The sequence below is a fragment of the Mycolicibacterium houstonense genome (assembly GCF_900078665.2).
In the GTDB taxonomy this organism is placed as follows: Bacteria; Actinomycetota; Actinomycetes; order Mycobacteriales; family Mycobacteriaceae; genus Mycobacterium; species Mycobacterium houstonense.
Window position 1 is genome coordinate 4505652 of sequence record NZ_LT546207.1, and the last position, 57671, is coordinate 4563322.

Below are 57671 nucleotides of genomic sequence, written 5' to 3' on the forward strand. Positions count from 1 at the left end.
CGGCGCGGCCGCGAACCGACCTGCCTCCGCCGGCCGGTCCGCCTCGTCGAGGTCGGCGGCGGGCGCCTGGATATCCGGAAGTTTCCCGGCCCGGATGACCGGCGCGTATCGCACGCCGGGAACCACCGGAACCCCGCGCAAAACGGTGGGTGATGCAACCGGCGATGTAGTGCTCATGTGAGACAGATTACAAGAAACGATTGACAAGTCAACACAGGCAAGCGTAAAACAACACATATCAACATTTGATTGTGCTTTAACCCACATAAACGGAGACGCATGTACGCCGAAGAGCGCCAGCAGGCCATCGCCACGCTCGTGATGAGCAGGGGCCGGGCCTCTGTGGCCGAGTTGGCGCAGACCTATGACGTCACCACCGAAACCGTCCGGCGCGATCTGGCGGTCCTCGACAAGGCCGGGGTGCTGCGGCGCGTCCACGGCGGCGCCGTCCCGGCACAGACGTTGCATCTCGTGGAGGCCGGCGTCAGCGAGCGCGACACCACGCGCTCGACGCAGAAGGACGCCATCGCCACCGCGGCCGTGGACTTCTTTCCCCTCAGCGGCGCCAGCGTGCTGCTGGATGCCGGGACCACCACCGCCCGCGTCGCCGAGCGGCTGCCCACCGACCGCGACCTGACCGTGGTGACCAATTCCGTGCCGATCGCCGGACGGGTCGCCGCCATGCCGACCGCCACACTGCAGTTGCTCGGCGGGCGGGTTCGCGGACTCACCCAGGCTGCCGTCGGCGAGCAGGTACTACGGGTCCTCGAGACCCTGCGCGTCGACATCGCGTTCATCGGCACCAACGCCATCAGTGTCCGCCACGGGCTCTCGACTCCAGACACCGAGGAAGCCGCGGTCAAACGGGCCATGGTGCAGGCCGCCAATTACGTTGTGGTGGTTGCCGATTCATCGAAGGTCGGGAAGGAAGACTTCGTCAGCTTCGCACCCATCGACAGTGTGGACAGCCTGATCACCGACGACGAGATCTCCGACGCCGACCGCGACCTACTGACCCAGCACGGCGTCGAGGTGGTGATCGCATGATCGTCACCGTCACTCCGAACCCGAGCCTGGACCGCACCGTCACCGTCAGATCGCCCTTGACGCGCGGGGCCGTGCAGCGAGTCGATTCCGTCACCGTCGAACCGGGCGGCAAGGGCATCAATGTGGCCCGCGCCTTGACCCTGGCCGATGTCGCCGCCGAGGCCCTGCTGCCCGCCACCGAGTCCGATCCGTTGCTGAATGCACTGCGGACGCTTGGCGTGCCGTTCACCGGTGTTCCCATCGCCGACCCCGTCCGCACCAACCTCGCCATCACCGAAACCGATGGCACCACAACAAAACTCAACGAGCGCGGTGCCGAGGTGGACGCTGATGCGCTGCAGGCCCTGACCCGCTGCGTGCTGGCCAAGGCACGGGATGCGTCGTGGGTGGTGCTGTCCGGATCGCTGCCGCCCGGGATGCCGACGGACTGGTACGCGCAGGTGGTATCGCTGCTGGCTCCGCTGGATTGCCTCGTGGCGGTGGACACCTCCGAGGCACCCCTGGCCGCACTGGCGGATGCGTTCGAGCTGGCCGCGCCGGATCTCATCAAACCCAACGCCGAGGAGCTGGCCTCTGTGGCCGGTGTCCCGGTAGCCGCCCTGGAAGCTGCGGCCGACGCAGGCGATATGTCCGCGGTGGTGCGGGCCGCCCAATCGCTCGTCGCGCGCGGTGTCGGCGCGGTACTGGCCACCCTGGGCGCCGCCGGTGCGGTCCTGGTCGACGGCACCGGCGCCTGGCAGGCCACGCCACCACCGATCGTGCCGCGCAGCACCGTCGGTGCGGGCGATGCCTCGTTGGCCGGATATCTGCGCGCCGTCGTCACCGGCGCGCGAGCCCCGCAGCGGCTACAGATGGCCGTCGCCTACGGCAGCGCCGCCGCCGCCCTACCCGGTTCCGCCCTGCCCAGCCCCGCCGAACTCGACCTCGACGCCGTGCGCGTCAGCCCCGTCGTCACCGCCAATCCGGAAGTACTGCAATGACACAACCGATCATCACTCCCGATCTGGTCCTGCTCGACGTCGACGCCGGTGGCGACAAGGAGGCCGTCATCACCCGGCTGGTCGCCGGACTCGGCGCGGCCGGCCGCACCAGCGACACCGACGGCCTCGTCGGCGCCGCGATGGCCCGCGAGGCACAGTCGGCCACCGGCCTACCCGGCGGGATCGCGATTCCACACTGCCGCTCCCCCTACGTCGACACCCCGACCATCGGGTTCGCCCGACTCGCCCCCAAGGTCGATTTCGGTGCGCCCGACGGGCCGGCCGACCTGGCCTTCCTCATCGCTGCACCGGAATCCGGTGGCGCCGAACACATGAAGCTGCTGTCAAGCCTGGCCCGGGCGCTGGTCCGCAAGGACTTCGTCGCGTCGCTGCGTGAGGCCAGTAGTGCCGACGAGGTGGTGGCGCTCGTCGATGGTGTGGTCAATCCGGCGCCTGCTGCCCCGGCTCCTGAGCCTGCGTCTCCCGCCGCGCCTGTCTCCATCGTCGCGATCACCGCCTGCCCCACCGGCATTGCGCATACCTATATGGCGGCCGATGCGCTCAAGCAGGCCGCCGAGACCGCCGGGGTGACCTTGACCGTGGAGACCCAGGGCTCGTCCGGTAGTACTCCGCTGTCTGCGGCGACGATTGCCGCGGCGGACGCCGTCATCTTCGCCACCGATGTCGGGGTCAAGGACAAGCAGCGCTTCGCCGATAAGCCCGTCATCGCCTCCGGCGTCAAGCGCGCCATCAACGAGCCGGATGCGATGATCGCCGAGGCCGTCAGCGCCGCAAGCGATCCCAATGCCGCACGGGTGTCCGGTTCAGCGGCTTCGGCCGCCGCGCCCGCCGTTGCCGGCGGCGTGGGCTGGGGCACCCGGCTCCGGCAGATCCTGCTCACCGGCGTGAGCTACATGATCCCGTTCGTCGCCGCCGGTGGTCTGCTGATCGCCCTGGGCTTCCTGTTCGCCGGATACGACATCGGCAATACGCCCGAGGGCGAGACGAGGTCGCTGGGCAACATCATCGCGGCGGGCAACTCGCTGACCGACCTGCCACCCGGCGGATTCACCCAGTATCTCGGCGCCGTGCTGTTCTCGCTCGGCGGGCTGGCGTTCTCGTTCCTGGTACCGGCGCTGGCCGGCTACATCTCGTTCGCCATCGCGGACCGGCCCGGTATCGCACCGGGTTTCACCGCCGGCGCGGTTGCCGTATTCGTCGGCGGCGGGTTCATCGGCGGTATCGTCGGCGGCCTGATCGCCGGGTTCGCCGCGCTGTGGATCAGCCGGATCGCGGTGCCGCGGTGGGCCCGTGGCCTCATGCCCGTGGTGGTGATCCCGCTCGGCGCGTCACTTGTTGTGGGCCTGCTGATGTTCCTGCTGCTCGGCCGACCCCTGGCCGCCCTGACCACCGGCCTGACCAACTGGCTCGGCGGCATGACCGGGACTTCCGTCGTGATTCTCGGGGTGATCCTCGGCCTGATGATGTGCTTCGACCTCGGCGGGCCGGTCAACAAGGCGGCATATGCGTTTGCCACCGCAGGTCTCAACGTCGCCGACCCTTCGACCTTGCGCATCATGGCCGCGGTGATGGCCGCCGGCATGGTGCCGCCGCTGGCGATGGCCCTGGCCTCCACCCTGCGGCCGGGCCTCTTCACCGAACCCGAGCGTGAGAACGGCCGTGCCGCATGGCTTCTCGGGGCATCCTTCATCTCCGAGGGAGCCATCCCGTTCGCCGCTGCGGATCCGCTGCGGGTGATCCCGTCGATGATGCTCGGCGGCGCCGTCACCGGCGGTCTCATCATGGGCTTCGACGTCACCTTGAAGGCTCCGCACGGCGGCATCTTCGTGTTCTTCGCGATCGGCAACCTGTTGTGGTTCCTGGTCGCCCTGGCTGTCGGCACCGTCGTCAGCGCCCTGGCCGTCATCACCGCCAAACAATTCGCCAAACCATCCGTCACCACGCCGGAAACACCGGCGCTGGCCACCACCTGAGGAGAAACCATGCCCAGCAAGACCGTCACCGTCGGTTCGGCCATCGGCCTGCACGCCCGGCCCGCGGCGATCATCGCCGAAGCCGTTGTCAACGCGGGAGTTCCCGTCACCCTGTCAATGGACGGCGGCGAACCCGTCGATGCCGGTTCCGCCCTGATGATCATGACCCTGGGCGCAGGCAACGGCGCTCAGGTGACCGTGGAATCCGACGATGCCGAAGCACTCGCCACCGTGGCCGGGTTGGTGGAGCAGGATTTGGACGCGTAGGGGGTCGGGGTCAGTCGAGTCCATTCGTCCGAGATGCGTGTGGCCCGCGATGTCAGCACCCACGTCTCATCCAGCGATCATTCGTGGGGCATGCTTGAGTTTCATTCAGTCAAATGGCTAAGCACGGACCCGCTCGTGTCAAACATCAGACTTTGGGAACGCCGTTTGGCCAGACCCGGCGGGAAGGCCAAAGGTATAGCGATTGGCCATTTCCGAGCGCCCGGTGCTGCCTGTGACGTCATGTATCGGACGCAGACGACCGGCAACCAGGTGGTGCGGTATGACCGCCATGGTGACCTGCGCCGCCTCGGCGATATGGAGGTCTGCCCACATTTCACCCGTACCAATCACGTGGGCATTCGGGAAATAACTCCATTCACCGAAGGTCGGAGGCGGTGCTCGACGCACCGTGCGCTTCAGCCTGCGCCCACCGGTCAGCTTCCCGCAACTCCACACCCAATACCCCACGTATAAACTCCAGTCACGGGCTTCCTTCGTACGGGTCCTCAGCGGAAATTGAGACTGGCCTTATCTACCTGTGGAAAAGGAACATTCGGGTAGTCCGCCCTGATCCTGGCCGCCAGGGCTCGCAATTCCTCGATGTGTCTACAGCTCCGATCGAACGAATCGACGATGAAATAGCGGCCAATATCTGACTTAACTTCGCCTTCGCTGAACATCACCTTCAGGACCAGCGCATCATCATTTGACTCGTATAGCGTGAAGTCCCAAGGACTCATCGCGATCCGCTTGAGTTCCATTCGACGGCTCCAGCTCGAACTTGGTCCCATCTTTCACATCTGATCGCCCGATGCCGATCGAACGACCCCTCTCAGGAGAGCAGGTACGCCACCCTTTGAACCGTGAGTCATTCGGCAAACGCCGGACGATGCCGACCGTGGGTTTCGCCCTCACCGACGGCCGCTGATACTCAGCCGCGAGAATCTCTTCGACAAATCCGGCTGAGGACCGAGTACTTCACACGATCCATCGGAGTTACGGGAGCGAATCGTCCTCGCGTGCTGTCCGCTCCCCTACACATCGCAAATCGATCACCAACGCCAGATGCATCATCTCCTGGTGGCTCCGTACCAGGTTCTTTGATACCCCAGCCTCCGTCGTGGGCGAAGGCGGCTCGCGGAGGTGTCACCGGCCCCTTTGGCAAGTCACTCGTCGGCCGCGTCGACCTCCTGGCCGAGTTCTCAGTTCTGGCATCGTCCTCCCCTTCCCCACAAAGGCGCCTTCCGAACGCCGGTAGCGAGGCGCCAGAGCGTTCGAGAGGTAGGTTCCCACTCCTGCTGGTGGACGCGGCGAGACGAAGCTCCCAGACAGCGACGTCGGTCGAAGACCCAAACCGCCAGCGCCCTGCGTAGCGCAGCCTCTCGATCTCGCCGCCGCATGGTTCGTCAAGCTGAACCGATGCTGACCGGCGCCTACCTCCCCTACCGGCACCAATTTGTTGGGGGCGACCCGGTGCGCGGCCAGCTTTGCCAGGTGCAACACTCACTGCGAACACAAAGCGTTATCAGCGTCACCTAGTCACCCTTATGATTGCCTGCGTGCAAAGAGCGGGGCGGCATGAAGTGAGAATATGCATTGCTGAGCAGATGCTTTTGAGTTTGCTGAATGTGCACCAGCACACGACAGATGAGTCAAACACGGTCGGGGGAGTGTGAGGCGTGCAGCGCTTAGCCGTAATGCTGCTGGCGGTTTTGCTGGCATTTTTCAGTGCACCGCCGGCGTGGGCGATTGACCCTCCGGCGATCGACGCCGCAGCCGTCCCACCTGATGAAACCGGCCCAGACCAGCCGATGGAGCAGCGCAAGATCTGCGCCGCCCCGACGGTCATGCCGAACTCGAACTTCGCCGACAAGCCATGGGCGGCGGAGTATCTGCGGCTGGCCGAAGCGCAGAAGTTCGCAACCGGCGCCGGCGTAACTGTCGCGGTGATCGACACCGGAGTCAACGGTTCGCCCCGTGTCCCGGCCGAACCCGGCGGCGACTTCGTCGACGCCGCAGGCAACGGGATGTCCGACTGCGACTCCCACGGGACACTCACTGCGTCGATCATCGCCGGTCGACCGTCGCCCACCGACGGATTCATCGGAGTTGCCCCCGATGCGCGACTGATTTCGCTGCGTCAGACGTCCGCGGCGTTCCAACCCAAGGGTTCACGTCAGGATCCCAACGACCCGAACACCACCCAGACCGCGGGTTCGATCCGCAGTCTGGCCCGTTCAGTGGTGCACGCCGCCAACATGGGCGCGCAGGTGATCAACATCAGTGAGGCCGCCTGCTACAAGGTGACCCGCCGCATCGATGAGAGCAGCCTGGGTGCGGCGATCAACTACGCCGTGAACGTCAAGGGCGCGGTGATCGTCGTCGCGGCCGGCAACACCGGTCAGGACTGCACCCAGAACCCGCCGCCGGACGCGTCGGTCCCGGCGGATGCGCGCGGCTGGAAGGGTGTGCAGACGATCGTCAGCCCCGCCTGGTACGACCCGCTGGTGCTCACCGTCGGCAGCGTCAGCCAGAACGGTCAGCCGAGCAACTTCTCGATGTCGGGACCGTGGGTGGGAGCGGCGGCTCCGGGTGAGAACCTCACCGCGTTGGGCTACGACGGCCAACCGATCAACGCCACGCCCGGCGAGGACGGTCCGGTCCCCCTCAACGGCACGTCCTTCTCGGCCGCCTTCGTCTCCGGGCTGGCCGCACTGGTCAAGCAGCGCTTCCCGGATCTCACCCCCGCGCAGGTGATCAACCGGATCACCGCCACCGCACGGCATCCCGGCGGCGGTGTCGACAACTACGTCGGGGCCGGCGTGGTCGATCCGGTGGCCGCGTTGACGTGGGAGATCCCTGAAGGTCCGAAGAAGGCACCGTTCAAGGTCAAGGAAGTTCCTCCGCCGGTGTACATCCCGCCGCCAGACCGTGGCCCGATCACCGGCGTGGTGGTCGCCGGTGCCGCGCTGGCGCTGATCCTCGGGATCGGAGCGATGACTCGACGCGCGCTGCGGCGGCGCCGATGAGCTTCTTGCGGCGGAATTTCGGTTTCCGGTTCACGACGGGCCATGCCATCTGGGCGGCCACGCTGATCCCGGCATGTATCGCCGTGTGTCTGCACTTCAACCTGCTCTGGCTGGGGATCACGCTGTCGGTGCTGATCGCGATCTTCTCGGTGCTGACCATCCGCGGCTACCGGCTCACCGGCTGGGTCAGGGCCGTCTTCGCCTGGCGACGCCGCCACCGCAGCACGCCCGATGTGCCGTCGGAGCCTGCCGTCGGATCCACCGTGATGCCAGGCGATCACGTCGCCGTGCGCTGGCAGGGCGACTATCTGGTGGCGGTGATCGAGCTGATTCCAAGGCCTTTCACGCCGACCGTGATCGTCAACGGTGAGGCCGTCTCTGATGACACGGTCAGCACCAAACTGGTCGAGAAGCTGCTGGAGGCACACTGCCCCGATCTCGAGGCCGACATCGTCTCGGCCGGCTACCGCGTCGGCAAGACGGCGCCGGCCAGCCTGGTCGCACTCTACGAACAGGTGGTCGGCCCGTATCCGGCACCCGCCAACCGGCGCACCTGGATCGTGCTCCGGGCCAATCCGGAGGAAACGCGACGCTCGGCCCAGCGCCGAGACAGCGGCGTGTCCGGCCTGGCCCGCTATCTGGTGGCCTCGACGACCCGCATCGCAGATCAGTTGGCCAGCAATGGAATCGACGCGCGATGCTGCCGCAGCTTCGATGACTACGACAAAGCCACCGAGATCAGCTTCGAGAAGGAAACGTGGTCGGTGATCAAGGGCCGCAGCACCTTCACCGCGGCTTACAACGCGCCCGGCGGACCAGACGTCTGGTGGTCGGCGCGCGCCGACCACACCACCACGTGCGTGCGGATCCGTCCCGGGCAGGCTCCGACTTCCACCGTGCTGCTGACCACTTTGTCCAATCCCACGACGCCGCGCGGATTCTTCTGCCTCCACGGCGGACAGCGAGCGGCGCTGCAGGGGATCACCCCGGTGACCGACAAGCACTATGAATTGCCGATCGGTTCGGCCGGCGTGCTCGTCGGTGAAACCTCGGACCGGTACCCGGTGTACATGCCGTTCGACAACGTCGACGTCAGCATCAACCTGGGCGACGCTCGACTGTTCACCCAGTTCGTCATCCGCTCTGCCGCTTCCGGCGCAGTGGTGACCCTGGGCCCACAGTTCCGCGAATTCGCCACGATGATCAACGGACGCGTCGGGCGCGTGCCACGCGTGGTGTGGCCGAATGCCACGACCTACTTGGGGCCACATCAAGGCGTCGGCCGGGTGATCATGCGGCCCAACTTCATTGACACACCGCGACATCGGCAGCTGCCCATCTCGCTGATCAATCCGCGCGAGGAGAGCCGCTACCAGATGGCGCTGGAGCAGTGACATCAAGCTTGCTGGGAGAGGGGTCCCAGAAGGGTCGGGAGGAGTAGTTATGACAGAAGATCCGAGGTCGACGTGACCGACGAGATTCACCCGCAGGTCGCCGCGGTTCTGCGTCAGGCCCAAGAGTTGCAGTCGCTCATGGACGATCAACTGCACAAGATGAACAACGAAACATTCACGGCCACAGACGAAGCGCAGACCGTGGAGGTGACCCTGGACGGTCATCACCAGCTCCAGGACGTGTACATCAAGGACGGCCTGCTGCGGCTCGGCGCTCCCGAGGTGCAGCAGCGTCTCAACGAGGCGATCCAGAAGGCCACGGCGGCCGCAACCGCCTCAATCGAAGCGGATCGCGAACGGCTCGACGCGATGGTCGCGGAGTTGACTGCGGAGGACACCCAGCAGTTCGGAAACTGAACGGCTTGGCGTAAAACGAGATTCGCCGGCGACACCATGCGGTGTCGCCGGCGAATCCTTTTCTGCTACTTGTTGGTGTCCTTGACGTCGGTGCGGCGACGGTTGCCGATGACCGCCTCGGTCCAGGCGCGGTCCTCTTTATAGAGTTCCTCGTCGGGGGCGAGCTTGGGGTCGCGGCGCTTGTCTCCCCGCTGACCACCTTGACCGTGGCCGCCGCCCATGCCACCCATACCGCCGCCCATGCCGCCGGCTGCGCCGGGACCGCCGGGTGCACCGGCCGGAATGCCCGGGCCACCCTTCGAGGGCGCAACGTTTTCCGCGCCTACCGCCGGCGCCAAGGGCGTCTTCGGGATGTCGCCACCACCGCCGCCGGGCCCGCCACCGCCGCCTGCGGACGCCGGTGCCAGTGTCGGCTCATCGAGCGCCGGCACATCAGTGGCAGGACCCTCAGGCATCCCGGTGGGCGCGCCACTCGGCGAACCACCGCTTGGAGCCCCACCGCCGGGCGATCCTCCGCTCGGCGAGCCACCCGAAGGCGAACCGCCGCTGGGCGAACCCGAAGACGGCCCGCCCGCTGATGGGTCTAGGCCGGCAGGAGACATCGACGGCATCTCGGGCACTCCAGGCATCTCGGGCATTTCTGGGGTGGCGCCTCCCGTGCCTGGCTCGCCACCCGTCATGCCGGAATCGCCGGGCACCCCGGGAGGCTGGGCGTTGGGGTTCTTCCCGACTTCATTGGCGTTGAGCGGCGGCAGTCCAAGAATCCCGGGCGGCCGACTAGGCCTGCTTTGCGCTATCTTGAGGTCGCCCGCATACGCCTCTCTGGCGTCATCCGAGCGATTCCAACTAGCAATGTTTGTCGGAACCTTGTTGGGATTTATGTTAGACATATTCTCGTAATAATGCAGATCGTCCATGTCAGGATGCTTCTCGACGAGTCTGCCATGCGCATCGATGACTCTTTCGGTCTCAGTGGCCAAGCGGTCGCACTCGCCCGCCATCTGTATCCACCATTCTCCCAAGCTTCGAAGCGCCGCCTCACAAGCACGGGCGGCTTCGCCAGACCAACCGATAGGCGGGCATTGAAATTTGCCGGCGTGGGCATTAAGAACACCCGCGTAGGCCCGCCAGCTATCGGCAAAGTTCTTCAGGCCGTTGCACGCCATATCGTGCGGATCCCACTCGTGGATTGCACGCACCATGTCTCGCCAGCCATAGTTGCTGTCCTCATCAATATCGTCAAAGCGCGCCTCAAAGTGCGGAAGTTCGATGCTATGCAAACTCTTCAGCTCGGTCAGATCAGGAAAAACGGGTTCAACCGCCGGCGGCGCGCCTCCACCATCACGTACCTGACCGTCTAGGCCCGTACCAGATTGCTGATCGAGCTTTTCGTACGCAGAGGCTGCGGCTTTCATTGCCGCAGCCAATCGCTCTGCCTCCCGGTCCCCGGCTTTGAACGCCGCTGCCATCGCGTCGGCAGAATTTTGGAGCCGCAGGCACACCTCTTTGGTTGAATTCAGCGCGTCTGGTGGTTCCGGCTTTATCGCGGCGACGTCTGGTTGCCCCCCGACCCCTTTAAAGCGGTCACGCGATATTTCCTCAGCAGCACTTTTGAGCGCCGATACTGTAACTTCGAGATCAGCCATTTAGTGCATCCTCCCTACACCCTGCGACACTGGCCAACGGTCGCAGGCGATCAAACTTTCACCGACTGGTGATGGGCACGGCCATTTCATTCGCTTTAGACTCAAAGCTGTAGAGCGCAGCAATTTCCTTGACCGGGCTCGCGCCTTTTTCAAAGTCATGGACTCCGTCAATGCCGACTCCTAATGCTCAAGCGCATCAGCGGTCAACTGCCCCACGTGCTGCCAATAAATGAACCCATCTACGGCCCTGCGTTGGGCCTGCACCTCGACGGCGGTGTGCGCCTCGTACAAGGCGCGCTCCTGCGCGCATGCCGCGTAAGCGCAGAATGCTTTCAGCTGGGGCTCACCCCGGGTGGCGGACCGGCTGAGCACCCGCTCCCAAACCTTTTCCCAGGCCGTCCATATCTGATCCTCATCAGGCGGAGCAGCGTCCACCGGTGCCGGCGGGAGCACCTGCACCAAGTCGACATCGCTGATCCTCGCCAAACGGCCGCTGATCTCGGGGGCAATCACCTGCAGGCGGTCCCGTCCGGCCATCTTGCCGCTGGCCGGGATGTCCTCGGGCGTCAAAAGTTCGCGGTGCACACCGGCATCGCTGGTGAACTGGTGCTCGAATCCGATCAACGCTCGCAACTTCGTATCGTGGTGTTGCGCCCAACTCTGCAGGGCCACAACTGGATAGGTCGCCCAGCGCCCCCGCTCGGCGGGCGGGATCGACTCGTCTGCACTCGCCATCACCACGTGCTCCGGCAGACGCACCTGCTCAGGAATGTAAGCCATCGCGTAGTTATTGGCTATCACGATCCGGCCGTCCTGGGTCACTGCCGTGATCCAGTGGAAGAGAGCATCTTCAGCATTGACCATGTCAGGCGCGTTGAGTGCAGCCGCAATCCTCCGAGCCGCGGTCAGCGGGTCCGAGCCTGACCGTTTGGCCGCGTTCTGGGCGGCATCGCGTTCGGCACGGGCCGCGGACACCGGAACAGGCGCCACTTGAGCACCGCCAACAACGTTCGTTGGTTGGGCTGGGGGCGGTGCCGCGCCTGCAGGATTCGAAGACATCGGCGCAGCCGGAGAAGGCGTCGGTGGCGGTCCCAACGGAGGCGGGGCCATCGGCATCCCACCGCCCATGCCCGCCGCGCCGCCGGGCGGCGATGGTTGCACCGGCGCTGTAGGCGCCTGTGAGCTACTGAGCGATGTCGGCGCTGCACCCGTGCTGGCCGGCGTCGTCGCATCGCCAGCCGGAACCGCCGGCGCTGGAGCCAGCGGAGGTGGCGACGCACCACCACCAGAAGAAGCCGCCTGAACCGGAGTCCCAGCCGAATCCGCAAATCCCTTCGAGAAAGCTTGCAAGGGATCCGTCGGCGCACGGCCTGCCAATCCCTCGGCGGCTGCCTTTGACGGATCTAGTCCTGCAGCTGCGCTCGCTGCTGAGGAGACTCCACTCAATGGGCTGCTCGGGGCGCTGGGCGATCCGCCCACGCTTGGGGCGCTCGGCATCGCCGGCGCTGATGGAGCAGGTGGCGACACCGGCGACGTCGGAGACTTCGTGGCGGGAGTAGTCGCAGCGATATTGGGTGCGACAGTCGTAGGTGCCGTGGGGCCGGGCCTCGCCTGAGCGGCAGCATCACTATTGTCCGCGACCGGCACCGCAGCCTCGTCACCCACAGGTGCCGCGGGTCCGGGCGCTGCCTGCGCAGCCGCATCGCTATTGTCCGCAACCGGTACCGGAGCTCCACCAGCCTGCGAAGACACTGGGTCGTCACCGCCCCCAGGCGCCGCAGGCCCGGGCGCTGCCTGCGCAGCCGCATCGCTATTGTCCGCAACCGGCGCCGCATCCTCACTGTCGCCGGGCACCGCGCCATCGGCTTCCGGTTGCCCCTCAGCCTCGTTACTCATAAGCGATGCCAGCCGCGGGTTGCTTGAGCCAGCGGCAGATTCACCAGATTGCCCTGAACCAGATGCGCCCGTGCTATTGACTAGAGGGGGCGCTTCAGGGCTCTCAGCTGGCGGAAGTTCAGCACTTCGGGTACTTCCGCCCAGACTGTCGGCCAGATCCTCAAGAAATTGTTTGTTGGCGAGGTATGCTTGCTGCGCAATATCCTGTGCAGTCTCAGTCGCGTCTTTCCCTTCCTTCTCTGCCTCAGCCTCTAGCCTGGCGATTTCCTGGGCCTTGAGCTGGACATAATCGGCGATGGCCTTTTTGGCCATCCTGGTTGTCAACCACGCCTTACCACACCATTCAATGGCGGCGGAGAGCTGATTCTCGATACCCTGCATCGCTTGGCTATGCTGCTCGGCCTTCGCCGACGCGGCCGCGGCACTGCCACCGACCCATACAAGCAGCCCATTGAAAAGACCCGCATGTACCGCATCCCAGCTCGCGCGGGTCTGGACCACCGTCGATCTAATACCGGCCAGCATTTCTTTTCGTAGGTCGAACACTGACTCATCAAACTCCGGCCAAGCGCCGGGGCCTGTCATAATATCTTCATACGGCCCGGTTGGCTTCTGAATGCTGCCTAGTCCCAGGGCGAAGAAATCCGATATATCATCGAACAGGATTGGACCAACTGGCACAGGGGTGGCACCCGTCACAAGTTTGCCTTACACGCCCAATGGATCGCGCTCGCTAAGAGGGTTGATTGCGATGCCAGATAGCTGACATTCCCCGAGTATGTTGGTATTGCCTGCACGTACGCCCGCATGTATTGGGCCGCCAATACTGCGAAGTCTTCCCACGCGGCATTATCGCTCTCCCTGCCCAAACGCTCCATATCGTCGGCATAGGTCGCCATCAGTGTCGCGGTGGCATCCATGACTGCCTTTTGGTCAGGTGTCCATTCTGCCGCCGAAATCTTTGAGTCGATGCCGCGCCATGGTTTTGCGTCGTTATTGAACCGCTCAACCATCTCGATCCAAGCACTACAGCTGCGATCACCACTTTTCAGAAACTGTTCGGGCACAATCGAGTCAGCACTGCCTGGCTCCTGAATCACTGACGGCTCCGCTGGAGGCGGAATTAGAGGCGAAGTTTGTTGTGCTGCACGGTAGTAGATCGCATCGCACACCCTGTTCAATGCCCCGGTGAATTGATTGGATGCCGCAACAATAGTGTTATCAGACGACGAGTACGTTGAAATGGAATCAATCACCGCTTGAGCATATGCATTAAATTGCCCATAGAGTTCACGCATTACCCGATGCGGTGTCTGCTTGGCGAGGTTGGCCGCACCCGGGATTGCTCCCGTCAGTGCGGCGCCCTGTCGCTCAAATACAGCCTTTTGTTCCGGTGTCCACCCAGCCGCCGCCACCGAGTAATCAAGTTTATTCCATTCTGGGACGGCTTTTTCCAAACCGTGCGCAATCTTGGTCCATGCCTCGCAAGTCGGATCTTCAGTGATGATATTCGCGGGTCCGGTGTCATTGGCGCTGGCGAACTCCGACGTGCCATCGCCGCTATTTGGCGACCTACCCTCGGTTTCCGGCCGCAATACAAGAACGGTGCCGACGACGCTCACAGCAATAACCGCAACAAGGGCCAGCCCTACCAAGATCCACTTGCCCTTCCCGTCCTTGTTCGGCGGCGGAGGCCAGGCCTGCTGCTGCCACGGCGCACCAGGTTGTCCATAGTTAGGCGCGCCCTGAGGCGCGCCGCCGTAGGGCGATGGTCCGCCCGGCCCTTGGGGCGGCGGCCCACCCCACTGTGGCCCTCCACCCACAGCGGGCGGTTGCGAGCCAAACGGATCCTGGGGAGGAAGAGTCATCACCAAACCTTCACGTCAAAAAGCACTATCGGTCACAACGAGACTGAGGGATCAGCTGGCGGCCGCTGCGGGGGTGACGGCGCAGCCGCGACGGGCGGGGCAGACGGCGACGCTTGCGCCGGAGGTTCGGCTGCCGGAGCCCGCTGTGCCCCGCCATCGGGTCCGGCCGCACCTTCGCGCTGCTCCTCCCGCTCGTCGCCTTCGTCGCGCTGCTTGTCGTCCGTGGACTCCTCTGGCTGCGCTTCAGGCTCCTGCCCCGCAAGACCGGCACCAGCGCCTTGCTTGTCCGGATCACCTTGGCCGAGCCCGCCGCCCATCTGACCGATCTGCTGAATGCCTTGCATGACCGTCTGCGGAATCTGGCCCAACTGTTGAGCCATCTGCATCGGCACTTGGCCCAACTGTTGAGCCATCTGCATCGGCATCTGCATCAGCTGTCCGAACTGGCCCATCGCATCCGTGGGCCCGCCGCCCGAGCTCGGTGCACCGAACTTCGAGTCGAACTCCGCCAACCGGTCATTTACAGCAGCCTGTGACTGACGATCCGTCTGCTCGTACCGATCAGCGGCCACACCGATATTGGTCGCGGTCGACTGTGCATCGCTTCTGGTCGTCGGCATGGAGTCCAGCAGCGGCGCTTCCGTCTCATTGGTACGGCTGGTCATCGCCTGCGAAAATCGGTCTCCCCCCAAGGAGGGGAAGGCACTCGGCGGATCAGGAAGCGCGTCTGCCGCATCCCGAAAACCCACACTGCCCGCACGCAGTTCGGCGACATTGACTCGTAAATCACCGGTCACCACATACCCCCATCAACTAGACGCTAGGAAGCCAACCTCCAGACCCACCGATCGCGTCCAACACCCGATAGGCCTGGCACGGCGTGCTGTACCGCCACCATGCGCAACACTCTGCCATCGACCGTCAGGCGGTCCCCTCTACAAGTAAGTTCAGCAAAATGCTACCCGAGCGAGATAGGGGACGAGCGCACAAATTCGAGTCCTCACCACTAGGGACGATGGCGAGCCTTGCACCTGTTTCCGATAGCGAGAACTGCGAAAGTTCCTGCTCCGCGGGGCACAAGGTCGTCTACGAGGACACGAGTGTGCCGCAGGCGCGGACGGTTCGACGGCGTGCCAGGTGAGCGACCATGGTTCTTACTCACCCCGACGAGGACCACGCTTTTCTGGGTTCCGGTTATCCGCCGGTCATCGCCCCCGCGACCGTGTTTCCCGAGGCGCTGTCGGTCGCTCGGTACTTCGCCACTGCCGCGTCCAGATTGGAACCAAAACTCGTGGCGTCCGCCGCCGCCGCGGCCGTGCGTTCGGCAAGGGCACTGCCAGCCGCACGGCACGCCGACGCCGTCTGTAGGCCGTTGACTCCACCCGCAGCGGTGTTCAGCGGAACGTCCAACTGCAGCGCCCCCAATGCCGATCCCGCCTCACGAAAGGCGGCACCAGCGCTGGTCAACGCATCCGGGTCGACCTGCAATTCGTCGCTCATCAGTTCTCCCCCTGTGCCTGAAAAGCGTGAAAGCGTCAGTGCAAACGCAGGTTTCGGAGCAGGTCGTACACGCCGGCGATCCACAGCAGCAGCGGGATCACGGCGGCAATGGCGGCGCCATCGGTCAGCTCGAGGATCCGCTTGGTCACCGGTGACACTCGACGCACGCCGTCGGTAGCGCCCACCGCGATCACCGCGACCAACCCGACCGCCGTGTAGATCGCCAGAACCATCCAGGCCTCGGCCGGATACCACAGGCACAGACGCACCATGACGCCGGTAGGCACGGCAATCGCCGCCGCCAGCAGCGCCCAAGAGCACCACCGCTCGGCGTACAGCCGGGACCGGAAGCCACAGATCACGGCCACCAGTCCGGCCACGATCATGCTGTGCACGAAGAAATGGCCCTGGACCACAACCGCGATCGCACCAATCGACAGCACCAGTGAACCGGCAGAGAGGAAGCCAATCAACAGCTGGCGGGTCAGCAGGCTGCGTTCCTCCAGCCGCGCCGCCGATTCCGGCACCGAGGCGATGATCGCCTTCCAGGTGGGTGACGCATCATCGACCTCGTCGGGTGTGATGACGGGATCAAGCAGTTCGTCGTTGGACACCGTCTCACCAGGCACCGGGATCGGCGGCAACGCGATGCGGGCAACAGCGACAGTCAATTTGGCGGCGTTCGTCACCACGATCAGGCCGAACGCGATGGCGCCCGCAGGCACCCAGAAGCCCCCGCCATAACCGACGGCAATCGCCCCACCGGTGACGGCTATCGCCAACACTGCGAGGAATGCAGCCACGTCGGCGCGGTGACGCGGTCCACCACGGGTGGCCAACGTCAACAGCAGGATCACCGCTCCCGCGCCCGCGAGCTGTGGTGCGCCAAGGGAATCCGCGTCATACGGCAACGGCACGGCCAGCGCTGCGGCACCGGCCAAGACGATCGTCGAGGCCAGGAGCAGGCTTTCGGCCAAATCCAGGTTCTCGTAGCGGCTCTGCGCGGTGAAACTGCCGCCCAGCAGGCCGAGGCCGAACAATCCCAGCGCCGCAGCCCACCACCAGCCTTCGCCGGCACCGCTCCACGACAACAGCGACATCACGGTGATGACGGTGGCGACCACCGGAATGGCCAGGCCGACGAACCGATCCAGCGCGGTCCGGTCGAACACCGGAGACTCGTCGAGCACCGCGATCGCGTCGATCACGTCCTCGACCAGGGGACGGTACCGCTCGGTGCGGCTGACCGAAACCAGCGTCAGCAACGACCCGTCGACCACTCCGGCGTCGTCCAGGGACTCATCGGCCTTCAACGGAGGTGCACCCGGACGCGCGAACGCCCACATGCCCTGTTCCGAGAAGTCGAAACCGGCGAGGGTGTCCTTCGGGGTGTCCTCGAGCAATTCGCCGAGCACACTCACGGTTTCGTCGATGTACGTCTCGATCGGCGCGGTGGCCGGCAACACCAGATCCGTCATCCGTTTACCGGTGAGGATGGTGACCCTGGTGGTCGACGGCCGGCTAGGAGTCCCGCTCGTCGTATCGGCGGCGGCTGCGGTCGCGGTCAACGCCGTTCAAGCCTGTCGAAATCGTCGGACAGGGCAGCGGCCAGCTCGGTGATGCGGCGCTGGTACGTGTTGCTGAGCAGCTCCAGCTGAATCTCGGTGCCCGCCGCGATGTGCTTGTCCCAGGGCAGCACGATGACACGGCCCGGAGGCACGTGCCGTTCGAACTGCTGCACCAGGTCCTCGACGTCGACGTTCGGTTTACCCGGGGTGACGTGATTGATGACGACACAGGATCGGCCGAGCAGATCCTGATATCCGTTCTGGCGCATCCAGTCCATGGTGATGGCCGCCTGACGGGCCCCGTCGATCGAGGCGCTGGCCACGATGACCATGCCCGAAACGCTGGAAAGCACACCGCGCGACGCCTTTTGGAACAGGCCGGCGCCGCAGTCGGCGAGGACCAGGTTGTAGTAACGCGAGACGACCGCGGTGGCGCTCTTCCAGTCCTCGTCGTTGAACTCGCGCTGTGCGCCGCTGTAGTCCTCGGACGACAGCACCTCGAGATTCGACCCGTTCATGCTCGTATATGCACGAATGTCGTTGTAGCGCGACAGTTCCTGATCGGCGAGCAGATCGGAAATGGTGGCCGCGGACTGCCGACCGGCACGGTCGGCGAGGTTTCCGCCATCCGGGTCTGCGTCGATCGCCAGAATGCGGTCGCCGCGGACCTTGGCCATGGCCGAGCCCAGCGCCACCGTGACGGCGGTCTTGCCGACGCCGCCCTTCAGACCGAACACGCCGATCTGGTACGAATCGCGGGCATTACGCCGGATCCGGCTGTGCAATTCGAGTTCGTAGATCTCATCGGGCGACAGACCCAGGTTGATCCGCGTCGTGAGATACAGCCAGTGCCGCCATCCACGTTGCGACGGCATCTTCACGCCGGTCTTCACCCCGACGTGCGACAGCGCGTCGATCGCGCGGTGGTTGCCCATCGTTGCCGCGGAGGTCGGTCCGGGTGCTGCCGGGGTCGGGATCGCCTGCCCCGCCCGCCACGCACCACTCACCTCGGGATCGATATCCGCGAACTGGGAGGGAGCGGGACCGGGCGCAACACGCGCCACCGGGCCGGGCGCCGGCCGGGCCTGCTCATGGCGAGCACCCGGGCCGAACTGCTGCTGCTGCGGCGCGCGCAGCATGGAGTTCTGCGGCCACTGGGGCGCGGTCGCCGGCGGCTGCGGCATGGGCGCGGGCATCTGCGGCGTGGTCTCCGCGTGCCGCGGCTGCGCGGGCTGCGCTGCCGTCTGAGTCTGAGTGGGCGCCGTGCGCGCCGCAGGGTCCACGGGTACATCCGTGGCGCTGGTCTCCCCGACCGGGGGCGGCGGTGGCGTGGCCGTGGTGGCCTTCAGAATGGCATCTCTGTCCACGATGGCCGTGGCGTCGTCGACCGGCTTACCCGGTTCCGACGAGTGAAAGAGCCGGTCATAGTCGGCCGACATGGGGACCCCTCAGATAGTCAAAACAGATGGTTAGATCTTTACACCCAAGCACAAGTGGTGGGCGGGTTCGGCCAGGACCAGACGGCCCGACCTTCCCCCGCCCACCACAGCAGGTGTTTCGTCAGGCGAACAACCCCGTGACGCCGGCCTCGGTGGTCGCCATGGTCGAGCCGGCCTCGCTGATGGCCTGCGCGAGGTTCTGCAGGGCCAGGTTCAGCTCCTGAGCGTTGTTGTCCCAACGGGTCTGGACCGCCTGGTAAGCGGACGAGCCCTCGCCGCCCCAGACCTCGGCCAGCGTGGCAAGCGAAGCCTTGCCCTCGTCGAGCAGAGCGTTCGTCTGGCCGACGGCGCCCATGATGTCGCCGGCGCTGCTTTCGATTCCAGCAAACTGATAATCCATGTTTTTCTCCGATTCTTAAGTGGTCAGTGGATGGGTTTGTCAGATGTTCATCTGCGAATGCAGCGCGCTGGCCTGGTCGTCATCAGTCGACTGGTACTGCGTCGCGGAGGTGTGGATGTTGTTCGAGATGTCCGCGAGCTCCTGGCGCACCTTCTCGGCCGCCTCGTGGAAACGGATCAGCGCGTTCTGAGCGGCGGCACCCGCACCCTCACTGTTCAGCTGGGCCTTCAGCGCGTTGGCACTGCCCTCGACGTGGCCCATCACTGCCTGCAGCTCGCCCGAGATTCGGTCGAAGTTGGCGGCTTCCTTGATGAGGACCGGATTGTCAGTCTTCATATCTGCCATGTTGGATTCCCCTTATTTCCCTTTGTCCTCACCAAGAGATGTGGCGAGTCCCCCGGCCGGGTGGCCGGAAAGTCATGTGTCGTGGACGGACTGACTACCAGTCGTCGTCGTCATTCGCGGCCTGGTCGTACGTCAGCGTCGTCGGCGCGACCAGCGCGTCCTTCGTCTTCTCTTCGGTCTGGCCCTTGGCACCGGCGCCGGTCATCGGTGCACCGCCGCCGGCGGCGTTGACCGGCGCCACCGGCCCAACGGCGCCCGATGCACCAGACATGGCCGCCGGTTTGGCGTCCCCGCTGATGCCCAGCATCGAGGACAACAGCTCTGTCCGAGGCGGAGATCCCAGCGCACCGGGCAGCGACGTCGCACGGACCAGTCCTGCTCCCGACGCCGGACCGGAGCCACCCGCGAGCGGATGATTCGAGAACGGCGTCGCCCCTATCAAGCCAGCCTGCATGCCCGATTGGTTTCCGCCCATGCTGCTGAACTGGCTGACCATCTGGGTGACCTGCTGCAACGGTTGGGTCAGCGTCTGCATCGGGCTCTGGATCATCTGGGGAATCTGCCCCGCGATCTGCCCGACCTGCTGACCCATCTGCATGGCCATCTGCATGCCCTGCTGCATACCGGTCTGCTGGGTCGGATCCTTCTGCTGTTGACCGGCGTTCTCACCCTTTTGCGCCGCACCGACCGCCCGCTGTTGGGCGGAGTTCGCCTGTGCCGCAGCGTTACCGGCGACCAGACCCACCGACTCCATCGTGGCCAGTGCGGACACCCCTTCGATCGCGGCGTTGCGAATCAGGCCCTGGGCCGCGCGCGGTACCGTCGACGCGACCGCCGCCGCCACCGTCGTCTCACCAACGCCGGGAATCACGATCGGCTTCATCGGCACAAGTGGCTCGAACAGCAGGTTGACGGTGGTTTCGGCGTGATACGCCTCCATCGCACCAGCAGCCTGATTCCACATGCGCACGAAGTAGTCCATCTCGTTCAACCCGATCGGCACGGTGTTGATACCGAGAAAGTTGGTCGCGTTCAGAACCGCATTGGTGATGTGGTTCTGCTCGATCTCCGGAATCGGCGGAGTGGTAGCCAACGCCAGGGAGTAGGAGCTGGCTTGAGCACTGGCCTGCAAGGCGCGCTTCTGGGCCTGTAGCACCATGGTCCGCAGCCACATGATCATCGGCATGGTCGCGGAGACGGCCCGTTCACTCGCCGACCCACTCCACACCGAGGTCAAGTTGCTCAGCGCCGCTGCCAACTCGTCGGCCTGGGTCTCCAATAGGATTGCCAGCCCCTCCCAGCCCGCTGCCGCCTGGAGCATCGGTGCCGGGCCCGCACCGCACATCAACCGTGCGGTGTTGACCTCTGGCGGCATCGCGAACCAGGTCGGAGGGACGGGCGGTACGGCGACCATTGCTGGGAGACCCTAACTCTGACGAATCGTGCCTGTTAAAGCGTGGTGGCGTTGGCCGCGTCGACCGTGCGGTAGATGTTGGCGGCCTCGAGGTACGCCGCGCCCGCTCGGGCCAGCTCCTCCTGGGCGAAGGTGTTCACCGTCAACGCCTCCACACCTTCGCTGGCGAACGCAGCAGCGGCCATGGCCGAAACCTCATCGGCACCGGCCGGAACCAGCGCGGTGACGGCTGCCGAAGCGGTGGTGCCGCCGGCCAGCCCGCGGGCGGCGTTTGCGATCACCTGTGCCGCAACACCTTCCGCGGCCTGGTTGTGCATCAACGGTTGCATTTGCTTGCTCCCCTGTGTCGTTCTGAAATAACCAGGGACAAGCACTCAAAAGCGACGTGGCAGATGTTTGCCATGTCACCAAGGAACCTGTCCCCCGATCCCTTTGCTGGCGGGCCGCCGCCAGCGTTGCTGAGTGCGTTGAATAAATACTAACTGCCCTATTGGGGTGGTGAGAACACTTCTTCTTCGGGCGGATCGACATAGGCCGCCTGAATGACTTCCTTTCCATCCGGTGAAACCAGAAATGCCTGACCAGGTGGCCTTTTCTTGACGATGATGTCCCGCGACGGGAAGTCGTTCTTCTCCCCAGAAAGGAACAACGTCGGCGAACCGGCCCCATAAGCCGCACCCACGAACTTGTCCATCGTCGACCGATGGGCCTGGCTCATCTGGCAGGTCACGATGATGTGCAGACCGATATCCGCGGCAGCCGGCAGCAACGGACCCAACGGCGCCATCGGCGACATCATGCCCGCGGCAGCCACGACCATGTGCCAGTCGTCGACCAACAACACCACATCAGGGCCGCTCCACCACGACCGCGCCCGCAACTGCGCCGTGGTCAGGTCAGGCGGCGGGAGGCGTTTCTTCAGGTTGAAGGACAACGCCTTGATCGCCTCCTCCAGAGAGGCACTGTTGCGGTTGATCGCACCGGCGTCCAGCAGATGCGTGTCCGGCACCGCGTCGAGCAGGCCGGACCGGTAGTCAGCCAGCATGAACCGCACCTGCTGCGGGCTGTTCCGTTTGCAGATCGCCTGTGCCACAGCGTGCGCGATGCGGGTCTTGCCCGATTTCGGCGCGCCGAAGATCAGCAGGTGCGGCGTCACGTTCATCTGGTTGTAAGCGACGGTGAGGTCGGCCTCACGCACGCCCAACGGCACCTGCCAACGCGTCCGGTAGTCGGCGTCCGGGCCGGGCGGGTTCGGATCGAGCTGGTGCAGGTAGATCCGTTCCGGCAGCACCCGCACCTGCGGCGCCTGATCCGTGTGGCGCGCGGCCACCGCCTGCACACCAGCCGAGATCGCCTCGACGATGTTCGCGGCGCTGTGCACGCCGTCGAGCCGAGGAACACCGATCATCAGATGGTGCTTCTCCAACGAGATGGCGCGGCCCGGGCGGCCCGCCGGGATGTCCCGGGTGATCCGGTCGATCTGCGTCTCGTTGACGTCACCGAGCCGGAACTCCACCTTGGTGCCCAGGTAGTCACGCACACGCGACTTGAGCTCGGTCCATCGCGGCGTCGAGATGATGACGTGCACACCGAACGCAAGTCCCTGGCCGGCCAGGTCCTGTACCGAAGGTTCCAGATCCGGGAACTCGGCCACGAACGCCGGCCAACCGTCGATCACCAGGAACACATCGCCGAACGGGTCCTGATAGGCCGGGTTGTTGGGGTCTTCGCGCATCTCGCGGTAGGCCGAGATGGACCCCACGCGGTATTGCTTGAACACCTGCTCCCGGGCCCTGAGCACGGCCTTGACCTCGGCCACCACCCGGTTGACCCGGTCCGGTTCGGCACGGGTGGCCACGCCGCCCACGTGCGGCAGGTCCTCCATGTACATCAAGCCACCACCGCCGAGGTCGATGCAGTAGAACTGCACCTGCCGCGGCGTGTGGGTGGCGGAAGCCGACAGGATCAGCGTCTGCAGGAACGTCGACTTGCCCGTCTGCGGCGCACCGCCGACGGCGATGTTGCCGCCCGCCGCGGACACGTCGACACCCCAGACCTCCTGGCGGTGCCGGCGCGGCTCGTCCATGATTCCGAGCGGAAAACGCAGCGGCTGACGCTGGTAGTCGCGGTCGACCAGTTCATTGACGGGGGTCGGGTCCAGCAGCGGCGGCAGCCACATCTTGTACGCGCGGCTCTCGCCGGTGGCCAGCTGACCGAGGACCACCTCACGCAACACCCTGGGTTCAGCGTCCGTGCTCATCAGTTCACCGCCGTATCGAAGATGGGAGTCGTCGTGAACTGGTGGATCCGCACCCGTGCCTGACGCTTCGCGCGCGGCTTGGCCTCACCGTCGACCGAGTCGAGATCGGCCGGAACGTAGTTGTTTCCGGTGTAGACGGCCCGGAACTTCACCGGATCCTCCATACCGACGCGCAGGAAGCCCACGCCGCTCTCCTTGTTGGTGATGTACTGCGCCTCGGGCGTACCGATCACCGCCTTGGATTCGGCCGAACTGGTGGTACGCAAGGCAATTCGGTACGTCAGGTTGGGCTCGAGCTTGTCGATGCGCGCACCGCCGGTGTTCAGCGACTGCGTGGCCAGCAGCAGGTGCACCCGCAGCGAGCGGCCCACGCGACAGATCCGGTCAAACAACTGGATGAAGTCCGGATGGTTCTGCAGCAACTCGGCGAACTCGTCGACGACCACGAACAGTGTCGGCAACGGCGGCAGATCCGCACCACGCTCGCGGTGCTTCTCGTACTCGGCCACGCCGGACAGCGCACCGGCGGCGCCCACCTGCATGCCGGCCTGACGCAGAATCGACTGGCGCCGATCGAGCTCACCGGTGAGCACCTCGCCCATGCGGCCGACGAGTTCGGCTTCCTCCTCCATGTTGGTGACGACGGCCGCGGTGTGTGGCAGCTTCTCCATGCCGAGGAACGTCGAACCACCCTTGAAGTCGGTGAGCAGCAGGTTGATCTGGTCGGGATGGTGGGTCGCCACCAGCGACAGGATCAGGGTTCGGAGGAACTCCGACTTGCCCGAGCCGGTGGTACCGATGAGCATGCCGTGCGGGCCGGCACCGAACTCGGCGCCTTCCTTGATGTCGAGATAGCTGATCTCGCCCGACTTGAGCTCGTGACCGAACGGGATCCTGAGCCGGTCCCGGTCGGTGTCGGCGTACATGCGCCACCGGGCCGGCACGATCTCCTCGATCGACTTGGCGCCGACCAGGTGGTGCCACTCGGTGGACACCTTCTTCTGCACTCGGACGTTCTTGTCGATGATCGTGCCGGTGATCGACCAACCCGCGAGCTTCCGGGCGATCCGGCCGGCCTGCGCCGGCGTCATCCGGTCGGCAACCCGCGTCACCTCGCGATAGTTCTGGTTCGGCAACTTGTCGTCGGCCGTCCCGTCGGAATCAACGCGCAGCCGGTAAGCGGAGCCGCGGTGGTTTCCCAGGGTGAGGACCGTGACCCCGGCCCGGCCGTCGACCGGGAAGCCCGCCTTTCCACCGGTGAGGTCGACCACGATGACGTACGGGCCGCCGGGCGCCGCGTCGGCGCTGTGCGGTCCGCGTGCGGTCAGATCGCTCAGGCCGTCGGGACGGGTGTAGACGAGCCGGGTGGGTCCGGCCGCGTCGGTATCGGTCTGGTGCTGGACGTGCGGCAACCACTTGAGCCACGACCAGTTCGGATCCTCCGGATTGTCGGTGAGGACCCGGATCTGGAGCAGGTCTGGCGGATGGAACACCGCCAGATGGCAGATCATCGCGGTCAGCAAGGCCGAGGCGCCGTCGATGTCACCACCCACCGCGATGGTCGGAAATGTGCGCAGCTGAACAAGTTTCGGGCAATCGTGGATCAGGCCGTGGGTTCGCAGGAACTTTGTCACCCACATGTGGCTCACCGGCTCAAGGTGCGGCTGCGGCGCGCCATCCGGGCCGGCCAGCTCGCCGCTGGTGTTCGGTTTGAGGAGCCGGTCGACCGCGATCTCCGCACCGATCCCGATACGGGTGGCCGCGTAGAAATCGGAGTTGGCCTGACGGGACCACTGCCGATGCGTGCCGATGATCGAGAGCAGATCTTCGGGATGTGGCGCGTGGTAACCGAAGAACGCCACCTGGGCCGAGGCCGACGACGTCACGCGGGTACGCAGCCCGGCCAGGTATCGCAGGTATTCCTTGCGGTCGGCGTTGATTTCAGGGACTTTCTTGCCTCCGCCACCACCCGCGCCCATGAAACCGACGGTGCCCATGATCATCATCAGCGGCATCATCAGCATGTACGGAGACAGCTGACGCACACCGGTGAAGATCATGATCGCGATCATGCCGAGCATGCAGCCGCCCATGACCCACGGCATGGCCTTCTGCATGCCCGACGGCGGGATCTCGATACCGAGGTCGTCCGGTGGGGCGACGTTGATCTCGCCCGGCGTCAACCGCGGTCCCCGCTTGATCGTCGGCGTGAATTTCTTGGTGGTCATGAGCCTTGCTTACTTTCGACTTTGCGCGGATTGGGATCGGCAGGCAACGTGTCGTGCTCCAACAACGCTGCTTCCTTCGACAGCACCGGGCCCTCCACCAGCAACCCGACGACCTGCCACGGCGCGTTCACCGGACCTGACAAGCCCAGGTTCTTCGCGGCATCGTCGTTGGCGACGCCATACCGAACCCCTTGGGGGTCGATGTAGTACAGGCTTTCGCCGACTCGGGGGTCGGGCGACTGCAACCGGATGAACTGCCCGCCTTCGATGTACACCGTCGCGTCACCACCGATCTGATCGATCCCGGTACCCACGGCTGTCGACGGAATCGGCAACCGGCGGCCGGCGATGACCGTGGTCTTCGGCGCCTGATCGCCCGGCTCACGCTGCCACGCCCAGCACAACACCGGCGAGTCCTGCCGCAGCAATACCTCCAACGGCTCGTCCGGCAGCGGCGACACGTACACCTGCTCGGCGATCTTGGCGACCACGCTGGCCTCCACCGACGGCGGCTGCAACAGACCGTAGGAGTTGGTGGCGCGCAACGCCGCCGCCGTGGGGTCATTGATGCGAGCTACCCCGTCCGGCAACACCACGTAGTGCTGCGGATCGGATTCGGTTGCAGTTCGGAACACCGATCCGATCACCAGATTCTCGGGCAGCCCAACGGTATTCGGCGCACCGGCGGCCGGGATGGCCGGAAGCTGCCATGGGCCCATATTCGCCAGCGCATTGAACAATCCCTCGGATACCGGTGTTGCTTTCGCGGTGACGGGGATACCGACCGCCGAGCTCACCGCGCGGTCGGCGAGGTCGATGCTGTGCCGTCCTTCCGCGGTGACCAGCCAGTTGGCGCCTTCGAACGACACCAACATGCCCTGGTTCGCACGCATCGGGCCGACCCCCGAATCCGTTGCCAGCGAACGGATCAGGATCGCCTGTTCGACCTTGGGCGCCGAGCTGTCGGCCTTGGCTACCGTGTCGCACAGCGTCCACCGGGATGCGGGAGCACCCGTCGGTGTCGCATACGGCGCGCCGGGGATGCCGATCGGTTGCCCCTTGGGCATCCGATTGAGCTCGTCGGACTTCACCGCGGCCGGATTGCCTGCATTGCCGAGAGCCAGCCGGGCGGAGGTGAGGTTGTACACCGGACGCAGGAGATTGCTTCCGGGCAGCATCACATAGAGCTGATTGGTGGTGCGGTCCACCACCAACTGATCACCGCTCTGCTTGCCGAGCGGTTTGAAGTACGCCATCAGAGCAGCGCCCAGGCAGATCACCACCGAGATCACAATCCCGGCGAACACAGCGCGGCTGTAGAACTGCAGCGGGTCGTCGAACATCCGGGTGTCCCGGCGCACGATCGCGTGCTCGACGCGGCGCAGCAGAAAACGCCATCCGCTGACCTGGACCTTGGTGGTGAGCCGGAAGCCTGCCATCCCTATTCGCCGATGTTCAGGCGGCTGTGAACCGCCGAGATCGCCGCAGCCATGTCGTCCCCGTTGACCTCACTGAGTTGCTCGACACCCAGGTTCTCGAAGTCCATCGACTTGGCCAATCGCATGTCACGGTTCTGCTCGCCGGCTTCCACGAGTTGCCGTGCGTAACGACCGTTACCGGCGATGTCCAGCGCCGGCTTGCCGTTCAGGGTGCGCTGGCTCAACAGCATCGCCGCTTCGTGCACCCGCTTGGCCGCCTCCTCGTCGAGTTGCGAGTCATTGGCCTTGGCAATGACTTTGGCGATGTCGACGATGTCATCGGGCGAATACGAGTCGAACTCGATGCGGGTGGCGAAACGCGACCGCAAACCGTCGTTGGACTCCAGCAGTCGGTCGATGTCATTGCTGTAGCCGGCGATGATCACGACCAACCGGTCACGGTCGTTCTCCATCCGGGCCAGCAGGGTGTCCAGGGCCTCGGTACCGAACGGGTCGGCGCGGCCGTCGCGCTCCTGCACCAGGGTGTAGGCCTCGTCGATGAACAGCACCCCGCCCAGTGCCCGGTCGATCGTCTTGGCGGTCTTGACCGCGGACTGTCCCTCGTACTCCGCGACGAAATCCTTGCGCGAGGTCTCGATCAGCTTAGGCTCGGCGATCACCCCGAGACCGGCCAGGATGTTGGCCACCACGCGAGCGATCGTCGTCTTACCGGTACCGGGCGGCCCGGCGAAGATCATGTGCTTGGAGGTCTGGGCCACCTTCATGCCGCGGGCGGCACGGATGCGAGCCATCTGGGTGGCGGCGCGGTATGCCTCGATCTGTTCCTTGACCCGGCTCAACCCGATCTGCCGGTCGAGCTCGGCTTGTGCCTCGGCCAGCAGCTTGTCGCGCGCCGACGTATCCGCCACCACACTGGACGGATCCCATGGATCCGTTCGCGACGCGATTTTCTCGGCGGTGGTGGTCTCCAGTCGATAAGCTGGATCACGCAGCGCCGCAGTGACTTTCGGTTCTGGAAAGTTGGCCTGTAGCCATTCCAGGAGAACCTGGGCGGACTCCTCGTTACCTTGGTAGCGCCGCGCCATCGCCAGGTACCAGGCGATCGCCGGTGCACAGGCCTGGCCGGCGGGGGTGTCGTTGGCCTCGGTGAGCCGACGGTCGGCCTCTGTGAACAAACCGAGGTTGGCGGAAGCCACCCCATGGGCCACACCCGCGGCCGCGGCCAGGAACTTGTCCGGCCACCGATCCGCGCCGCGCACCTGCTCGATCACATCGGTCCAGCGTTGCGCCGCACCGTAGATCACCGCCTTGACCCACGCCACCAGATGATCGGACCCGCCGGCCGGAGCGTCTTCCAACGCCTCCATCGCGTCGGCGAAGTTGCCCTCGGTCGCCTCCTGAACGGCGAAGCCCATGGTGATCGCCAGCGGCGAGTTGATCGGATAAGAGATGTCCTTGCCGTAGATGCCGCCGATCGGTATCCGAGCGCCGACACTGTTCATCGAGATCTCAGCCGAGCCGGCCAGTTGACCGAAGTTCGAACGCGAATACCAGGCCCGGAACAACGTCGCCCGATCAGTGTCGCCACAACGGATACGCCCCACCCACGCGTCGCACGCCGCCTCGTCGTACGTCGTGATCTCGGTGAATATTTCGAGCGAGCGAGCCGGCGAGCCGGACAGCATGCCGACCGCGCTACCGAACATTCCAGCAAGGTGGTCAGCCATCATCGCCTCCATAGCGGGTCGAAAAGACCTGGGCCCGGGCAGCGTCGGCTTGCTCCGGGGTGAGCAGATCCAGGTCACGGGTGAGAAAATCGCGGGTCGCCGCGTCGTCGTGCCCATGTTCGCGCATTCCCGCGAGCATGAACGAGTACTGGGCGGACTTGGCCTGTTGGGCGGCGAGGTCCGCGATCACCAGGATCTCCTCGGCGAGATCCCGCTCGGTCAGGTCAACGATTCTGGGTGCCAGCTCGATCTCCCGCACCCTGCCATCCATGAACACCGTCACCGTGACGGTTTCCGGCGGATTGGTGACGGTGAACAACGGCACGCCGAGACTCTCGTCCTCATGCCCTGATCGGCCGTCAGACGTTGCCTGGTCGCCCGAATCTGCACCGCCGAGAAATCCATCGTCGTTGTAGGTCCCGAGCGCATCGAGAGCCGCTTTGTCCGAACCGTCGTCCGCGTACGTGAAATCCAACGCCGAGAGGCCGTCATTGTCGTCATCGTCGTCGTCCGGGTCATGTGGCGGAAAGTCACCCACCGTTGCGGCCTCTCTCAGTGCAGGTAGGAACTATCCGAATCAGGCTTGTCGTACCACGAGCCTGACGGCAAGAATTCGACCAACCCGTCGAGGGCGCGCTGAAGGTTGTCCTTGGTACCGGTGAGGAAGCTGCCGTAGAGCTCACCGTTCACTCGCCGCGGGATGGATACGATGCGCCCCTGCCTCGAATCGAGCACACCCGCCGCCACGTCCACCTGCGAGGTGGTGCCCCCCGGGTGCCGCTCGGTCGCCACGAGTTCCACCCAGCTTTCGGGCTCGGAGATGATGCTTGCGTACACCCGAGCCGAGGTCGGTGGAATGCCGTAACCGGTGAGCTCGTCGGCGGTACGGCAATTCGCCAGGGTTGCCGCGACGCCGGTCAACGGCTCGACATTGGCCGGTGAGCCCTCACCGAGCACGGTGTTCACCATTCCGGCCAGGCCCACCTGGGCAGCTACCCGTTGCAGAACCAGCATGTCGTTGTCGCGCGCGGCGACGACATGACGGCCACCCTTGCGGCAGACCACGAACCGGATCATCTTTCCGCCGAGGTCGCGGCGCCACCACCGGCCCTCGATCGTGCGATCGGGACGGCTCAGCGTGTCGAGCATGGCAGCCACCTCTGGGTGGGGAGTGCCGAAGACGTCGAGCACTCCCTGAGCCGTGAGATCACGCTCGACCTGTTCCCACACGGTCTTGCGCAGATCTGGCTGAGGAATGTTCAGCCGGATCCCCATCGAGGGCGGGAAATCTGTCAATCCCAGCTTGTCCGCGACCACCAGGATCCCGTCGATGGTCAATTCGACCGCAACGACGTCGTCGATCGGAGGTGCGCTGGCATCGATTTCATACGGAGTAGTCATGTCTTCGCCCCTTACCGGACAGTTCCGTCGAGGACGCCGCCCGCGGCCGAATCCGTCCGGTCATATCTGCCGGCCGCGTGCGCGAGCTTGTCGCCGAGGTCCTGCGACGCCCGGGCCAGACAGGTGCCCGCGGCTCGGCGTGCGTTCATCGCCGCCTGGACCGCAGCGGCCGTCGACGATGAAATGGGTCCGTGCGTCGCGCGCACCGCAGCGTCGATTCCTTCGACCGCCCCGGTAGCCGTCACCAGGCCGGATGCGGCCTGGCCCTGTCTGACTGACAGCTCGTGCAAATGAGCGGTGGCAACCCGCAAATCTCCCGACATGAATCCCCTCGATTCGTGTTATTCCAGAACCTCTGCCTGAGTGAGCACGGCAGCAGATCCGGGAATACCGCGCTCTAATGTAGCGGGCACCGGCCGGCGTAGCTGGCCGTGCTCCAAATCCGTCGATATGAACATCGTCCGCGGCTCTTGCCCGGGCCTCCCCAGGGAGGCGGGCCCGAGGTCCGGCGGCAGCGTCTTCGCAGGTCCGTCGTTACCTTTGCCAGCGGAATCGTTGTCTGGGCCCATACCAGGGGGTGCATCCGCCAGCTCGTCTTCGCTCGAGGGTTCAACGGTGGCGCCGCGATCGTCCTCGCCGGACTCGTCGTCTTTGCCGTTCTCCCGCTCCTCGGGCTCATCGGCCGAGTCGGTCCCGTTGACCGACCCGGCGCCGACCGCCCCGGCACTTTCGTCCGGCTGGCTCGCCGCCTGTGCAGCCTGCCCGGCAGTCTGGGTGGCGATCTGAGCCGCCTGACCTGCCGCCTGGGCAATACCGCCGATGATTCCGGCGATCGTTCCGAGAATCGGCCCGATCAGACCTGCCAGCGCGCCGGCCACCTCGCCGCCGGGAGCAACGGGCGGTGCCGCCGGTGTCTGGGCACTCGGTGGCGGAGCGACGGGTGCTGTCGGTGACGACTGAGCCATAGCCCCCTCCGGTGGTGCCATAGGTGGCCCGGCAGTGCCAGCCGACGCTTCGCCAGATCGTGCGGCGTTGACGTCCGCGGGTTCACCGAATTCCTCAGGTTCATCGGTCGCATCGCCGGTGGGCGCATCGGGTTCATCGACGCCGTCATCGTCGCGTTCCGCAGGGATGCCGGCGTAGAGACTCACCGCGTCCCGCACCGCGGCGGCGTTGGCGCCGGCGTTGTCGTGCATCGCCATCAGCTGACTTGTCGACTCCCCGACCGCCCTGGCCACCATTTCCAACTCGGCCCTGGCTTGCGCAGCGTGACCGGCAGGGGTCAAAGATCCGACCGCACCGGTGACCACGCTCATGCTGCCCAGCCAGTCGGATTGGCGGTCGAGACCATCTCGGACCGCCGAGATCTGCTCGGCCTCGCGATTCAACACCGACGCCACCAGCCGGTCCGCTTCCACCATCGCCTGCGAGTCACCGACCAGTTTCTCGTTTCTGCCGGTGTAGGTGGTCGACCCCGTCCCCTCCCAGCCGTTGCCGGGAAACGCCGCGGTCAATGTCTGTAAGGCTGCGGCAAAGCCTTGCGCGCCCACGCCGAACCGCGTCCCGGTATCCGGATCGCCGACCCCCGTCGTGAGCTTGATGCCCTCGATGATGCGCTGGCCGGCGGCCAACACCGGGGACCCCGCCGCAGCAACAGGCTGACTCGCACCGCTGCGGTCTTGGCCTGACGCGGCCATATTCGCCGACGATTTCATCGCACTTCATCCCTCCGCCCGCACCGAGGCTAACAGCGGCTTCATCACCCCCACCGCACCAAATTCGGAGAGGTCCATGGCCGGTAGGTAACGAGTTTCGGCAAATGCACTCACCTGAAAAATTTGTGTGCGAGAGGGGCCAGAGGCGCGCATAGGATCATCACGTGCAAGCGCCGAATGTCGACGGGCAGCAAAATGCCGCGCCGGCAATCCAACGATCGTGCCGAACACCGTTGGACGCTTCCGTGATTGATACTGCTTTGTGCGTGGGCGTTCACAGCGCCTCGCCAACCGTTGTGACCATGTCGTCCTGGCGACTCGCCGGCCCGATGTAACCGGAGACTTCGATATGTCCCGTAGCAAACACACCAGCCCGGCGGTCCCATCGACACCGGGGACCGTGTCCCCGAAGCCCGCGCGACGCAGGATGGCCGCAACGTTCCGCGTCATCGCCACAGTGCTCGCTGCGACTGCGGTGGTCGGTGCAGTCACTGTGCTGCTCGTGAACTACGTGGCCAAGGTCGTGCCAGGCGAGCCGATGACGCTGCTCTACGACCCCAACAGCGTTGGGGGCCTGGCCGTCACGGACGGGCCGAGCGGGCTGCGTGATGACGCGCCCGCCCCCACCGGTACGGTGCAGGACACCGACAACGGAGAGATGGACAAGCTGGCCCTCGCGTCGGTCAACGATGTCGAACAGTTCTGGGAGCAGGCCTATCCCGGCGCACTACACGGCGCGTTCCGACCGATCCGGAACTTCGCGTCCTACGATTCGAGGAATCCGCAAACACCGGAATTGTGCGGCTCGAGTCCGTACAAGAATCCGAACGCGTTCTACTGCCACCGAGATCGCCTGATCGCCTGGGACCGTGGCCAATTGCTGCCCGCAGGCCAGAAGTATTTCGGCCAGATGAGCGCGGCGGCGCTCATCGCCCACGAGTACGGTCATGCCATCCAGCGGATGGCCAGCCTGGTGAACCGACGCACGCCCGTCATCGTCTTCGAACAACAGGCCGACTGCTTCGCCGGGACGTACATCCGCTGGGTGGCTGAAGGCCATTCGCCGCGCATGACGATCAGCACCGGCGACGGCCTGAACAAGGTTCTTGCCGCCGCGATCGCGATCCGCGATCCGCTGATCACTCCCGAGACGGCTGAGCTGCTCGAAGAGGGACACGGCACCGCGCTGGACCGGATCACCGCCTTTCAGATGGGGTTCAACACCGGGGTTACCGCCTGCACCGCCATCAACATCGACGAAATCGACCAGCGCAGAGGCAATCTCCCGATCGCACTCACCGAAGATGCGGACGGGGATCAGCAGAGCGCCGACGCGCCGATAAACGAACAATCCCTGGAAACCCTGATGGAGCTGCTCAACCAGATCTACGCTCCCGCAGATCCCCCAGAGCTCGTCTATGACTCCGAACCTTGCCCGGATACCGCTGCATCCGAAGCGCCGGCCAACTACTGTCCGGCGACCAACACCATCAGTCTCGACCTGCCTGCGCTGGCCGAACTCGGCACTCCCGCAGACGAATCGAGCCGGGTGCTGATCCAAGGCGACAACACCGCGATGTCCATCGTGGCGTCCAGATACATGTTGGCCCTCGAACACCAGAAGGGCCTCACCCTCACCGGGGACAACGCAGCCTTGCGCACGGCCTGCCTGACCGGAGTCGCCAACAGGGACATGGCTGACCCGGTGACGCTGCCATCCGGTCAGCGGCTTCAGCTCACCGCCGGAGACCTCGACGAGGCGGTCGCCGGCCTCCTCACCAACGGTTGGGCCGCCAGCGGCAACGACGGCGAGAGCGTTCCGGCGGGCTTCACGCGGATCATGGCCTTCCGGTCCGGCCTGACCAGCAATCCCGATCAGTGCTTCCAGCGGTTTCCCTGAGCACCTTGCTTCGAGAACGCCGGGACGGACGTTCGAATTGTCGCCGCATGACGCGAAATTGGTGATCAGCGCGTTGCCAGGGACGCCTTAGGCTTCATGACGTACCGCTGATGCGAGGCCAGAACAGGAGACCCTCGGCCATGACCTATCCACACGAACAGTGGCCATCGAACTCGAGCTCCGGTCTGCCGCCCCAGCCTGACAATCAACCCGGCTACCCAGGCGGGCCCACGACAAACTATCCCGCCCCTGGTTGGCCGGCACAGTATCCGGCTTATCAGCCCGCGGCGCCGCGTAAGTCATCCACCGCTCTCATCATCGGATTGATCGTCGGGGCAGTGGTCATCACGCTCGCCGTTTTCGTCGCTCCCTTGGTGTTCTTCGCCAAGGTCAGCAGCGACCTCAACGACTCCATCTCTCAAGGGATCGGCGACAAGACCGAGCAGATCCTCCAGGACGAACTGGAAGTCACCTTCGGCGAATTTGTGCGCACCGACACCGAATACCGCGACAGCGGGAAACTGCCGGTGACATTCCGCAACAAGAGCAGTGAACGCGCCACGTTCTACGTACAGGTCGAAGCCCTCGACTCCAATGGTGATCGCATCGCCGAAGACAGGGCCAGCGTCACCAGTCTGTCGCCGGGCCAGTCCACCAGCGACGAGTTGTTTACGATCTCGGACAACGTCGACGAGCTCGAAGGCGCCACGTTCCGCGTTGCCAGCGTCTCCAAGTACTGATCGTCCCGTCACTCGGCCGGCCTGGATACGGTTGTTCCCCTGTGGCGGCGATCATTCCGTGGCGAGGAGTAGCGAACGCATCGCGGCCATGCTCTCTTGACCGTGGCCCGGCACACCCGGACCCGATACACCGGGCCAAATGCCGAGGCCTGACCACCCGGGAAATGTGAGGCACAGGCCGCAGCCGCACGTCATTACTTGGCCGCCACAGAGATCGCAATCAAGTCCCGGCTCAAACAGCCCGGGTTCAACCGGTTCGCGCCGCCATCCCGGGCCCCGAAAGCGAAAAGGTGGCAGGCAACTTTCGTTGCCTGCCACCTTTCGGGTCAAAATCAGTTACATGCCCACAGATCGATGTAGCCGCTGCCTCCGGGGATCGCGCTCAGCGCGGCGCGGGTGGCAGCTGCGAGGGTGGGACCGTGTGCTGACTGGACGTGGGTGTCGTTTCGCACGGCGACGCCACAATCGGTGAAGTAGTTCAGTGCCTCGCAGCTGGTCCATCCGCAGTACTGGATGGCCGCCTGCTGGGCTTCCCTGGCGGACGGGTAGTTCCATACCACCGCGCCGGCACCGTTTTCCGAGTAGGCGATGGAGCCATACGACAATGCGGCGTTCGCCGTGGTCGGGTTCGCCACCTGAATCGCGGTGACTGCCAGGATGCCGACGCCGGCCGCAGCCACCCGGCGCCCAATTGCTTTGATTTTCATGCTGTTCTGGTGTCCTTTCGGGCTATCGCTCAGTTGGGCGGGGTGATTGCCGGCTTTTCGGCGGTGACGGTCTTGCCGAAGTCCGACAGGGTCATGGTGACCTTGGCTTCAGAAGCATCGCCGACATTGATCTGAGCCTGGACCAGGTTGTGTGGATCGCTCTCCGCGATCCACACGGTGACCGGCCAATCCTGGGACTGCTCCGGAGCTTTCCGTGCGCCTGCCAGCACGGCGACATCGTTGGTCGAGGCAGTCGCGGCGATCTTGGTGGTCGGGATCCCATTGATGGTCTCCGACCCTTCGACCTTGGGGTCCTTCAGATTGGACAGCGCGTTCGCCAAGCCGTTGCTCGGATCGAAGATCACCGAGAGGTTGTAGATCGAGTTGCCGTCACCGTAATCGAACCACTGGCCCGGAACTGCGATGTCGGAGTAAAGGTGGCCGTCCACGTAGATGAGCTTGGCCGTTTGCGTTTCCTGGCCCATCTGAACAGTGGCCTCGCCGGTGGCGACGACGGCGGGCTTGCCGGCGACGTCGGCTTCCAGTTTGGTGACCTTGAGGTTGGGCACCTTACCGTCGGCGGTGAGGACTATGTGGGCGCTGGTGACGTTCTTCATCGCCTCTGCCGATTGGGAAATCAGTGTGCTGGCATCGCCGTTGGAGTCGGACTTGTTCGACTCGGAGCCTTGCGTGCCGCAACCTGTCAAGGCCAGCGCGGCCGCGGCGGCGGTCGCGATCGCAATTTTGAAACGCACCTTCATTGGTCTCTCTTTCTGTCGGTGGAAGCGCTCTACCGATGCGAATTGCCCCCGGCAAAACCCTCGCAGTTACTTTAAGCGTGAAATGGGGAGCTTCATTGCAGGATTTTTCGCAGCATCTCCTCCCCCGATTCCATTCTCAATGGACCTTCTCGGCGATTTTGCCAGCTATCTCAGCCGCATGGTCTGCCTCCGTCGGGCCGCAGGCTAGGACGTCGATAGCAACGTTGGAGACGATCTCCAGCACGTGCTGGCAGCTACGGCCAGGCATGCTGAGGATGGCGGTAGGCCGACCGTCGACCAACGAGACCTGCCCGACGTTGATCGCCGTCGCCGGCTGACCCGGGGGTGTCAGCGTGACAGTGGTGTTGGCGCATGGCTGCCAGAAATTGATGTGGTCGGACTGAGCCGTCGCAGCCTTCTCCGCATCCGGATACAACATGAGGTATTGGGTCACAGTCGTATTCGGGTCTGTGGAGGTCAACTCGCTGCCCGCGATACCTGATGGGTTGCTCGCCCCCCAGGCCTGCGTGTTTCCCGGGCTCACCACGCCGGTGCAGTTGGGCGGCGCGGCGGTGGCCGTGCTCAGCGCGGTCAGCGGTGTCGGTCCGGAGGCGGTCAGTGCGCCGCCTCCCACGATCGAGCCGACCGCCGCCGGATCGAGAAGCAGCCCAGCCAAATCGGCTGCGGCAACCGGCTTCTGTGGTGGAGCGTTGCCTTGGGTGGGCACACTGGGCATGGAAGTCGGCGCCGGCCTATTCGAACTGCCGTCGCGGGTGAGGTACGACATGCCGCCCAGGAACCCGGCGATCAACACCAAGGCGACGATCGCGGTCGCGACCCTGCCTCCGGCGCCCCGCTCGCCGGCGGGCAGACGCAACCGGCGCAGGACCACGATGGTCGCCACGATTCCCATGAGCAGGAGGACACCGACGTCCAACAGCCACCACGAAAGCTGGTGACGCCACAGCGGGTCATCGATGTAGTTCGCCGCGTCGGCCTCCATCAAGTCGATGCTCGACGCGCCGGAGGCGAATCCCCATCGGACCGGGAGCAGGTACGAGATCTGGTTGAGGCCGAGCCGCCCGGTGACCGGGATGAGCCCACCGGAGAAGACGATTGCGCTCATCAATACCACGACGAGCATCGGCATGATCCAGTCACTGGTGCGCGCGAGCGACGACAACCACAGACCGACGATCGCCGAAACGATGGCGGTGAGCGCCAAGGCCAGGTAGAGGTCCCACACCGGATTTCCCACCAGCAGCGAGCCCTGGGTCGGGCCGCCCTTGACCACCACGACGATGGCCGTGAGCACAGCGATCTGAACAGCCGCGGCGACACTGTAAACCGCGATCTTCGCCGTCAGGTAGGCGCCGGCCGACAGCCCGACCGACTGTTCTCGGCGGAAGATGCTGCGTTCACCGACGAGGTCGCGAACCGTGAGCGCTGTACCCATGAAGACCGTGCCGATCACCATCAGGCTCAACAACTGATTGGGCTCGTCGGGCGCACCGCCGTCCAGGCTGGCCTTACCCAATCCGACCGACCCCTGCACCACCAAGGTCAGGGCGCCGAGGATGAATGGCAGCAGCGCCAAGAAGGCGGTGTAGCCGCGGTCGGCGAAGATCAGCCGGACCTGCCGGGCCGCCAGCGTACCGATCTGGCGGGCAGTACTGGTGCGAGCCGGATCGCCCAGTGGCCCAGGCGGACTCGCAGGAGCGGCAGGCGCGGCGGCCGCCGGATTCTTCTGCAGGAACACGGCGTGCGCAGCGTCCGGGTTTGCCGCGACCCAGGCGAAGATATCGGCCCAGTCGTTGGTGCCGATCGTCGCGGCGACCTGTCCGGGCGGGCCCGCGTAGGCTGTCTTACCGCCGGGGGCCAGCAGCAGCACCTGGTCGCACATACTCAGATACGTCAGTGAGTGGGTGACGACGATGACCGTACGCCCGGCATCCGCCAGGCGCCGCAGCATCGCCATCACCTCACGGTCGAGGGCAGGGTCGAGGCCGGAGGTCGGCTCGTCGAGGATTAATAAGGACGGGCCGGTCAGCAACTCCATGGCGACCGATGCACGTTTGCGTTGTCCACCGGACAACTTGTCCACCCGAGTGTCGCGGTGGTTGGTCAGTTGAAGTTCATCGAGGACCCGGTCGACGACCGCGCGGCGGTCGGCCTTGCCAGTATCGGCGGGGAGGCGAAGCCGCGCAGCGTAATTGAGCGCCTGGCTGACAGTGAGCTGTCGGTGAACCACATCGTCTTGAGGCACCACGCCGATGCGAGACCGCAACGACGCGTACTCGGCATGGACGTCGTGACCGTCGAATCGCACCTGGCCCGATGTCGGTTGAGTGACGCCACCGACCATTTTGATCAGGGTGGACTTACCGGCTCCCGACGGGCCGATGACGGCGGTCAACGTGCCTGGGCGCGCGGTGAACGACACCGACGACAGCAACTCGCGCCCATCGATGGTCAAACCGAGCTGATGGGCCTCGATACCGCCCGTGGCCGGCGTCCGGTCCTGCGTCCGCAGCGTGGTTCCGTCGAAGGTGAGATCGGTATTGCCGATCGTGACGACATCTCCGGGGCGCAGCGTCGCCGCTGGCATCCGGACACCGTTGACGAAAATGCCGTTGTTGCTGCCATTGTCATGGATTTGAGTTCCCGACGGCGACGCCAGCAGGTAAGCGTGCACCCGTGAGGCCAGCGGATCATCGACGTGAATCGCGGCGGTGGAGTGGCGGCCGATGGTGATCGCACCGGCTGGAAGCGCAGGCGTCGAGCGTTGCGGCAGAACTTTTTTCACCACACCCGTCATCCGGGCCAGCACATCGTCGTCGTCGACCGCCGATGCGACGGGCCCGGGCGCGGGTGATGGACGAGGCGGCGGTGGANATCTCCGAGGCTGATCGCGATGTCGTCGCCGATCGGTATCCTGGCCTGACGGACACCGCCGACGTAGATTCCGTTGCGGCTCTTGTCTTCGGCCATCCACTGCCCGGTGCGCGCCGAGAGGATCACGTGTTCACGCGAGATCGCCTGCTTGGCCGCGACTTCCACACGAATATCGGCATCGGCGGCGCGGCCGACGACCACGTCCTTGCCGGGAGGGAACGTGTACATGGCCTCGCCCAGCCAGACAACCAATGGTGGGGCCGTCGTTACCGTCACGATGCGCTCCTTCTCGATTACCGTCTCGCCGAGTGGTGGTCACCCGAATCGCGCTGGAGGGTGGGCCGGCAATTCGTGAGAACGGTAGCGTTGTTTGCCCTGCCGTCGGGAGAACCGCAGCGGAAGGTGCGGTGTCCATCGGCCGTTTAACTGATCAATGATGTGCGCAGTGAACGCTCCCCCAGGTCGTACCGTCGCGACGCTCATCAGGGCGAGTCGAGCTGCTCCGGATGCCGCTACGGTTCAAGTCCATGTGATCGTAGCGTTGCTCCGGTTGCGATGTGCGCGGTTTTTGCCCGCGCCGGTTCTGCCCTTCGACCTCGTCGCCCGGCAGGCGGCGTGCGTAGATCAGGGCGATCCGCAAAAGCGCCTGTACACCTTCGGATCTGGCGCTGTCCGGATGCGCCGACAGAATCGCGATGAGGTCTCCGATACGCCGACGTAGGTTCGTCGCTCGAACCGGGAAGTCAGGATCGGTGGCAAGCGGCAGTTCGATCAGCGACGCCGCGATTGAGTCCAGCGCCAGGGCGGCCGAATCGAGCGGGACGCCGTGCCGGATCGCCGGTGTGATCACGTCGGTCGTGTCCTCTTGAGCTGCATAGCCGAACCCCACGATCAGCCCGTCGGGCGCTCCCAGCCGAATCGTGATTCCCTCGGTGAGGGTGGCTTCGAACACCCGATGGCCATCGAGATAGATGCCGTTTCGACTGTCGTAGTCGAGGATCTTCCACTGCCGGCCGGGCTCGAGACGCGCATGCAGTCGCGAGATGGCCGGATGGCTGAGACGGATTCCGCTGGGAGGCGCATCACGACCGACGAGCACGTCACCATCTGTCGCACGGAGCAACACCCGCTTCCCGTTGATCGACACCACCAAGTCGGCCGCGCCCACAGCATCGCCCGGGTGCGGAAGCAACGGCACAGGGGTCTCCTCATGGGCGATCGAGCTGAAGCGGTGCAGCACTTTCGGGATTGAAATCGTAGCGTAACCGCTCCGAGCGGCGCGTAACGACAGAAGATCTTGGACACCTCCCAGCGCTAGTTCGCGGAGCACTCGTCGCGGTAAGACCACGTAAACCGCCCATTTTGCGGCCCGAGACACACAAGCGACCGCTGCTACGTTTTTAAGGCTTGCGCTACGGTTTGCGCTACGGTTATAGTCATTGCACCGCTACGGTTCAGCTTCTAGGAAAGGTTCGCCATGAAGGTCACCGCCACCGCCCGAACCCTCGGACCCCGGCTCACCCTGCGCCGCGCCGCCACAGAACAGCACCCCGCACCTGTCGTGCGCTTGGCCACCGCCAGCGTCCTGGCTGCCCTCGCCGTCGCCGGTACCGGCGGAACCGCCGCCGCCACGCCGACAGCGCCCCTGCCTGGCTTCTCCTGGTCGGGAACCGAAAGCAGCTCCCTCGTCGGCAACCTCGACGCGTTGCTCCTGAACGCCCGACAGGTTTCACGCATCGCCGGGACCAATGGTGATCTCCGCGAAAGTGAAGTCACTTCGAACCTGAGCACCCGGTACACGGTCACGCCGTCACGGTGCCTGTCGGCCTATGCACCCGGGCAGGCCGGCGCATATTCGGACGCCTCGCCCGTGCAGGCCGCGTTCAAGTCGGTGGCCAGCACTCGCGACAGTGAGACCGACCGCCTGACCGTTTGGGAGGGCGTTGTCCAGTTCGACACAAAACAAGACTCTTTGGCCTTCATGACCAGCACCGCGTCCGCATGGAGGTCCTGCGGCGGCCTCACCGTCACCGAAGCCGAGGGCGGCAGCTGGGATATGGGTCAGCCCAAGGTCAATGACGAACGTACCGTGGTCACCCTCGAGCAGGAATCCTCCGATCGTTCGACCTCCTGCGAACGCGCCATGGCTGCCTATCGCAACGTGTTCATCGACGTCATGTACTGCTCCCCAGACCACTCTGCCAGCGGTAAGGCCGCCGCAGTCGTGAACGGCATCGCCCAGCAGGCCGCAGCGCCCAGCTAACCACCAAGTTCACCACCCGGCGTGCCCTCGCGGTCGACCGCAAATCCCGCGAGGGCACGCAACAACCTTGACTGCGTCGGTATGCCGGGAGCCACCGCCCATGATTCGATACACGATGTGCACCGTGCAACAGCATCCGCAGCAACCGTCCGTGCTCGTTGCAGATCGCATCGGGCACCATCTGCCAGACCGCTCCGCCGGATGAAGGTAACGTCCCATGACGCAGAACAGTGACGGCGAGGAAACCCGGACCTACTCCACCGGACGCCTCCCGCACAGCGCCGGCGCCAAGTCGTACGGTCCACCGCCTTCCGCGCCGTGGACTCCCCCCACGGCTCCAGGATGGCACTCGCCACCACCGTCGACTTCGCCTGCGGGCGGCATTGGCCGCCGAACTGCCGCCGCCGTAGCCGTATTCGTCACCATCATCGGTGTTGGCGGCGCCGGACTGTGGTGGGTGAAGCAGTCAATGGCGTCCGACCGTCCCGATTCTCCCGATTCCGCGGCCGCGCCGGGTAGTGCGCCATCAGCGCCCCTCGGCCAAACGCCCACCGAAACTTCGGCTCCTGCCCCCAACACCGGCCCGCCCGTTAGTCGCACAGAACTGGCCGACCTTCTGCCCAGCGCAGAAACGCTTCAGGGACTTTTGATCACTGCGCCCCTGACGCGCACCGCCGATGCCGGAACCACCTACACCTCGGCGACCACGGACCGCCCCGACTGTGGCGGCGCGCCCAACGTCGCTCTTCCCAGCGCCTACGACAGATCGGGATACACCGCAATCCGGACACAGGAGTTTTTCACCCAGCCAGGCTCGAGCGGCCAAGAAAGCGTTACACAAGCGGTCGCTGCCTTTCCCGACGATCAACAGGCGAAAGACTTCGTGTCATTGGAGACCAGCCGCTGGAACAAGTGCAAATTCGAGCTGGTAACCGTTCGTAATGACGGAGAAGACACCTTTGTTCGCAGAATATTGAGTCCTCATTCACGAAACGGCGTACTGACGGTATCGACGCAATCGCAGGTGTATCAGGGGCTTGGCTGTCAACGAGGGCTGGGGGCTCGTCGCAACATCATCATCGACGTCCAGGTCTGCAGCCCCGGCGGAAGTGCCCAGGCAGCCGAGCTCGTCTCCACCATTGCCAACCGAATTCCCGCCAGCTAAGGCAGGCTGATTCCCTGATGAGCACGTATCACCCCGCCCCCGCAAGAACGTCATCGTCGATGTCCGGGTCTGCGTGGCCAAGGGCTCGATGACGCTTCGGCACGGCTTGGTCCAAGACATCGGCGAAAAGATCACCGGCGAACGCTGAGCGCACATCCAGTACAGCCGAACTCGTCCCCACCACAACCGAAACCCAACAGTTAAGGCAGGCTGATTCCCTGATGAGCACCTATGATCCCAACCGGGACGACGACATGACCCGAGATTGGCCCACGGATCGTCCGCTGCCTCCGCCGGTAGACGATGACGGCGGGGCCACCACCGTCGTTCCCCGCCATAATGCACCGCAGCCTCCGCCGCCCAGCCCGACACCCCCGCCGGCAGCACCACCACAGAGTCCCTATGGGGCGAGTGGCGCGCCCGCCTGGACGCCACCGCCGTCCATACCCCCGGCACCACCGGCACCGGGCGGCGGGTGGCAACCACCGCAACCGCCGCAACCCCCATACGGGCAATTTCCCGGCACCGGCTATCCGGCTGCACCGGTGCCACCCCCTCCGGGCAAAAAGCGGCCGTGGGGACTGATCGCGGCCGCCCTCCTGGCTGTTGTCGTCCTCGGCGTCGGAGCGGTCATGATGCTCGGCGGCAGCTTCGGATCCGACAAGGACTCCGAGAACAACGCCGACTCCAAAACCGACACCTCCGAAAGCAAGGCCCCCCAGGCCACCGACGGCGGGTCATCGAAACCGAGCCCATCAGAAGCGCCCGAGGGAGGGACGTCCGGGGATGTGGAACCCAGCGCCCTGCCCAGCCTGCTGGCTTCGGTAACCGATCTCAACGACAGGTTCAAGGCGGATCTGGTGCCGGCGGGTGCCGTGCAGAACTCACCCTTCACGGGCATGACGATCCAGCCCAGCAACTGCGCCGGTGCCCTTCAGCCAGGCATCGACTACGTCTACGACCGTGCCAACTACACCGGTTTTGCCGGTCAGATCCTGACCAGCAATGCGCCGAACGTCAAGGTCATGCAGGCAGTGATTTCCTTCAACACCGAAACCGAGGCCACCCGGTTCTTCAACGACCAATACACCGCCTGGAAGGGCTGCAACTACACCGAGGTCACCGCTTCCGGTGGCGGTCAAAGTGAGACGGCCAAGACAGGCGTGGCGGCAGAAGGCGACGGTACGGCGACATTCCTGATCTGGCCGGACACCGGGGACAGCCAACGAGGCTGCCAGCGAGGCATGACTCCACGAAAGAACGTCGTTGTCGACGTGCGCGTTTGCTCCCAGAACGTCGCCTCGTCGGGATTCACCCTCGCCAGAGACATCGGCGCCAAGATCACCGGCGAGCGCTGAGCGCTCACTCAACAAGCGGGGCGGACCATCGTGATGGTCTGCCCCGCTTTTTGATCCGATCAAATCCCCCGGGGCCAGGACCGTGCCGACCGTCTGTCAGGGAATCTGGTCGACCAGCTTCGGAACCAGGGTGGTGTCGAGAAACTGGGTGGCCAAGACTCCGCCCGGTTCAGCGAGCGCCGCAACAGTATCCGGGTCATCGACGATGACCATCGCGCCCCGGAATGCGTTGAGCTCGACCGGCAGACCCGCCGCGCCGCCACCTCCGGCTCCCTTGTCTGTGCGGACAACGACGAGCACGTCGGTATCGAGCCGATAGAGCAGGCTCAAGTTCCCGACCGGACGGGTCACCTTCGCTTCTTCCCCGGGTTCGCGCGCGAACTTGGGGCTATAGGTCAGTCCGAGGGATGAGAAGTAATCGGAGGCGTTGGAGGGCGAGAGGGTCTCACTCACACCTTCGTCGGTGATGTTCAGTACCCCAACGGTTTTACCCGCCACCCCGGAGTTCTGGTTTCGCAGATCGTTCTGCTGCGTGGCGACCTTGGACGTGAGTTGAGTAGCAGCGCCTTCCTTGCCCACGATCTTTGCGATCCACTGCAATTGGTTCTGCCAGTTCCATGGCCGGTCTTCGTCGGTAGGTCGAGTGATGGTCGGCGCGATGGCTTTCAGACTGTCGTAGGTGCCGGAATCGATATCTCCGGTGGCCAGGATCAGGTCGGGTTTGGCGGCTTTGACGGCTCCGGTGTCGATGAAATTCATCACCGGGGGATCACCGGTGATCTTGTCCCGGATCCACGACGGCAATGCGCCTTGTGACCATTGAACGGCGACCGGCTGCATCCCGAGCGCCAGCAGCGCATCCGCATCACCCGGCCCCAGTGCGGCCACGGCCCGCGGGCTGGCGGTGATCTCGGTGGTTCCGTGAGCATGGGTGACGGTCTGCGGCTGGTACGGCGCGTTGTTCGGATTGTTCAGATACAGCAACCCGAATCCGACGGCCAGGACGGCCACGATCGCCACTGCGGCCGCGGGGATGACGAGGCGGCGTTTGAGCGACTTCTTCTGTACGGGCACCGGGGCCACTGCCTGATGTGCTTGGGGAGCGGCGGTGAATTCCCGCGGCTGGTTCCCGACATTGGCATGGGGCCCGGAGTACACCCCACTCGGATATGTGATTGCCGGTTCGTATTGTGCGCGAGGGTTATTCGGATTCCAGGCCGGTGGTCGTCCCGCCGGCCGGGTCGGGGCGTCGGGCATCGGCGGCGGTGTCGGGGTGGCTCCCCATTCCTGCGTGACAGTGGACCGGGGCACCGCAGTGGTGTTGTCCGCCAACGCCTCTGAGGTGGCGTTCGCCAGCTCCCGGGCGCTCTGGTAGCGCGCCGCGGGGTCCTTGGCCATCGCCTTGGCGATCACGTCGTTCAGCCCTGCCGGAAGATTCGGGGCAAGGTCGGTCACTCTGGGCGGCGGCGCGGTCAGGTGGGCGGTCAAGATCGCCTCAACGCCCCCGCGACCGGCGAACGGGGTCTTGCCGGTCAGCATCCGATACAGGCTGCAACCCAATGAGTAGATGTCGGCTCGATGGTCAACTGTGGTGCCGCTCAGTGCTTCTGGGGAAGCGTAGGCGATCGAGGCCATCACAGTGCCGTCAGTGGTCAGATGGGTGGTGTCATCCTTGGCGCGCGCAATCCCGAAGTCAGCCAAGAAAACCCGCTCATCATCACCATCATGCTCGGCGGGGGTGATGAGGAAGTTCGCCGGCTTGACATCGCGGTGCAGGACACCGCGACGATGCGCGTAGTCGAGGGCCTTCGCCACTTCGGCGGTCACGTGGGCTGCCCGCTCGGGTGTCAGTGTGCCCTCGCGCAATTCGTGATCAGCATCCGTACCCGGGACGTACTGCATGGCGATCCACAATTGACCGTTGTCGGTCTTTCCCCGCGCATACACCGCGACGATGTTCGGATGGCTGAGCGTGGAAGCCACCGTGGCCTCCCTTTCGAATCGCGCGCGAAACTGCGCATCGTTCGAATACTCGGCACTCAGAACCTTCACCGCGTCGCTGCGAGGAAGGGTCGGGTTGGCTGCGCGATACACGATGCCCATGCCGCCCCGGCCCAGAACGCCTTCGATCGTGTAGCCGCCGACCTCGTCACCAGGCTTGAATTCCACCATAGTTGCCTTTTACTTTCCGACCAGCATCAGATACTGAGCTGAGAGTTGTTGGGCCGCATCGGTTTCTCGCGGGGCTACAACCGCCATGACCCACCGGTCGGCTGTCGCCACACAGCTGTACCTGCTCACAAATGCATTCTCATCGGATACGTGGAAGCATCTCGCGCTCGGCATTCCGGGAACGCTCGCTGCGGGTTTCCCCGTCGTCCCGAAGTCTTTGGCAATGGTGTCTGCCAAGCCGCGCGCGGCGGCGGCATCGCGCGTCTGGTAGACCTTGTTGACACCGGCCCAGGACACCGCATCGACTCCTGCGGTCTCCAATATCGGGCGCACCTCGGGTTGCATCAGATGCATGATGCCGTGCGGCCCGTAGATACCCATGACCGGCATGTATTCGGCGGTTTGCAGGGTGCGGGACCACAGGCCGGTGGGATCCGGGTTCATGGTGGCGAGCTCAGCCACCGGGGTCGGTTGAAACGAGTCGATTGCAGGCACCTGTAGGTCCAGGGCCTTCGCCACCAGGCTCGCGGCCCGGGCCGAGTCGGGTGACGTCACTTCGTCAATGAGCACATAAGGACCATGTGCCGCGAAGCTCGTGATGATGGTGCGGCCGTCCTTGAGAATCTGCTTCGTCGCCAACGCCTCGGGATGCCCTGGCACCGCAACCGGCTCCGGTGGTGAGGAGTCCGGCAGGGCCTTCAACTGTTGGTGCGTATCGTTGGCGACCGCAGACGCGTCTTGGTCGCTGGGAAAGCGCAACACCGTATGGCCCAGATCGGTGCGACGCTCATTGGGCCCGGGTTCAGCCCAGCCAGTGGAGAACCCATTGACAAACCCGCGTGCAGCAGCGATGTCTCCCAACGGTTCACGGACCATGTTGTTGAGGAACGACGGAAGAACCAGCGGGGTGGTCGACAGCGTCAAAGGTCTCGTCAACGCGGGGTCAACCTCCGAGCCCACCACTACATGTTCGGCCATGCGGTGAGCGTCGGCGATCTTGCCCGCGCGGTCTGACGGTGGCGTCGGGGGGAGCGGAGCGGTCGGGTAGTTGCCTGTCTGCAACAGCGCCGTGTTCACGGCGTCTGCAGCTACCGCAGGATCTTTGACCGCCACACCGTCGATCACGGTGCTGCATCCGGTCGCCCCGAGTGTCAGCGCCGCGACACCGCACAAGGCGCCGAGCAGCCGCTTGTTCATCACGCCGATCACTTCGCGGCCAGAATCAGATACTGTGCGGCAGCTTTCTGATGCACATCGTTCAATCGCGGTCCGGACACCACGAACACGTCTCGATCGAAAGCCCCTGTGCACACGTGGTTCTGGTCGCCGATGCGACTGCACGTCGCGCCTGGCAGGTTGGGCACCGCTTCGGCAGGCGTGGTTCCGGTCGCCGGACTGGTAGCGGTGTACTCGGTTGCCAGCGTCTTGGCTGCCGCGTTGTCGCGAGCCCGGTACACGATTCCGTCTGCCATGACGGCCACGTCCACCCCCGCATCCCGGAAAACCTTGCCCGCCGCAATCGGATCCGACTCGTAATGCAGCATTCCCCGTGGACCGAACGTGGCATTGTTCAGGAATGTCTCACCCTTCGGAGGGACCGGCAATGCGCGGGCCAGCAAGCCGCTGGGATCCCTGGGGAGATTCGCCAACTCCGCCGGCGGGGTCGGGGTGAACGAATCAATGGCCGGAATCTGCAGATCGAGGGTTTTGGCCACCAGCGATACCGCCTCTGCGATATCACCGCCGGTTTCGGCGGACTGCATCAGAACGAACGGACCGCGTGCGGTGAACGCGTTCACCCTCTGCAGGAGGCCTTCCTCGTTCGGGTACTTGGAGGTGGAAGCAACGGCGAAGGTGTCCCCGTGACCCGGAATCGGCATCACCGACGTGCTCTGCCGGAATTCGTACTTGCTGGCGAAATCGAGCAACGTCTGGGGCATCGCGTGCGCCGCGGCCTTCGCAGCCTCGGGATTCTCCATCTCCAGCACCGTGTTGGTCAGGAGCTTCTTGTTCTCGCCCTTGCGGATTGAGGTGAACCCGCTGATGTGCCCGGGGCGGCCGGCATCGGCAACCTCCTTGTCTGCCACCCGGTTCAGCGTCCCGAAGATGATCGGCGTTCCACCGAACGCCATGCCAAGTTGGCCGGGTGCGATCAGAGCCGGATCAACCTCCCATGGCCCCACCACGACTTCGGCGATCCGGTTCGCCTCGAGCACCGCGACGTGCTGGCGGTCGCCACCATTACCCATGGGCGGCAGGGGCTTGGTCGGGTAGTTGCCAGGGTCCAGCGCTGACACGTCGACCTCCCCGGACTTGGCCTCGGCCTGCTCAGCAGCCTTGGGCTGCGGCGCCGGCGCCTCCCTGGTGCAGCCCACTGCCGTCACGGCGATGGTGATGGCGACGAATGCCCCCGCAATTCTGATCATCCAGCTGTCCTACTCCCCGAATCCGATCCCAGCGCTGCAATGAATCGTTGCAGCTGAATCTCAACCCCACCACCGGGTTCAGCCCCGGCCTCTATCTGCCGTATGTCCTCGGCGCTCACACCGGCCATCGGCGCAGCCTCGTCGATGCTCAGTTCCGCGTTTCGCCGGGCGGCGAACAACCGCTGCCCCAAGGTGGCATAAGGAGACGCCGCCGCGGCCAACGTCAGCTCGCGGCGCAGCCTCCGGATCTCACCCAACTCGCGAACCATCTCAATCGAACTGCGGGACGCGTTGACGGCCAGTTGCTCGAGCCGAGCCAGGTCAGAGGTCACAGCGGCCACCCGCGCCGGATACTCGGGCTGCGCCGGGTCGGGCAGCGCTGCGATCTGACTGCGCGTGGCACTGAGCGCGATTCCGATGGTCTCGGTTACCAGCGTGACCTCGACCGTTGAGGTGATTTCTCCGTCACCGTCGTAGCGAAGAAGCTCTGTCGGACCGTCACTGTCGACGGTTCCGATCGGCGCGACCGGTGTGGCGCGGATCTCGGCCAAGGACGGGCGGGCCACGCCGGCTCGGATCTGCCTGCGCAGTTGCTCGATCGTTCCCTTGGGCCACTGCAGCGCCTTCTCCAGGGAGTCCTCGGTCTTTGCCCGCGGCTGGCTGCGGCCCTTCTCGATCCCGATGAGCGCCCCCGCGTTCACCACTCCTTCATCGGCCAGTGTGCGTTGGCTGATGCCGAGCTCTTTCCGGCGCCGGGCAATCTGCTCGCCGACGTGCACGTTGACCGGATCCCGGGTCGAGAACGACATCGGGATTCCGGCAACCGGGTGTCCCAGCATCACGTCGACCTCGGAGTCGGGCGGCACCGCGAACTCGCTCTCCACCCGGTCGTTGCCGAGAAACACCCCGTTGCGCCCGACAGCACGGGCGATCCACTGACCGTCCCTGACCGTCACGGTGATGTGCTCACGGGAGATGCGGTTGTCCGGAATCCGGATTTGCGCACTGAGGTTCTCCGCACGCCCCACAGTGATCGGCGCTCGCCCCGGCTGGAAGGTCTCGAGATGGTCGAGCCACTTGATGGTCAAGGCAGGAGCCAGGCCGACGTCGCCCACGAACGACTCCGCTGATGCCATTGCCGTATCTTAACCGTAGCGGCGCTACAGGTTTGCGTCGCTTCAGTTTTCCGTCGCACTTCAAACCAGCTTTCGTGGCCGACCGAAATTGGTGCACCACGACCGCTCGGCGAGCACGTAACGTAATCGCCAAACTGCCAAATCCCTTTTGACGTGAGGAACGCCGAGACGATGGTCGATCAAGACCCGGCGGGAGGGGACGTCTCGATCCCCTCCGCAGCCGATGCCGACAAGACGCAGTTGGTGAACCCAGACGGTGGAACGAACGCCGCGGGCGCGAACTCCGACGATGAGAACCGAACCAGGGTCGTCAACTCGGCACCGTCGGCATTCGACCAGGAAAAGACGCAGTTGGTGATCCCGAAGGCCCCGGTGCCGCCCCAGCCGGCCGCCGGGCATCCCGCGCCCAATGCGCAGCCGCCTTTCCCCGCCGGTCCGCCGCCGCAGCAGCCCGGCTTCGGAGCGACACCGCCCCCGCCACCGGGTTACGGCGCACCGCCGCCACCGCCCCAGAACTTCGGCACGCCGCCACCGCCACCCGCCGGTTACGGCACACCTCCACCTCCCCCGCCAGGTTTCGGCACGCCGCCACCGCCGCCGGCTGGTTTCGGCGCACCGCCTCAGCAGCCGGGCTTCGGCGCGCCCACACCGTCACCGTCGGGTTACGGCACGCCTGCGCCCCCGGGTTTCGGCGCGACACCACCTCAGTCCCCCGGTTACGGCACCCCGCCACCCCCGCCCGGATATGGGCCCGGTGCACCCACGCCAGGCGGGTACCCACCCAACCCGCCGGGACCGCAGAACCCGTACTCGGCCAACGGCGCTCAAAGCCCGATGGAAGCGGCCAATGCTCTGCTCTCCAAGAGCAATTCGTTCATCGCGCAATTGATGTCGCGGGGTATTCGCGGTGAGTTGCTCCGTCAACCGTGGTTCCAGAAGTGGCGCCAGACTCCGCAGCAGTCGGATCAGTTCATCTACCTGACGTACGCGGGCGGAATACTTCTCGCGATCATGTTCGGCCTGTTGGGCTCGATCGGGACGATTTTCGGGTTGGCCATCGGCATCGGGCTCTGCTACCTGTACTTCGCCCTGGGCACGAAAAAGGCCCATCAGTTCATCGCCTACGGAATCTGCGGCGTCGGCGTGGTGCTCTCACTCATCAGCATCTTGTTCACCGTCGCCGCTCTGGTCGATCTGAGTTCGATCCCATACTCCACCGGGAGCCTCATGCTCAGGCTTCTCTTCGGCCTCGGCATAACGGTGATCACCGCTGCGATTCTCGGCTATGTCGGCATCCAGGTGCATCGCGGCATCCAGCGGATGTCTTCTCCTCCCCGCTAGCCAGGGTCCACAGCTGGCCAGCCGCCATGAACAGCGAGAATGCCTTCCGGACTCCGGAAGGCATTTTTCGTTTCCCGGTTGCCACGTCCCGTTGGGCCGACCGGTTCCTGGTTGTTTGCTGTGAGCAACTCTCACGGGTCAACTACGTTCAACCTGTGTTGTAGTCGATACTTGAGAGCGGTCGCATTTCCCGTCGTCTCATTTCCGGAGGAGATTCAGTCGTGCCCGACCCCGACGACACCTTGCGCAGAGAGCTCGGCTGGACGGGGCCGGAGGAATCTCATTTCGAACCAGATACCCGCCCGACCCGGCGTAAGCCGCCGGAGCCGCCACCGTCGATTCCCGGGCGCCCCCCGGTGAATTTCGTCCCGTCCAAGCCTCCGGAAACCACCGATCCCAACGACTCCGGGCAGGTCGTTCCGACGGATCCCGACGCCGAACGAGCACGGAACACCTTCCGCGAGGCTCCTCCCGCGCCACCGGTCCCACCGCAGCAACAGCAGGCACCGCCGCCACCACCACCTCCACCGGCGCCACCAGCGCCGCCACAACCCGGCCCGCACCCGGAATCCCGTCCTGATGCGTGGGAACAACACCCGCCTGGTTGGCAGCTGCCGTCGCAGCGACCCCCTGGGCCCGGCGGCCCACCGCAGCATCCCTACGGACCGCCGGCCGGCCAACCCTGGCCGGCCGAAGGCGGCTTCGCACACGATCCCGCGGCGGTTGCCGCAGCCGATGCGCCACCACTGCCGACGAGTTCCTATGCCGACCGCATCCGGGTCAACGACCTGGTGCCGCCGAAGCGTCAGCCACCGGGCAGTGGCTGGCGACTGTTCGTGTATCGGGCCACGTTCGGGCTGATCAATCCCGGCCCCTCCCCTGACGACCTCCATCAGGCGGAGTTGGAGAAGAAGATCCGAGGCGTCCTGCGCGGCCATTACAAGGTCGGGGTGATGGGCAAGGGCGGTGTCGGCAAGACCACGGTGTCGGCCAGCGTCGGATCGATCTTCGCTCAACTGCGTCAGGACGACCGCGTGGTCGCCATCGACGCCGACACCTCGTTCGGCAAGCTCGGCAGCCGCGTCGACCCGCAGGCCCAGAGCTCCTACTGGGAGCTCGCCAACGACAAGCACCTCGACTCGTTCGCCGACGTGCGCAGCCGGGTCGGCAACAATGCCGCCGGACTGTTCGTCCTGGCCGGCGAAGGGACACCGGCCCGCCGTCGGGTGCTGGATGCGGCCATCTACCGCGAGGCCACCACCCGGCTGGACAAGCATTTCTCCATCTCGGTGGTGGACTGCAGCTCGACCATGGACTCGCCCGTGACCCAAGAGGTGTTGCGTGATCTCGACGGCCTGATCGTGGTGTCCTCACCGTGGGTCGACGGCGCCGCCACCGCCGGTCAGACGCTGGACTGGCTGGCCGCCCACGAGATGACCAGCCTGCTGCAGCGCACCGTGGTGGTTCTCAACGACTCCGACGGTCACGCCGACAAACGCACGCGCACCATCCTGGCCGGGCAGTTCTCAGGGCAGGGCCAGCGGGTCATCGAGGTGCCGTTCGACGGGCACCTGCGGCCGGGTGGCGTCGTCGACCCTCGCGAGATGTCAACGGCTACCCGGCGCCGCTTCCTGGAGATCGCCGCGGCGTTGGCGGAGCACTTCCCCACCCACGACGACCGGCGGGACCGCTAGCTACGCCGAGTCAGCGCATCGCGCCGATCAGCGCCTCCAGGGCCTGGACGGCGGGTGCGTCGATCGGATACTCCGCCTCGACGCGGGCCACGGTGTCTTCGGAGACCCCTGCAGCCGTTGCGGTTTCGCTGATGGAGAGGTTCGCCTGCCGACGTGCCGCATAAAGGCGCTGCCCGAGAGTGGCCCCGGGTGCGCCGGCAGCCCGGGCGGTCAGCCGGTCGATCTCGCGGCGCACCGCGCTCAGCGCCTTGATCAACGCCGGGGTGACCATACCGATCCGAGCGGCCCGTGACGCCACTGCTTCCAGACGCCGGAGGTCGCCGAGGACGGCCGTCACACTCGGGGTGAACTCGGGATCATTGACATCGGGCAGGGCCTCGATGGTCGTCTCGAGCGTCGTGACCGCGGTGAGCACCGCTTGAGCGATCAGGGGTACGTCGTCACCGGGTGGCGGCGCACTCACCGGCGGGGCGACGAGCGGCTCCCCGGTGACTGCGATCGGCCTTTGGACGGGCGCGGGCGCCGAAACCCCGGTATCTGGTACCGGACCGCCCTGGCGCAACCGGGCGATGGTGCCCGGTGGCCATCGCAGCACCTCTTCGAGTTTGAGCCGGGTGCGTTCGCGCGGCCAACTGCGGCCCTTCTCGAACGCGATGAGCGCGCCGGCATTGATGACCCCGTCTGCTGCGAGGCTGCGCTGGCTGATGTCCAGTTCACGCCGTCGTGCCGCCGCCGCAGCGCCGGCGCGAATGAGTCCGACATCGAACTCGCCGGTGGCGAGATCGTACTCAGCGTCGGTCATACGGGGCTGTTTCCTCGCCGATGTGCTCAGCCTCAGCGGAGTGCCTGAAGCGGTTGTCGGTGTCCGGTCAAGCTTACCTCAGACCGCAGCGGCGCTACGCCTTAGGTTCTTTTCAGTCCTAGCAAACAACTTCCACCGCTACGACTTTTCGTGCGCGAAACTGCAGTCATGCTACGGGTACGCAGCGATACCGAAGCGGCTCTGACGTGCGGAATTACCGCCACAACCCCTTTTACAGGTGGTTCCGCACCGGTAGCGCGCAGCCAGTCCGTAGCGCCGATTCGTAGCGATTTCGAAGTAACTGTTGCATCGCTACGGTTGTTGGTATAGCGTTCTCCTCAACGCGGTACCCACCGCAACAGAAGCCCTAACAGGAGCAGCAGCATGAACGCACTCATGGCCAATGGCATCCCGCTCGGCGTGTGCACCAGCGACCCGGAGCGGTGGACCTCCACCCCCGACGATCAGGCCAAGGTGATCTGCCGGGAATGCCCCCGGCGCTGGCTGTGCGCCAGGGAGGCCTGCGAACTGCCCCGGGCCGAAGGGCTCTGGGCCGGCATCATGGTTCCGGAAGGGGGCCGCGGCCGCACCTTCGCGCTCAAGCAGCTGCGATCGCTCGCCGAGCGCAACGGATACCCGGTGCGCAAGCTCGGCCTGGTCTTTCCCGAAGCCGCCTGACCCTCCCGCGTAACTCAGACTTTCCGACGGCCCTTGCGCTGCCGATTCGAGGGGACGGCAGGGCAAGGGCAAGGTTCCACCGGGGGAGGAATAGGGGCCCGGGGTGTGTCGTTACACCCTCCGACGGTGCCGGGCATTGCCCCGGGCCCCACACCAGAACCGTCGCCTCGAGCGACCACTCGCCGAGAGGCGCAGTGACGGCACCGTCCCCCACTTTTCCCGGATCGCTACTGCTCCAGCGTGGCTACCACCGCATCGAGCAGGGCGTCCACCTCGTCTTCGTTGTAGCCGCGCTGAAACAGCGGCGGCTTCGGAAACGCGATGTTGCGGACGTCGTCCGCACTCAGATGCCCGCGCCCGTCGAGGCGCCGGGCAACCAACGCCAGAAAATCGTCCACCGACTTCTTGTCGTAACCCCGCTTGCCCAACGGTGGCTTCGAAAGCTCCGTGCTGCGAACATCTTCGGCAGTCAATCCCCCGCTCATGCCGGTCATGCTAACCGCGCGAGATCTCAACCGAACGCGATTACCGTGAGGTCATGAGCAACACCGATACGGCGCCTGCCGAGGTCACCTGCGCCAGCTCGGAGTTCACCGGCGTGCTGCACCCGCGCGAGGTGCCACTGGGCGGGCCGCGGGCAATCCTGGTCAGGCGCACCCTGCCGCAACGAGACCGCTCCATGATCGGGGCCTGGTGCTTCGCCGACCACTACGGTCCGCACGATGTCAGGACCGGCCGTGGAATGGATGTGCCGCCCCATCCCCATACCGGATTACAAACGGTCAGTTGGCTTTTCGAAGGGCTGATCGAGCATCGCGACAGCGCCGGTGTGCACGCCATGGTCCGGCCCGGCGAGCTCAACCTGATGACGGCCGGTGCCGGCATCTGCCACTCCGAGGTCTCCGTCGACCCGACGACGATCCTGCACGGGGTGCAACTGTGGGTGGCACTACCCGACTCCGACCGCAACACCGATCGCGACTTCGCTCACTTCGCTCCGCCGCCGGTAGCCGCCGACGGCGCCACGATCCGGGTGTTCCTCGGCGAGCTGGCCGAATCCCGATCGCCGGTGCATACTTTCACGCCGCTGCTGGGCGCCCAGATCGATCTTGACCCGGGTGCGACCCTGACGCTGGACGTCGATCCGGCCTTCGAACACGGGGTCCTGCTCGACCAGGGCACGATCGCGGTGTGCGGGACGACGCTGGCCATCGCGGACCTGGCCTACCAGGCGCCTGGCCGTACCGAGTTGGAGCTGGCCAACCGCGACGACAGCCCGGCCCGCGCGATCCTGCTCGGGGGGCCGCCGTTCACCGAGGAACTGGTGATGTGGTGGAACTTCGTCGGTCGCAGCCACGACGACATCGCCACCTACCGCGAACAGTGGCAGGCGAATGACCCGCGGTTCGGCGACGTCCGCGGTTACGGCGGCCGGATTGCGCGGCTGCCCGCGCCGCCGCTGCCCAACGGCAGGCTCAAGCCGCGGCCNACGGCTGAGCGGTGAACGATCCCAACAGGGCAAATGCCAGTAGCCGCGCGGCGAAATCCGGGTGGACCGCGGCCGGCTCCGAACCGGCGAGTGCCTGATCCCACAGCGGTGTATACGAACTCTGATGGGTGTGCAGATACCGCTGGTGCAGCCAGTCACGCGGCTCGATGTGCCGCACCGCCGCACAGGCGACGGCCGTGCTGTCGCCGTTGTCGTCGATCACCTTGCCGGCGAGCTGGCTCAGAGCGACGGAATCGGCGGCACCGAGCAGGGTGCGCAGGGCCGCCGTTCCTGGCAGCGGGTCGGCGCCGACGGCCAGCAACAAGTCCGCCGGATTCCACACCGCCGCCGCGGCGGCAGCCTCGAAGTGTTCGGGCTGTGTGGTACGTAGCCACCACAGCTGTGCCCCTGGATCGCCCGGTAGGAGCGCTCCGCGTCGACGTGACCGCAGCCCACGCAACGCGGCACGGATCCACACCGGATCCCACGGCTGGGCAGCGGCGAGTTCCGCGGGTTCGGGCACCACAGCGGCCTCGGCCAGCCAGTCCAGCACGTCGTCGCCGATCGTGCTGCCCTCGGCGTCGCCATCACGCAGCAGCAGCGCCCCCAGCGACAGCCGGTCGTCGGCTNGATCCCAGCTGCGCCGGCGGCTCGGCACCACTCGAACCGCGATGCGGTTGTTCATCATCTGGTCGACGAAGGGGCGCATCTCCTCGGTGTACGGGCCGGTGTAGCGCTCCCACACGCTGATCCCCACGCGCAGAATGGTTTCCGGATCGTCGACGATCTCGGCGGTGCCGTCGATCGACACCCCACGCAAGGTGTCGTAGGTGTGCCCGTCCTCGATCATCACCGTGATCGTGGGGTCGCGGCGCAGGTTCACCGCCTTCTGCGACTTGGCCTTGGTCTCGAACCAGATCTCGCCGTCGAGCACCGCGTACCACATGGCGACCAGATGGGGTCGGCCGTCGGACAGCACGGTGGCCATCGTCGCGGTGCGGCTGCGTTCGACGAATTCGGCGATCTCGTCGTCGCTCATGACGATCTTCGTGCGCTCGTTCTTGCCCACCTGTCACCTCTCTGCTTGGTCAGCCCACCATAGCCAGGCACCGAGAGCCGGCCACCGCCCGCTACAGCACGCCGAACTGTGTGGTCACCCAGCGCACCGGATCGACACACCGGAACGGGGCAATACCCCTGGCGTGCAGGCGGTTTCCATTGGGCGGATGCCCGAGCGCCGATACCGCGAAATACCGGCTGGCCAGCCGGGGGCCCACGGCGGGGTTCTCCACGGCCGCCACGATCGCGCCGCCGTGCAGACGGACCAGCAGGCTGCGTACCTCCTGGTCGAGCAGCTGGGAGTCCACGTCGTCGTACTGCTTGCCGTCGGAGGTGTCGCGCAGGAAGGCCGCTCCCCCGTTGGACATGACCAGGGCCCACTCCGAACCCTGCACATCCCGCAGGGCACGCAGCACGTCGAACTTGGACAGGATCACCGCCAACTTGGGCTGGCCCGGGTTGACCGCCGACAGCAGGTTGCCCAGCACCGAGCGGGGTTCTCCGCCGCTGAACGGCTGCGGCGGCAGCAGGTCCTGCAGCTGGTCGCGAATGGCCTTGACCCGCAACGGATCGAACATGAAGAACACCGCGTCGGCATGGGCGAAGAACTGAAACGGCGGGGCACGCAGATCACCGTTCTCCAGGTCCTCGCCCGCGACATCGCGCAGCACCAGGAATCGCCGCACGCCGTGCCAGACACCGATCGAGTAGACCAATGGCTCACGTTGATTCGGGGCCTGGGTGTGCACAGTCGGAGTCGGTGGCAGCAGGCCACGCTGCACGTACAGCGGGCCCTCGTAGTTGGTCGCGTAGTTCTGCGCGGTGGCGCGGGTGACCGGTTCGAGCACCACGCCGAACCGCTCACACAACAACTCGAGCTGCTTGATCAGCACCGCGATGTAGAGGCTCTTGCCCGTGGCCCGCGCACCGGCCAGGGCGATACAGATGGCATGCCCTTCCCGGAAGCCGTCGGGAAGGATGAAGTGGCAGACCGGGCAGATCTCGACCGCGGGTCCCTGCAGCGCCCGGCTGGCCTCGGAGGTCGGCGGCGGCGGGCCGTGATAGCCGGGAGTGCGCGTCCAGGTGTACAGCGGTCCGCAGTCGGCGGGCG

The 57671-nt window shown here is 65.3% G+C and carries 49 protein-coding genes and 1 pseudogene (1 of these 50 only partly in view); 16 read left to right on the forward strand and 34 right to left on the reverse strand.

Annotated elements, in window-relative coordinates; all coding sequences use genetic code 11:
- Window positions 1-279: 279 nt before the first annotated feature.
- The 4 genes from BN4332_RS22600 to BN4332_RS22615 are packed head-to-tail and all read left to right on the forward strand — an operon-like array spanning window position 280 to window position 4288.
- Window positions 280-1047, forward strand: a complete 768-nt coding sequence (locus BN4332_RS22600) for a DeoR/GlpR family DNA-binding transcription regulator (protein WP_066901752.1) — start codon at window positions 280-282, stop codon at window positions 1045-1047.
- Complete coding sequence (locus tag BN4332_RS22605; protein ID WP_066901753.1) at window positions 1044-2027, forward strand: 1-phosphofructokinase family hexose kinase; 984 nt, start codon at window positions 1044-1046, stop codon at window positions 2025-2027. Before BN4332_RS22600 ends, BN4332_RS22605 begins: the two co-directional genes overlap by 4 nt.
- Complete coding sequence (locus BN4332_RS22610) at window positions 2024-4021, forward strand: PTS fructose transporter subunit IIABC (RefSeq protein ID WP_066901754.1); 1998 nt, start codon at window positions 2024-2026, stop codon at window positions 4019-4021. The genes BN4332_RS22605 and BN4332_RS22610 overlap by 4 nt, the downstream gene beginning before the upstream one ends.
- A 9-nt stretch (window positions 4022-4030) precedes the next feature.
- A complete protein-coding gene (locus BN4332_RS22615; protein WP_066901755.1) occupies window positions 4031-4288 on the forward strand; it encodes an HPr family phosphocarrier protein in 258 nt (85 codons plus the stop codon).
- A 506-nt stretch (window positions 4289-4794) separates the two neighbouring features.
- Here BN4332_RS22615 and BN4332_RS22620 read toward each other — a convergent pair.
- Window positions 4795-5049, reverse strand: coding sequence for a hypothetical protein (locus tag BN4332_RS22620; protein ID WP_066901756.1), 255 nt, complete (start codon window positions 5047-5049; stop codon window positions 4795-4797).
- Window positions 5050-5967: 918 nt separating this feature from the next.
- Here BN4332_RS22620 and mycP point away from each other — a divergent pair.
- The 3 genes from mycP (at window position 5968) to BN4332_RS22635 (ending at window position 9128) form a co-directional block, all read left to right on the forward strand.
- A complete protein-coding gene (mycP, locus tag BN4332_RS22625; protein ID WP_066901757.1) occupies window positions 5968-7317 on the forward strand; it encodes a type VII secretion-associated serine protease mycosin in 1350 nt (449 codons plus the stop codon).
- Window positions 7314-8711, forward strand: a complete 1398-nt coding sequence (eccE, locus tag BN4332_RS22630; RefSeq protein ID WP_066901758.1) for a type VII secretion protein EccE — start codon at window positions 7314-7316, stop codon at window positions 8709-8711. The genes mycP and eccE overlap by 4 nt, the downstream gene beginning before the upstream one ends.
- Window positions 8712-8783: 72 nt before the next feature.
- Window positions 8784-9128 (forward strand): YbaB/EbfC family nucleoid-associated protein, encoded by a 345-nt coding sequence (locus BN4332_RS22635; protein ID WP_066901759.1) that lies wholly within the window; start codon window positions 8784-8786, stop codon window positions 9126-9128.
- A 65-nt stretch (window positions 9129-9193) separates the two neighbouring features.
- On the opposite strand, the gene BN4332_RS34935 is transcribed toward BN4332_RS22635, so the two are convergent.
- The 20 genes from BN4332_RS34935 to BN4332_RS33325 form a co-directional block, all read right to left on the reverse strand.
- Window positions 9194-10774 (reverse strand): PPE domain-containing protein, encoded by a 1581-nt coding sequence (locus BN4332_RS34935; RefSeq protein ID WP_066901760.1) that lies wholly within the window; start codon window positions 10772-10774, stop codon window positions 9194-9196.
- A gap of 180 nt (window positions 10775-10954) precedes the next feature.
- The gene (locus BN4332_RS22650; RefSeq protein WP_235654173.1) at window positions 10955-11638 is read right to left on the reverse strand and encodes an EspK C-terminal domain-containing protein; all 684 of its coding nucleotides are present in this window, start codon (window positions 11636-11638) and stop codon (window positions 10955-10957) included.
- 1727 nt (window positions 11639-13365) lie between these two features.
- On the reverse strand, window positions 13366-14292 hold the full coding sequence (locus BN4332_RS33320) for an ESX-1 system-associated protein (protein WP_160110909.1): 927 nt from the start codon (window positions 14290-14292) through the stop codon (window positions 13366-13368).
- Between the two features lie 278 nt (window positions 14293-14570).
- Window positions 14571-15335 (reverse strand): hypothetical protein, encoded by a 765-nt coding sequence (locus BN4332_RS22660; protein WP_160110910.1) that lies wholly within the window; start codon window positions 15333-15335, stop codon window positions 14571-14573.
- A gap of 397 nt (window positions 15336-15732) precedes the next feature.
- Window positions 15733-16038, reverse strand: coding sequence for a DUF6317 family protein (locus BN4332_RS22665; protein WP_066901764.1), 306 nt, complete (start codon window positions 16036-16038; stop codon window positions 15733-15735).
- A gap of 35 nt (window positions 16039-16073) precedes the next feature.
- Window positions 16074-17606 (reverse strand): type VII secretion integral membrane protein EccD, encoded by a 1533-nt coding sequence (eccD, locus tag BN4332_RS22670; RefSeq protein WP_074133152.1) that lies wholly within the window; start codon window positions 17604-17606, stop codon window positions 16074-16076.
- On the reverse strand, window positions 17603-19045 hold the full coding sequence (locus BN4332_RS22675) for a MinD/ParA family ATP-binding protein (RefSeq protein WP_066901766.1): 1443 nt from the start codon (window positions 19043-19045) through the stop codon (window positions 17603-17605). The genes eccD and BN4332_RS22675 overlap by 4 nt, the downstream gene beginning before the upstream one ends.
- A gap of 121 nt (window positions 19046-19166) precedes the next feature.
- Window positions 19167-19445, reverse strand: a complete 279-nt coding sequence (locus BN4332_RS22680) for a WXG100 family type VII secretion target (protein ID WP_066901767.1) — start codon at window positions 19443-19445, stop codon at window positions 19167-19169.
- Between the two features lie 39 nt (window positions 19446-19484).
- A complete protein-coding gene (locus tag BN4332_RS22685) occupies window positions 19485-19790 on the reverse strand; it encodes a WXG100 family type VII secretion target (protein ID WP_066901768.1) in 306 nt (101 codons plus the stop codon).
- A 94-nt stretch (window positions 19791-19884) separates the two neighbouring features.
- Window positions 19885-21204, reverse strand: coding sequence for a PPE family protein (locus tag BN4332_RS22690; protein WP_096866968.1), 1320 nt, complete (start codon window positions 21202-21204; stop codon window positions 19885-19887).
- Between the two features lie 35 nt (window positions 21205-21239).
- The gene (locus BN4332_RS22695) at window positions 21240-21533 is read right to left on the reverse strand and encodes a PE family protein (protein WP_066901769.1); all 294 of its coding nucleotides are present in this window, start codon (window positions 21531-21533) and stop codon (window positions 21240-21242) included.
- A gap of 158 nt (window positions 21534-21691) precedes the next feature.
- Entirely contained in the window at window positions 21692-23464 is a 1773-nt protein-coding gene (gene eccCb, locus BN4332_RS22700) for a type VII secretion protein EccCb (protein ID WP_066901770.1), read from the reverse strand.
- On the reverse strand, window positions 23464-25692 hold the full coding sequence (eccCa, locus tag BN4332_RS22705; protein ID WP_066901771.1) for a type VII secretion protein EccCa: 2229 nt from the start codon (window positions 25690-25692) through the stop codon (window positions 23464-23466). The genes eccCb and eccCa overlap by 1 nt, the downstream gene beginning before the upstream one ends.
- Window positions 25689-27131 (reverse strand): type VII secretion protein EccB, encoded by a 1443-nt coding sequence (eccB, locus tag BN4332_RS22710; RefSeq protein ID WP_066901772.1) that lies wholly within the window; start codon window positions 27129-27131, stop codon window positions 25689-25691. The genes eccCa and eccB overlap by 4 nt, the downstream gene beginning before the upstream one ends.
- Before the next feature lie 2 nt (window positions 27132-27133).
- A complete protein-coding gene (eccA, locus tag BN4332_RS22715; protein ID WP_066901797.1) occupies window positions 27134-28858 on the reverse strand; it encodes a type VII secretion AAA-ATPase EccA in 1725 nt (574 codons plus the stop codon).
- Complete coding sequence (locus BN4332_RS22720; RefSeq protein ID WP_066901773.1) at window positions 28851-29396, reverse strand: secretion protein EspD; 546 nt, start codon at window positions 29394-29396, stop codon at window positions 28851-28853. The genes eccA and BN4332_RS22720 overlap by 8 nt, the downstream gene beginning before the upstream one ends.
- Window positions 29397-29410: 14 nt before the next feature.
- Entirely contained in the window at window positions 29411-30259 is an 849-nt protein-coding gene (locus BN4332_RS22725) for an ESX secretion-associated protein EspG (protein ID WP_066901774.1), read from the reverse strand.
- An 11-nt stretch (window positions 30260-30270) separates the two neighbouring features.
- Window positions 30271-30582, reverse strand: coding sequence for an ESX-1 secretion-associated protein (locus BN4332_RS22730; RefSeq protein ID WP_066901775.1), 312 nt, complete (start codon window positions 30580-30582; stop codon window positions 30271-30273).
- 18 nt (window positions 30583-30600) lie between these two features.
- The gene (locus BN4332_RS22735; RefSeq protein ID WP_074133153.1) at window positions 30601-31956 is read right to left on the reverse strand and encodes an EspA/EspE family type VII secretion system effector; all 1356 of its coding nucleotides are present in this window, start codon (window positions 31954-31956) and stop codon (window positions 30601-30603) included.
- Between the two features lie 24 nt (window positions 31957-31980).
- Entirely contained in the window at window positions 31981-32205 is a 225-nt protein-coding gene (locus BN4332_RS33325; RefSeq protein ID WP_160110911.1) for a hypothetical protein, read from the reverse strand.
- Window positions 32206-32401: 196 nt separating this feature from the next.
- Here BN4332_RS33325 and BN4332_RS22740 point away from each other — a divergent pair, with 196 nt between their 5' ends.
- Window positions 32402-33874, forward strand: coding sequence for a neutral zinc metallopeptidase (locus tag BN4332_RS22740; RefSeq protein ID WP_066901777.1), 1473 nt, complete (start codon window positions 32402-32404; stop codon window positions 33872-33874).
- A gap of 140 nt (window positions 33875-34014) precedes the next feature.
- Window positions 34015-34614: a hypothetical protein gene (locus BN4332_RS22745; RefSeq protein ID WP_220096862.1), complete on the forward strand. Its 600-nt coding sequence runs from the start codon at window positions 34015-34017 to the stop codon at window positions 34612-34614.
- A gap of 332 nt (window positions 34615-34946) precedes the next feature.
- Here BN4332_RS22745 and BN4332_RS22750 read toward each other — a convergent pair whose 3' ends face one another.
- The 5 genes and pseudogenes from BN4332_RS22750 to BN4332_RS22770 form a co-directional block, all read right to left on the reverse strand.
- Window positions 34947-35321: a DUF4189 domain-containing protein gene (locus tag BN4332_RS22750; protein WP_074133154.1), complete on the reverse strand. Its 375-nt coding sequence runs from the start codon at window positions 35319-35321 to the stop codon at window positions 34947-34949.
- 29 nt (window positions 35322-35350) lie between these two features.
- The gene (locus BN4332_RS22755; RefSeq protein ID WP_066901780.1) at window positions 35351-36082 is read right to left on the reverse strand and encodes an LppX_LprAFG lipoprotein; all 732 of its coding nucleotides are present in this window, start codon (window positions 36080-36082) and stop codon (window positions 35351-35353) included.
- Window positions 36083-36218: 136 nt separating this feature from the next.
- Window positions 36219-36869 carry a sensor domain-containing protein gene (locus BN4332_RS35605; protein WP_435405206.1) on the reverse strand — a complete coding sequence of 217 codons (651 nt, stop codon included), beginning with the start codon at window positions 36867-36869 and terminating at the stop codon, window positions 36219-36221.
- Window positions 36870-36941: 72 nt separating this feature from the next.
- Window positions 36942-39205: pseudogene (locus BN4332_RS22760) on the reverse strand (ATP-binding cassette domain-containing protein); the annotation flags it as partial.
- Between the two features lie 202 nt (window positions 39206-39407).
- Window positions 39408-40217 (reverse strand): FHA domain-containing protein, encoded by an 810-nt coding sequence (locus BN4332_RS22770; RefSeq protein WP_066901783.1) that lies wholly within the window; start codon window positions 40215-40217, stop codon window positions 39408-39410.
- Window positions 40218-40454: 237 nt separating this feature from the next.
- Between BN4332_RS22770 and BN4332_RS22775 the strand changes: the two genes are divergently transcribed.
- The 3 genes from BN4332_RS22775 (at window position 40455) to BN4332_RS33030 (ending at window position 43763) form a co-directional block, all read left to right on the forward strand.
- Complete coding sequence (locus BN4332_RS22775; RefSeq protein WP_066901784.1) at window positions 40455-41240, forward strand: sensor domain-containing protein; 786 nt, start codon at window positions 40455-40457, stop codon at window positions 41238-41240.
- Between the two features lie 217 nt (window positions 41241-41457).
- Window positions 41458-42405 (forward strand): sensor domain-containing protein, encoded by a 948-nt coding sequence (locus BN4332_RS22780; RefSeq protein WP_084459380.1) that lies wholly within the window; start codon window positions 41458-41460, stop codon window positions 42403-42405.
- A 632-nt stretch (window positions 42406-43037) separates the two neighbouring features.
- Window positions 43038-43763, forward strand: coding sequence for a sensor domain-containing protein (locus tag BN4332_RS33030; RefSeq protein ID WP_066901785.1), 726 nt, complete (start codon window positions 43038-43040; stop codon window positions 43761-43763).
- 96 nt (window positions 43764-43859) lie between these two features.
- On the opposite strand, the gene BN4332_RS22790 is transcribed toward BN4332_RS33030, so the two are convergent.
- From BN4332_RS22790 to BN4332_RS22805, 4 genes are read right to left on the reverse strand one after another with little or no spacing between them, the layout of a single operon-like run.
- Complete coding sequence (locus BN4332_RS22790; RefSeq protein WP_235654174.1) at window positions 43860-45932, reverse strand: serine/threonine-protein kinase; 2073 nt, start codon at window positions 45930-45932, stop codon at window positions 43860-43862.
- A gap of 12 nt (window positions 45933-45944) precedes the next feature.
- A complete protein-coding gene (locus BN4332_RS22795) occupies window positions 45945-47144 on the reverse strand; it encodes a DUF7373 family lipoprotein (RefSeq protein WP_066901787.1) in 1200 nt (399 codons plus the stop codon).
- Window positions 47141-48361 (reverse strand): DUF7373 family lipoprotein, encoded by a 1221-nt coding sequence (locus tag BN4332_RS22800; RefSeq protein WP_066901788.1) that lies wholly within the window; start codon window positions 48359-48361, stop codon window positions 47141-47143. Before BN4332_RS22800 ends, BN4332_RS22795 begins: the two co-directional genes overlap by 4 nt.
- Window positions 48358-49497 (reverse strand): helix-turn-helix domain-containing protein, encoded by a 1140-nt coding sequence (locus BN4332_RS22805; RefSeq protein ID WP_084459381.1) that lies wholly within the window; start codon window positions 49495-49497, stop codon window positions 48358-48360. The genes BN4332_RS22800 and BN4332_RS22805 overlap by 4 nt, the downstream gene beginning before the upstream one ends.
- 171 nt (window positions 49498-49668) lie before the next feature.
- Between BN4332_RS22805 and BN4332_RS33330 the strand changes: the two genes are divergently transcribed.
- Both BN4332_RS33330 and BN4332_RS22820 read left to right on the forward strand, forming a co-directional pair.
- Window positions 49669-50838 carry a hypothetical protein gene (locus BN4332_RS33330; RefSeq protein ID WP_160110913.1) on the forward strand — a complete coding sequence of 390 codons (1170 nt, stop codon included), beginning with the start codon at window positions 49669-49671 and terminating at the stop codon, window positions 50836-50838.
- Between the two features lie 221 nt (window positions 50839-51059).
- On the forward strand, window positions 51060-52532 hold the full coding sequence (locus tag BN4332_RS22820) for a MinD/ParA family ATP-binding protein (RefSeq protein WP_066901792.1): 1473 nt from the start codon (window positions 51060-51062) through the stop codon (window positions 52530-52532).
- A gap of 10 nt (window positions 52533-52542) precedes the next feature.
- Here the strand turns inward: BN4332_RS22820 and BN4332_RS22825 are convergent, their stop codons facing one another.
- Window positions 52543-53334, reverse strand: coding sequence for a helix-turn-helix domain-containing protein (locus BN4332_RS22825; protein WP_066901793.1), 792 nt, complete (start codon window positions 53332-53334; stop codon window positions 52543-52545).
- Window positions 53335-53718: 384 nt separating this feature from the next.
- On the opposite strand from BN4332_RS22825, the gene BN4332_RS22830 reads away from it, so the two are divergent.
- Entirely contained in the window at window positions 53719-54012 is a 294-nt protein-coding gene (locus BN4332_RS22830; RefSeq protein ID WP_036443741.1) for a WhiB family transcriptional regulator, read from the forward strand.
- A 227-nt stretch (window positions 54013-54239) separates the two neighbouring features.
- On the opposite strand, the gene BN4332_RS22835 is transcribed toward BN4332_RS22830, so the two are convergent.
- Complete coding sequence (locus BN4332_RS22835; protein WP_084459382.1) at window positions 54240-54506, reverse strand: DivIVA domain-containing protein; 267 nt, start codon at window positions 54504-54506, stop codon at window positions 54240-54242.
- Window positions 54507-54550: 44 nt separating this feature from the next.
- On the opposite strand from BN4332_RS22835, the gene BN4332_RS22840 reads away from it, so the two are divergent.
- The gene (locus BN4332_RS22840; RefSeq protein ID WP_066901794.1) at window positions 54551-55516 is read left to right on the forward strand and encodes a pirin family protein; all 966 of its coding nucleotides are present in this window, start codon (window positions 54551-54553) and stop codon (window positions 55514-55516) included.
- On the opposite strand, the gene BN4332_RS35755 is transcribed toward BN4332_RS22840, so the two are convergent.
- Window positions 55488-56570: a pyridoxamine 5'-phosphate oxidase family protein gene (locus BN4332_RS35755; RefSeq protein ID WP_494337819.1), complete on the reverse strand. Its 1083-nt coding sequence runs from the start codon at window positions 56568-56570 to the stop codon at window positions 55488-55490. The two genes, BN4332_RS22840 and BN4332_RS35755, sit on opposite strands and share 29 nt — an antisense overlap.
- Before the next feature lie 61 nt (window positions 56571-56631).
- Window positions 56632-57671: the 3' portion of a hypothetical protein gene (locus tag BN4332_RS22855; protein ID WP_066901795.1), read on the reverse strand. The gene runs 118 nt beyond the window's last position; the window shows 1040 of its 1158 coding nt (coding positions 119-1158); its start codon lies off the right edge, out of view — the gene reads right to left on this strand; its stop codon occupies window positions 56632-56634.

Coding starts and splice junctions, on each gene's coding strand:
- BN4332_RS22600 (WP_066901752.1), top strand. CDS start 280: ATGTACGCCGAAGAGCGCCAGCAGGCCATCGCCACGCTCGTGATGAGC.
- BN4332_RS22605 (WP_066901753.1), top strand. CDS start 1,044: ATGATCGTCACCGTCACTCCGAACCCGAGCCTGGACCGCACCGTCACC.
- BN4332_RS22610 (WP_066901754.1), top strand. CDS start 2,024: ATGACACAACCGATCATCACTCCCGATCTGGTCCTGCTCGACGTCGAC.
- BN4332_RS22615 (WP_066901755.1), top strand. CDS start 4,031: ATGCCCAGCAAGACCGTCACCGTCGGTTCGGCCATCGGCCTGCACGCC.
- BN4332_RS22620 (WP_066901756.1), bottom strand. CDS start 5,049: ATGGAACTCAAGCGGATCGCGATGAGTCCTTGGGACTTCACGCTATAC.
- eccE (WP_066901758.1), top strand. CDS start 7,314: ATGAGCTTCTTGCGGCGGAATTTCGGTTTCCGGTTCACGACGGGCCAT.
- BN4332_RS34935 (WP_066901760.1), bottom strand. CDS start 10,774: ATGGCTGATCTCGAAGTTACAGTATCGGCGCTCAAAAGTGCTGCTGAG.
- BN4332_RS22650 (WP_235654173.1), bottom strand. CDS start 11,638: ATGGTCAATGCTGAAGATGCTCTCTTCCACTGGATCACGGCAGTGACC.
- BN4332_RS22665 (WP_066901764.1), bottom strand. CDS start 16,038: ATGAGCGACGAATTGCAGGTCGACCCGGATGCGTTGACCAGCGCTGGT.
- BN4332_RS22675 (WP_066901766.1), bottom strand. CDS start 19,045: ATGTCGGCCGACTATGACCGGCTCTTTCACTCGTCGGAACCGGGTAAG.
- BN4332_RS22680 (WP_066901767.1), bottom strand. CDS start 19,445: ATGGATTATCAGTTTGCTGGAATCGAAAGCAGCGCCGGCGACATCATG.
- BN4332_RS22685 (WP_066901768.1), bottom strand. CDS start 19,790: ATGGCAGATATGAAGACTGACAATCCGGTCCTCATCAAGGAAGCCGCC.
- BN4332_RS22690 (WP_096866968.1), bottom strand. CDS start 21,204: ATGGTCGCCGTACCGCCCGTCCCTCCGACCTGGTTCGCGATGCCGCCA.
- BN4332_RS22695 (WP_066901769.1), bottom strand. CDS start 21,533: ATGCAACCGTTGATGCACAACCAGGCCGCGGAAGGTGTTGCGGCACAG.
- eccCb (WP_066901770.1), bottom strand. CDS start 23,464: ATGAGCACGGACGCTGAACCCAGGGTGTTGCGTGAGGTGGTCCTCGGT.
- eccCa (WP_066901771.1), bottom strand. CDS start 25,692: ATGACCACCAAGAAATTCACGCCGACGATCAAGCGGGGACCGCGGTTG.
- eccB (WP_066901772.1), bottom strand. CDS start 27,131: ATGGCAGGCTTCCGGCTCACCACCAAGGTCCAGGTCAGCGGATGGCGT.
- eccA (WP_066901797.1), bottom strand. CDS start 28,858: ATGGCTGACCACCTTGCTGGAATGTTCGGTAGCGCGGTCGGCATGCTG.
- BN4332_RS22725 (WP_066901774.1), bottom strand. CDS start 30,259: ATGACTACTCCGTATGAAATCGATGCCAGCGCACCTCCGATCGACGAC.
- BN4332_RS22730 (WP_066901775.1), bottom strand. CDS start 30,582: ATGTCGGGAGATTTGCGGGTTGCCACCGCTCATTTGCACGAGCTGTCA.
- BN4332_RS22735 (WP_074133153.1), bottom strand. CDS start 31,956: ATGGCCGCGTCAGGCCAAGACCGCAGCGGTGCGAGTCAGCCTGTTGCT.
- BN4332_RS22740 (WP_066901777.1), top strand. CDS start 32,402: ATGGCCGCAACGTTCCGCGTCATCGCCACAGTGCTCGCTGCGACTGCG.
- BN4332_RS22745 (WP_220096862.1), top strand. CDS start 34,015: ATGACCTATCCACACGAACAGTGGCCATCGAACTCGAGCTCCGGTCTG.
- BN4332_RS22750 (WP_074133154.1), bottom strand. CDS start 35,321: ATGAAAATCAAAGCAATTGGGCGCCGGGTGGCTGCGGCCGGCGTCGGC.
- BN4332_RS22755 (WP_066901780.1), bottom strand. CDS start 36,082: ATGAAGGTGCGTTTCAAAATTGCGATCGCGACCGCCGCCGCGGCCGCG.
- BN4332_RS35605 (WP_435405206.1), bottom strand. CDS start 36,869: ATGTCGTACCTCACCCGCGACGGCAGTTCGAATAGGCCGGCGCCGACT.
- BN4332_RS22775 (WP_066901784.1), top strand. CDS start 40,455: ATGAAGGTCACCGCCACCGCCCGAACCCTCGGACCCCGGCTCACCCTG.
- BN4332_RS22780 (WP_084459380.1), top strand. CDS start 41,458: ATGACGCAGAACAGTGACGGCGAGGAAACCCGGACCTACTCCACCGGA.
- BN4332_RS33030 (WP_066901785.1), top strand. CDS start 43,038: ATGATGCTCGGCGGCAGCTTCGGATCCGACAAGGACTCCGAGAACAAC.
- BN4332_RS22800 (WP_066901788.1), bottom strand. CDS start 48,361: ATGATCAGAATTGCGGGGGCATTCGTCGCCATCACCATCGCCGTGACG.
- BN4332_RS22805 (WP_084459381.1), bottom strand. CDS start 49,497: ATGGCATCAGCGGAGTCGTTCGTGGGCGACGTCGGCCTGGCTCCTGCC.
- BN4332_RS33330 (WP_160110913.1), top strand. CDS start 49,669: ATGGTCGATCAAGACCCGGCGGGAGGGGACGTCTCGATCCCCTCCGCA.
- BN4332_RS22825 (WP_066901793.1), bottom strand. CDS start 53,334: ATGACCGACGCTGAGTACGATCTCGCCACCGGCGAGTTCGATGTCGGA.
- BN4332_RS22830 (WP_036443741.1), top strand. CDS start 53,719: ATGAACGCACTCATGGCCAATGGCATCCCGCTCGGCGTGTGCACCAGC.
- BN4332_RS22835 (WP_084459382.1), bottom strand. CDS start 54,506: ATGACCGGCATGAGCGGGGGATTGACTGCCGAAGATGTTCGCAGCACG.